Source organism: Methyloceanibacter sp., assembly GCF_051306395.1.
Classification (GTDB): Bacteria; Pseudomonadota; Alphaproteobacteria; order Rhizobiales; family Methyloligellaceae; genus Methyloceanibacter.
The window spans coordinates 1-41263 of the sequence record NZ_JBPPND010000058.1 but is presented as its reverse complement, the minus strand read 5'-3'; the positions used below and the strand labels follow the sequence as shown (position 1 = coordinate 41263).

Annotated in this window: 38 protein-coding genes and 1 pseudogene; 23 read left to right on the top strand and 16 right to left on the bottom strand. The window is 63.3% G+C overall.

All coding sequences use genetic code 11. The features are described from left to right. Together ACSLE4_RS03865 and pgl are read right to left on the bottom strand one after the other, a co-directional pair. A partial coding sequence (locus tag ACSLE4_RS03865; RefSeq protein WP_435902948.1) for a GlgB N-terminal domain-containing protein occupies window positions 1-500 on the bottom strand: 500 nt, incomplete at its 3' end. Between the two features lie 133 nt (window positions 501-633). Further along, window positions 634-1374, bottom strand: coding sequence for a 6-phosphogluconolactonase (pgl, locus tag ACSLE4_RS03860; RefSeq protein ID WP_435903162.1), 741 nt, complete (start codon window positions 1372-1374; stop codon window positions 634-636). A 91-nt stretch (window positions 1375-1465) separates the two neighbouring features. On the opposite strand from pgl, the gene rpe reads away from it, so the two are divergent. Further along, complete coding sequence (gene rpe, locus ACSLE4_RS03855) at window positions 1466-2140, top strand: ribulose-phosphate 3-epimerase (RefSeq protein WP_435903161.1); 675 nt, start codon at window positions 1466-1468, stop codon at window positions 2138-2140. Between the two features lie 5 nt (window positions 2141-2145). Here rpe and pgi read toward each other — a convergent pair whose 3' ends face one another. The 7 genes from pgi to ACSLE4_RS03820 form a co-directional block, all read right to left on the bottom strand. Beyond that, window positions 2146-3771, bottom strand: a complete 1626-nt coding sequence (pgi, locus tag ACSLE4_RS03850; protein ID WP_435903160.1) for a glucose-6-phosphate isomerase — start codon at window positions 3769-3771, stop codon at window positions 2146-2148. A 9-nt stretch (window positions 3772-3780) separates the two neighbouring features. Further along, the gene (gene tal / locus ACSLE4_RS03845) at window positions 3781-4857 is read right to left on the bottom strand and encodes a transaldolase (RefSeq protein ID WP_435903159.1); all 1077 of its coding nucleotides are present in this window, start codon (window positions 4855-4857) and stop codon (window positions 3781-3783) included. Between the two features lie 15 nt (window positions 4858-4872). Beyond that, on the bottom strand, window positions 4873-5547 hold the full coding sequence (locus tag ACSLE4_RS03840; RefSeq protein ID WP_435903158.1) for an HAD family hydrolase: 675 nt from the start codon (window positions 5545-5547) through the stop codon (window positions 4873-4875). Window positions 5548-5555: 8 nt separating this feature from the next. Further along, window positions 5556-6944 (bottom strand): glucose-6-phosphate dehydrogenase, encoded by a 1389-nt coding sequence (gene zwf, locus ACSLE4_RS03835; protein WP_435903157.1) that lies wholly within the window; start codon window positions 6942-6944, stop codon window positions 5556-5558. After that, the gene (gnd, locus tag ACSLE4_RS03830; RefSeq protein WP_435903156.1) at window positions 6941-7957 is read right to left on the bottom strand and encodes a phosphogluconate dehydrogenase (NAD(+)-dependent, decarboxylating); all 1017 of its coding nucleotides are present in this window, start codon (window positions 7955-7957) and stop codon (window positions 6941-6943) included. The genes zwf and gnd overlap by 4 nt, the downstream gene beginning before the upstream one ends. A gap of 61 nt (window positions 7958-8018) precedes the next feature. After that, window positions 8019-10091, bottom strand: a complete 2073-nt coding sequence (tkt, locus tag ACSLE4_RS03825) for a transketolase (protein ID WP_435903155.1) — start codon at window positions 10089-10091, stop codon at window positions 8019-8021. A gap of 13 nt (window positions 10092-10104) precedes the next feature. Then, on the bottom strand, window positions 10105-10869 hold the full coding sequence (locus tag ACSLE4_RS03820; RefSeq protein ID WP_435903154.1) for an ROK family protein: 765 nt from the start codon (window positions 10867-10869) through the stop codon (window positions 10105-10107). Between the two features lie 212 nt (window positions 10870-11081). On the opposite strand from ACSLE4_RS03820, the gene ACSLE4_RS03815 reads away from it, so the two are divergent. After that, entirely contained in the window at window positions 11082-11351 is a 270-nt protein-coding gene (locus tag ACSLE4_RS03815; RefSeq protein WP_435903153.1) for a hypothetical protein, read from the top strand. Here ACSLE4_RS03815 and ACSLE4_RS03810 read toward each other — a convergent pair. Then, window positions 11315-11485, bottom strand: coding sequence for a hypothetical protein (locus ACSLE4_RS03810; protein WP_435903152.1), 171 nt, complete (start codon window positions 11483-11485; stop codon window positions 11315-11317). The genes ACSLE4_RS03815 and ACSLE4_RS03810 overlap by 37 nt on opposite strands. Further along, window positions 11482-11778, bottom strand: coding sequence for a hypothetical protein (locus ACSLE4_RS03805; RefSeq protein ID WP_435903151.1), 297 nt, complete (start codon window positions 11776-11778; stop codon window positions 11482-11484). Before ACSLE4_RS03805 ends, ACSLE4_RS03810 begins: the two co-directional genes overlap by 4 nt. Window positions 11779-11867: 89 nt before the next feature. On the opposite strand from ACSLE4_RS03805, the gene ACSLE4_RS03800 reads away from it, so the two are divergent. From ACSLE4_RS03800 to ACSLE4_RS03790, 3 genes are read left to right on the top strand one after another with little or no spacing between them, the layout of a single operon-like run. Further along, a complete protein-coding gene (locus tag ACSLE4_RS03800; RefSeq protein WP_435903150.1) occupies window positions 11868-13178 on the top strand; it encodes an efflux RND transporter periplasmic adaptor subunit in 1311 nt (436 codons plus the stop codon). 6 nt (window positions 13179-13184) lie between these two features. Then, window positions 13185-13907, top strand: coding sequence for an ABC transporter ATP-binding protein (locus tag ACSLE4_RS03795; RefSeq protein WP_435903149.1), 723 nt, complete (start codon window positions 13185-13187; stop codon window positions 13905-13907). Beyond that, the gene (locus ACSLE4_RS03790) at window positions 13907-15112 is read left to right on the top strand and encodes an ABC transporter permease (RefSeq protein ID WP_435903148.1); all 1206 of its coding nucleotides are present in this window, start codon (window positions 13907-13909) and stop codon (window positions 15110-15112) included. The genes ACSLE4_RS03795 and ACSLE4_RS03790 overlap by 1 nt, the downstream gene beginning before the upstream one ends. Before the next feature lie 10 nt (window positions 15113-15122). Here ACSLE4_RS03790 and ACSLE4_RS03785 read toward each other — a convergent pair whose 3' ends face one another. Next, on the bottom strand, window positions 15123-15491 hold the full coding sequence (locus ACSLE4_RS03785) for an STAS/SEC14 domain-containing protein (protein WP_435903147.1): 369 nt from the start codon (window positions 15489-15491) through the stop codon (window positions 15123-15125). Window positions 15492-15506: 15 nt separating this feature from the next. Continuing rightward, the gene (locus ACSLE4_RS03780; RefSeq protein ID WP_435903146.1) at window positions 15507-15794 is read right to left on the bottom strand and encodes a hypothetical protein; all 288 of its coding nucleotides are present in this window, start codon (window positions 15792-15794) and stop codon (window positions 15507-15509) included. Window positions 15795-16083: 289 nt separating this feature from the next. On the opposite strand from ACSLE4_RS03780, the gene modC reads away from it, so the two are divergent. The 5 genes from modC to ACSLE4_RS03755 all read left to right on the top strand — a co-directional run bounded on the left by modC (window position 16084) and on the right by ACSLE4_RS03755 (window position 21186). Next, on the top strand, window positions 16084-17178 hold the full coding sequence (modC, locus tag ACSLE4_RS03775; protein ID WP_435903145.1) for a molybdenum ABC transporter ATP-binding protein: 1095 nt from the start codon (window positions 16084-16086) through the stop codon (window positions 17176-17178). 14 nt (window positions 17179-17192) lie between these two features. After that, window positions 17193-17726 (top strand): inorganic diphosphatase, encoded by a 534-nt coding sequence (gene ppa / locus ACSLE4_RS03770; protein WP_435903144.1) that lies wholly within the window; start codon window positions 17193-17195, stop codon window positions 17724-17726. A gap of 108 nt (window positions 17727-17834) precedes the next feature. Next, window positions 17835-18095: a DUF6455 family protein gene (locus ACSLE4_RS03765; protein ID WP_435903143.1), complete on the top strand. Its 261-nt coding sequence runs from the start codon at window positions 17835-17837 to the stop codon at window positions 18093-18095. A 132-nt stretch (window positions 18096-18227) separates the two neighbouring features. Beyond that, window positions 18228-19481, top strand: a complete 1254-nt coding sequence (locus ACSLE4_RS03760; protein WP_435903142.1) for a GGDEF domain-containing protein — start codon at window positions 18228-18230, stop codon at window positions 19479-19481. Window positions 19482-19659: 178 nt separating this feature from the next. After that, window positions 19660-21186, top strand: a complete 1527-nt coding sequence (locus ACSLE4_RS03755; RefSeq protein ID WP_435903141.1) for a CHAD domain-containing protein — start codon at window positions 19660-19662, stop codon at window positions 21184-21186. A 9-nt stretch (window positions 21187-21195) separates the two neighbouring features. Here ACSLE4_RS03755 and ACSLE4_RS03750 read toward each other — a convergent pair whose 3' ends face one another. Then, window positions 21196-21576: an HPF/RaiA family ribosome-associated protein gene (locus ACSLE4_RS03750; protein WP_435903140.1), complete on the bottom strand. Its 381-nt coding sequence runs from the start codon at window positions 21574-21576 to the stop codon at window positions 21196-21198. A 173-nt stretch (window positions 21577-21749) separates the two neighbouring features. Here ACSLE4_RS03750 and ACSLE4_RS03745 point away from each other — a divergent pair, with 173 nt between their 5' ends. Beyond that, window positions 21750-22571 (top strand): hypothetical protein, encoded by an 822-nt coding sequence (locus ACSLE4_RS03745; protein ID WP_435903139.1) that lies wholly within the window; start codon window positions 21750-21752, stop codon window positions 22569-22571. Between the two features lie 26 nt (window positions 22572-22597). Here the strand turns inward: ACSLE4_RS03745 and ACSLE4_RS03740 are convergent, their stop codons facing one another. Continuing rightward, complete coding sequence (locus tag ACSLE4_RS03740; RefSeq protein WP_435903138.1) at window positions 22598-22867, bottom strand: hypothetical protein; 270 nt, start codon at window positions 22865-22867, stop codon at window positions 22598-22600. A 142-nt stretch (window positions 22868-23009) separates the two neighbouring features. Between ACSLE4_RS03740 and ACSLE4_RS03735 the strand changes: the two genes are divergently transcribed. From ACSLE4_RS03735 to ACSLE4_RS03710, 6 genes are all read left to right on the top strand, one after another. After that, on the top strand, window positions 23010-24524 hold the full coding sequence (locus ACSLE4_RS03735; RefSeq protein ID WP_435903137.1) for a PAS domain S-box protein: 1515 nt from the start codon (window positions 23010-23012) through the stop codon (window positions 24522-24524). Next, complete coding sequence (fixJ, locus tag ACSLE4_RS03730) at window positions 24524-25150, top strand: response regulator FixJ (RefSeq protein WP_435903136.1); 627 nt, start codon at window positions 24524-24526, stop codon at window positions 25148-25150. The genes ACSLE4_RS03735 and fixJ overlap by 1 nt, the downstream gene beginning before the upstream one ends. A 102-nt stretch (window positions 25151-25252) precedes the next feature. Then, complete coding sequence (locus tag ACSLE4_RS03725; protein WP_435903135.1) at window positions 25253-25672, top strand: hypothetical protein; 420 nt, start codon at window positions 25253-25255, stop codon at window positions 25670-25672. A gap of 115 nt (window positions 25673-25787) precedes the next feature. Next, a complete protein-coding gene (locus ACSLE4_RS03720; protein ID WP_435903134.1) occupies window positions 25788-26462 on the top strand; it encodes a helix-turn-helix domain-containing protein in 675 nt (224 codons plus the stop codon). Beyond that, complete coding sequence (locus ACSLE4_RS03715; RefSeq protein WP_435903133.1) at window positions 26462-26809, top strand: c-type cytochrome; 348 nt, start codon at window positions 26462-26464, stop codon at window positions 26807-26809. Before ACSLE4_RS03720 ends, ACSLE4_RS03715 begins: the two co-directional genes overlap by 1 nt. Beyond that, window positions 26809-27261 carry a host attachment protein gene (locus ACSLE4_RS03710; protein ID WP_435903132.1) on the top strand — a complete coding sequence of 151 codons (453 nt, stop codon included), beginning with the start codon at window positions 26809-26811 and terminating at the stop codon, window positions 27259-27261. Before ACSLE4_RS03715 ends, ACSLE4_RS03710 begins: the two co-directional genes overlap by 1 nt. Here ACSLE4_RS03710 and ACSLE4_RS03705 read toward each other — a convergent pair. Beyond that, window positions 27242-29947 carry a bifunctional acetate--CoA ligase family protein/GNAT family N-acetyltransferase gene (locus ACSLE4_RS03705; protein ID WP_435903131.1) on the bottom strand — a complete coding sequence of 902 codons (2706 nt, stop codon included), beginning with the start codon at window positions 29945-29947 and terminating at the stop codon, window positions 27242-27244. The two genes, ACSLE4_RS03710 and ACSLE4_RS03705, sit on opposite strands and share 20 nt — an antisense overlap. Before the next feature lie 854 nt (window positions 29948-30801). Here ACSLE4_RS03705 and ACSLE4_RS03700 point away from each other — a divergent pair. The 6 genes and pseudogenes from ACSLE4_RS03700 to ACSLE4_RS03675 all read left to right on the top strand — a co-directional run. Continuing rightward, entirely contained in the window at window positions 30802-32049 is a 1248-nt protein-coding gene (locus tag ACSLE4_RS03700) for an efflux RND transporter periplasmic adaptor subunit (protein ID WP_435903130.1), read from the top strand. Next, window positions 32046-35180 carry an efflux RND transporter permease subunit gene (locus tag ACSLE4_RS03695; protein ID WP_435903129.1) on the top strand — a complete coding sequence of 1045 codons (3135 nt, stop codon included), beginning with the start codon at window positions 32046-32048 and terminating at the stop codon, window positions 35178-35180. The genes ACSLE4_RS03700 and ACSLE4_RS03695 overlap by 4 nt, the downstream gene beginning before the upstream one ends. Before the next feature lie 470 nt (window positions 35181-35650). Beyond that, the gene (locus ACSLE4_RS03690) at window positions 35651-37084 is read left to right on the top strand and encodes an ATP-binding protein (RefSeq protein WP_435903128.1); all 1434 of its coding nucleotides are present in this window, start codon (window positions 35651-35653) and stop codon (window positions 37082-37084) included. Then, window positions 37081-37731 (top strand): response regulator transcription factor, encoded by a 651-nt coding sequence (locus ACSLE4_RS03685; RefSeq protein WP_435903127.1) that lies wholly within the window; start codon window positions 37081-37083, stop codon window positions 37729-37731. The genes ACSLE4_RS03690 and ACSLE4_RS03685 overlap by 4 nt, the downstream gene beginning before the upstream one ends. Window positions 37732-38140: 409 nt before the next feature. After that, window positions 38141-40030 carry a PQQ-dependent dehydrogenase, methanol/ethanol family gene (locus ACSLE4_RS03680; protein WP_435903126.1) on the top strand — a complete coding sequence of 630 codons (1890 nt, stop codon included), beginning with the start codon at window positions 38141-38143 and terminating at the stop codon, window positions 40028-40030. 724 nt (window positions 40031-40754) lie between these two features. Then, window positions 40755-41263 (top strand): annotated as a pseudogene (locus tag ACSLE4_RS03675) (PQQ-dependent dehydrogenase, methanol/ethanol family); the annotation flags it as partial.

Below are 41263 nucleotides of genomic sequence, written 5' to 3'. Positions count from 1 at the left end.
TCCCAGTCGTTGAACGGCCCGACCACGCTGACGCGCGTGGCGTTCGGCGCCCAGACCGCGAAGCTGATGCCGTCCACGCCTTCATGCGTGATGGCATGGGCGCCCATCTTCTCGTAAAGGCGCAAATGATTGCCCTCGGCGAAGAGATGGAGATCGAGCTCGCCGAGAATGGGGCCGAAGCGATACGGGTCGTCGATCTCCGCCGTCTCTCCGTCGCGGGCGACGCGCAAGCGGTAGCTTTGTGAAAATCCGTCCGGCACTTCCGCGCCGAACACACCCGTCTTGTTCAGCCGCTCGAGCGCGACCTCCTCTCCCGTCTCGGGGTCGAGGGCCGTGACGGACGCCGCACCCGGCAGAAAGACGCAGAGAGACGCACCGGCGCGGCCGCGATGCAGCCCGAGGATCGAGAACGGGTCGCCATGCTCGCCGCGCACGAGCGCGTCAAGGCTCGCGCGGCTCGGTATCCAATGATTTGCGCGTTTCTCGGCGGGGAGAGTCAAAATTCAACCATTCTATGGAGTTGGGTGCCTGCTCTTGGCCTAGCGTGCAGGGCTTAAGGGCAAACCGTTGAGCAAGTCTAACGTTCCGTTGCGGAAAGTGAAAGTCGGCCGCATGGGACGGACCGGTATGTCATCAAGGATGTCTAGCCCAGCGCCCCGCGGCGGCCCGGTCGGCGAACCAGATAAGTTCGCCCACCGGCCGGATATGAGAGGCGGGAAAGCTGTCATCGCCCGACAGGATCTTGTCGAGGATCTCGCGCTTTCCCTCACCGGATACCAAGAACGCGACCACGTGGCTTGAATCGAGCGCGGGGTAGGTGAGGGTCACGCGCTCTTCCGTGCGGCCCTTCGGCACCGGCGCGACCCAGCGGTCGCGTACTTTGAGAACCGGCTCCCCCGGCAAAAGAGAGGCCGTGTGGCCATCCTCGCCGAGGCCGAGCAGCGTGAGCGTGAGCAGCGGGCGGCCGGGCTCGAGCGTGTCGGCGCCATAGAGACCCTGCAGCATCTTCTCGTAGCGCCGCGCCGCCTCATCGAGCGTCACGCCGTCGGTCTCCACTGGATGCACGTTCTGAGGCGGCACCGGCACATGCGAGAGAAACGCCGCGCGCGCCATGCCGTAATTGCTGGCCGGGTCGGAGGGCGGGACGAAGCGCTCGTCTCCCAAGATCCAATGCACCCGGTCCCAGGGCAGACGCGACTTAATCGGCTCTTGGGCCAAATGCTCATAAAGCGGCTTCGGTGTGCTGCCGCCGGACAGCGCGACGATCGTGCGGTCCTCGCGGCGCGCGGCGAGATCGCAGAGATAGGCGACGCCCGTGCGGGCCAGGTCCGCTGCGTCCTCACAGATCCGAAGCGTTCCAAAAGCTGGCGTCATGGCAGTGGCCCTCTTTCGTGAAATCGGCCGCACGATAGGGGCAGAAAGTTAAGGGCGCTGCAAGGTAGAGGGCCGTAAAGTACCCGTGTCAATGACCCACGAGATCATCATCGCGCCGTCGATCCTCTCCGCCGACTTCGCCAAGTTGGGAGATGAAGTGCGCGCCGTGGACAAAGCCGGCGCCGACTGGATTCATATCGACGTCATGGACGGGCACTTCGTGCCGAATATCACGATCGGCCCTGACGTGGTGAAGGCGCTCAGGCCCCATACCAAGAAGCCGTTCGACGTGCATCTGATGATTGCGCCCTGCGACGCCTATATCGAAGCGTTCGCGAAAGCAGGCGCCGACCAGATCACCGTGCATGCCGAAGCGGGGCCGCATCTTGACCGCTCCCTTCAGCTCATTAGGAGCTTTGGCAAGCACGCAGGGGTGAGCCTCACGCCGTCCACGCCGGAGAGCGCGATCGAATATGTCATCGACAAGGTCGACCATGTCCTGGTGATGACGGTGAACCCGGGCTTCGGCGGCCAGACCTTCATCCCGCTTCAGCTCGATAAGATCCGCGCCATCAAGAAAATGATCGGTGACCGGCCGATCCATATCGAAGTGGACGGCGGCATTCATGTCGAGACCGCGCCGCTCGTGGTCGAGGCAGGGGCAAATGCGCTCGTCTCGGGCTCCGGCGTGTTCAGCGATGCCCATTACGCCGAAAACATCAAGGCGATCCGGGACGCGGCCATGCGCGGCCGTGTTGCCGCCTAACCGCGCTACGAGAACTTGTGCTTGCGGTAGCGTTCGATCAGCGCGTTGGTCGATGAGTCGTGGGTGAGCTTAGGCGCGGTCTTGGCCTCGAGCTCGGGGATGATGCGGTTGGCGAGCACCTTGCCGAGCTCCACGCCCCACTGATCGAACGAGTCGATGTCCCAGACGGCCCCTTGAGTGAATACGCTGTGCTCGTAAAGCGCCACCAGCCGCCCCAACGTTTTGGGATCGAGCTTCTCAGCGAGGATCATGTTGGTCGGACGATTGCCTTCGGTCACGCGGAACGGCGTCTGTGCCGGTGATGAGCCTTCGGCGGTCAGCTCGGCCGCCGTCTTGCCGAAGGCGAGCGCCTCGGCCTGCGCGAACAGATTGGCCATCAACAGATCGTGGTGATCGGCAAGCGGGCTCAACGGCGTGAGAAAGCCGATGAGATCGCACGGGATCAGCTTCGTGCCCTGATGGATCAGCTGATAGAAGGAGTGCTGTCCGTCGGTGCCGGGCTCCCCCCAGATGATTGGGCCCGTCTGATAATTCACATGCGCCGCGGCAAGATCCACATGCTTGCCGTTGCTCTCCATCTGCAGCTGCTGGAGGTAGGCGGGAAAGCGCTTCATGTGCTCCGAGTAGGGGAGCACCGCAAGCGTCTGCGCGCCGAAGAAGTTGTTGTACCAGACCGTGAGCAGCCCCATGAGCATGGGCAGGTTCTTCTCGGGCGGCGCCGTCCTGAAATGCTCGTCCATTTCGTGGAAGCCAGCGAGCAGGTCGCGGAAGTTGTCGGGCCCGATGGCGATCATGGTCGAAAGGCCGATCGCCGAATCCATGGAATAGCGGCCGCCGACCCAGTCCCAGAACTCGAACATGTTGGCGGTGTCGATACCGAATTTTTCGACGCCTTCTGTGTGGGTGGAGACGGCGACGAAATGCTTGGCCACCGCGTCTTCGGACCCGAGCTTGTCGACGGCCCAGGCGCGCGCGGTCGCGGCGTTGGTCATGGTCTCCAGCGTGGTGAAGGTCTTGGAGGAGATAATGAACAGCGTCTCTTCCGCGTTGAGGTCGCGCGTCGCCTCGTCGAAACAAGCGCCGTCCACGTTTGAGACGAAGCGGAAGGTCATGTCGCGGTCGGAATAAGGGCGGAGCGCCACATAGGCCATCTCCGGTCCGAGATAAGACCCGCCAATGCCGATATTGACGACGTTCTTGATGCGCTTGCCCGTATGGCCTTTCCAGGCGCCGCTGCGCACCTTGTCGGCGAAGGCCGCCATGCGGTCGAGCACCGTGTGCACGTCCGGCACCACGTCGTGGCCGTCCGTCTCGATCACCTCGCCACGCGGCGCGCGCAAGGCGACATGCAGCACGGCGCGGTCCTCCGAGACGTTGATCTCATCGCCGCGGAACATGGCGTCGCGCCGCTCGGCGACTCTGCGCTCTTTGGCGAGGTCGATCAGGAGCGCAAGCGTCTCCTCGGTGATGCGGTTCTTCGAGTAGTCCAGCACGAGACCTGCGCCCTCCGCTGTGAACTTCGCGGCGCGGTTCTTGTCGTCGGCGAAGAGCGCGCGCAGATGCGCGTCCTTGATCTTGTCGTGATGCGCTTCGAGGGCCTGCCAGGCCGGGGTCTCGATCAGTGTGGGCATTCGGCCTCCCTAGCTTAGCGCCATGGTCTTGGTCTCGATGGATTGCAGCAGGTCCTGCCACGACTTGACGAAAGAGGCAGCGCCTTCCTTTTGAAGCTGCGCCGCGAGGTCGGACACCGAAATGCCCGCTTTCTCGTAAGCCGCGAGCACGTCCTCGCAATCGCCGCCGTCGGGTGACAACACGCCTTGCAGCTTGCCGTGATCGGCGAAGGCGAGCAGCGTCTTATCCGGCATGGTGTTGACGGTGTTCGGCGCGGCGAGCGCCCCAATATAAAGTGTGTCCGGTGCCTTCGGGTCTTTGGTGCTGGTGCTCGCGAACAGGAGCCGCTGCGGACGCGCGCCCATGGAGGCGAGCCGCTGCCAGCGGTCGGAATAGAGCATGGCCCGGTAGTCGCGATAGGCCTGATGCGCCACGGCGATGCCGAGCTTGTCGCGTAAGGCGTCCGGCACCTTGTCCATCACCGCCTTGTCCCAGCGGCTGATAAAGATGGAGGCGACCGAGCGCACGTCCGGGTCGAGGCCGGCGGCGACCCGGCGCTCCAGGCCCTTCATGTAGGCGTCGGCCGCGGCCACGCAGTGTTGCGAGGAGAACAGCAGCGTCACGTTGACGGTGATGCCCGAGAAGATCGCTTCCTCGATGGCCGGAAGGCCTTCCTTGGTCCCGGGAATTTTGATGAAGAGGTTGGGCTTGTGCGCCCGCCCGTAGAGCCGCTTGGCCTCGGCAACGGTGGCTTCCGTGTCGTACGCGAGCAGGGGAGAGACCTCGAGCGAGACGAACCCGTCCACCGTCGCCGTGCGCTCGTGGATCGGCAGGAACAGATCCGCCGCGCGCGACAGATCCTGCAATGCCAGCTCGAAGAACAGCGCCTCGCCGGTATAGCCTGCCGTCGACAGGCGCTTGATCTCCGGGTCGTAGCTGTCGCTCTTGGAGACGGCGTTGTCGAAGATCGTCGGGTTCGACGTGAGCCCCGTCACCGAGAGCTCGTCGATATATTTCTTGAGCGTGCCGCTATCGAGCATGTCGCGGGTGATATCGTCGATCCACAGGCTTTGCCCCAGATCGTGCAGGGCTTCGGTTGCTTTCACGGGTCTATCTCCTCCTCAGGCCGGCTGAAGCATCGAGAAATCGTGCTCCATCAGGTCGGCGATGCGCGCGATCTCCATATCGGCCGGCGGAAAGCTGGTCAGGGTGCTTGCGTCCTTGGCGTAGTGACCTTGGCGCGGAAAAATAGTGGTTACGCGGTCGCCCCAGGCCTTCTTCACCGCATCCAACAGGCTGAGCTTGTCGTCGATCAGCACATAGTGCTTAGCCGGATAGGCGCGCTGTACCGCGTCGAGCTCTTTCTCTTTATGGACGTAATTGAGCACGTGGCCTCCAAAAGCGTCCAGTAAACCTGCCCGCTCCAATTTGTGCGGCTGGAACACGCCGTCGCCGTCGGTGAGGATCACCGGCAGGCCCCATTTGCGCACGTGGCGAACGGCGCCCAGCGCATCCGGATAAAGCCGTTCGATGAAGGGGTAGTCCATCACCCAGTTGGCGAGCCGCAAGACGCGCGGGTCGTCGACATGCGCGAGACGAAACTTCTCCAGCGTGCCGAGAAAATCGGCATAGCCGTGCTTGACCCGCTCCTCTTCGTAGAGCGCCCAAAGATCGTCCCGCGCCTCTTCGCCGAACATCTCACTCACATGGTCGCCCAGGTCGGCTTTCATGCGGTCGTTGTCCAGCAGCGTGTTGTCCACGTCGAAGAGAAAGACCACCTGGTGTGTCTCGGGCATCTTTACGTCTAGGCGGGTTTGGGATTGAGCCAGCGCCCATCCGCGCCGACGAGCTGCTCGGCCTCGTCCGGTCCCCAGGATCCCGGCTTGTAGCGATAAACCGGCGTCACGTTGCCGAGCACACCATCCACGATGCGCCATTCCGCATCGACGATGTCCTCTCGCGTGAAGAGATCGCTGATGCCTTGCATGGCGTCGCCGAGAAGCCGTTGATAAGGCGGTTTGTCGCCCGCGGGCTGCCGGGTCAGGATCAATTCCACGTCGTCGCCGATCATGCGGTCGCCGGGAACCTTGACGCGGGTGCCGAGCGCGATGGTCACGTCGGGTTGAATGCGAAAGCGCATATGGCCGCAGCCGACCGAACTGATCTCGCCGAAGGTTTCCCGCGGCGGCCGTTTGAACTGCACCACGGCCTCGGCAATGCTGACCGGCAGGCATTTTCCGGTGCGGATATAGATAGGTACGCCCTCCCAGCGCCAGCTGTCGATGGCAAGCCGGGCGGCGGCATATGTCTCCACCGTCGAGCCCGGGTGCACTCCGGGAACCTGCTCGTAGCCTTCATACTGGCCGCGCACGAGGTCGTTGGGGCTGAGTGGACGAACGGACTTCAGCAGACTCGCCTTGCGGTCGCGGATGGCCTCGTGCTCCTGTCCCGTCGGAGGATCCATGGTCAGCGAGGCGAGGATCTGCAGCATGTGGTTCTGCAGCACGTCGCGGATCGCGCCAGCCTCGTCGTAGAACGCGCCGCGGTCCTGCACGCCAAAATTCTCCGCCATGGTGATCTGGATGCTGCGCACGTGATTGCGGTTCCACAGCGGTTCGAAGATCGAGTTGGCGAAGCGCGTGTAGAGGATGTTCTGCACCGGCTCCTTGCCGAGATAATGATCGATGCGAAAAATGTCAGTCTCGGAGAAGTACTCGTCGAGGATGCGGGAGAGCTGGTCGGCCGACTTCCGGTCGCGTCCGAACGGCTTCTCGACCACGAGCCGTGCGTTCTCCGCGCATCCCGACTTGGCGAGCTGCGAAGCGACTTCCGAGAAGAGAGTCGGCGGAATGGCGAGATAGTGCAGGGGACGCTTGGCGTCACCCAAGTCCTTGCGCAGTGATGCGAAGGTCTCCGAATCGGCGTAGTCGCCGTCCACGTATTGGAGGTGGTCCAAGAGCTTCTTAAACGCAGCGGATTTGATATCGCCGCCGTGGTCCTTGACGCTGTCGGCGGCCCGCTTCTTGAGCCAGTCCAGTCCCCGGCCGCCTCTGGCAACACCGATGATGGGCGTGGACAAGCCTTCGTCGCGCACGAGGCCGAACAGTGCCGGAAAGATCTGCTTATAGGCGAGGTCGCCGGTCGCGCCAAAAAAGACCAGCGCGTCGGACTCGCCTCCGTTCGACTGGTTCATGGCGCCTTCTTCTCGAGGTGACCGCCGAATTCGTACCGCATGGCCGACATTAGCTTGTCGGCGAAGTCTGCGTTACCTCTTGAGGCGAAGCGTGTGAACAACGCCGATGAGATCACCGGCGCGGGGACTCCTTCGTCGATCGCCGCTTGCAGCGTCCAGCGGCCTTCGCCGGAGTCGGACACGCGGCCTTCGAAATTGGCGAGGTCGGGGCTGTGGCGCAGCGCGCTCGCCGTGAGGTCGAGCAGCCACGAACCAATCACGCTGCCGCGCCGCCACACCTCCGCGACCTCGGCCAGGTTGATGTCATATTGATAGTACTCGGGATTGCGTAAGGGCGTGGTCTCGGCATCCGTCTCTTGCTTGCGTTTTCCCACATTGCCGTTCTTGAGGATGTTCAACCCTTCCGCATAGGCGGCCATGATTCCGTACTCGATGCCGTTATGCACCATCTTGACGAAGTGTCCGGCGCCATTCGGCCCGCAATGGAGATAGCCGTTCTCGGCGGCCGAAGGCTCGCCGGAAGCGCCCGGTGTGCGCGCCGCCTCGCCGACGCCAGGCGCCAGCGCCTTAAAGATCGGATCGAGCCGCGCGACCACGTCGTCCTCGCCGCCGATCATCATGCAATAGCCGCGGTCGAGGCCCCACACGCCGCCGCTCACGCCCACGTCCACATAGTGGATGTCCTTTTCTTTCAGAGCCTTAGCCCGGCGCAGATCGTCGTGATAATAGGAGTTGCCGCCGTCGATAATAATATCGCCAGACTCCAGCAGCGGCTCGAGCTCGGCGACCACCGCATCCACCGCACCCGCCGGCACCATCATCCAAATGGCGCGCGGCTTATCGAGGCCTTTGACGAAGTCGCTCAACTCCGTGCTGCCCTTGGCGCCCTTATCGGTCAGCGCCTTCACCGCGTCGGCGTGGGTGTCATAGACGTGCATGTCGTTGCCGGCCTTCATTGCCCGCACGGTCATGTTGGCGCCCATTCGACCGAGGCCGATCATGCCGAGTTGCATCGCTCATCTCCTCGTTTTGCAGCCGTGAGACGCTCCGGCACGCCGGAACGCGGAAAGACTCTCAAAGACCCAGCGCCATCTTGGCCGCGGCCGCGACCCGTTCCGGCGTGAACCCGAAATGCTCCGAGACGACCTTCAGCGGCGCCGACAGGCCGAACGTATTCATGCCGAGCACGATCCCTTTGGGTCCCGCATAGCGGTCCCAGCCGATCGGCGAGGCTTCTTCGACCGTGACCCGCGCCGTGATGGACGAGGGCAGAACGGACTCACGATAGGCATCATCCTGCGCATCGAACAACTCGCGGCAAGGCATTGAGACGACTCGCGCCTTGATCTTGTCCTTGGCGAGCATGTCGCGCGCCGCAACGCAAAGCGACACCTCGCTGCCCGTGCCGATGAGAATCACGTCCGGCTTCCCATCCGGCGCATCGGCAAGCACGTAGGCACCCTTCGCCAGTCCGCTCGCCGGCGCGAACGTCGAGCGGTCAAAGGTGGGAACGGCCTGGCGCGTCAGGATTAGCGCCACGGGGCGGCTCTTATGCGGTATCGCCAGCCGAAAGGCCTCCACCGTTTCATTCGCGTCCGCCGGGCGGATCACCATGAGACCCGGGACCGCGCGCAAGGAAACCAGCTGCTCGACCGGCTGGTGCGTCGGGCCGTCTTGGCCGAGGCTGATGGAATCGTGCGTCCAGATATGCAGCACGGGAAGATCCATCAGCGAGGCGAGCCGGATCGCGCCGCGCGCATAGTCTGTGAAGATCAGGTAGCAGGAATCGTAGGCGCGCAAGCCCGTCAGCACCATGCCGTTGACAAGGGCGCACATGGCGTGTTCGCGAATGCCGTAGCGCAGATTGTGACCGCCATAGTCGCCGAGCTCGCCATAAGGCTGGAACTCGCCGGCGTCCGGATAGTCCAGGATCACCTTCGTGCTGCCGGCTACGTCCGCCGCGCCGCCCAGCACCCAAGGCACCTTCGCCGCGATGGCGTTCAGCACCTTGCCCGAGGCTTCGCGGGTCGCAATGCCTTTGGCGTCGGGCGGGAACTCGGGAATGTCACTGTCCCAGCCTTGCGGCAGCTCGCGATCCCGGATCAGTTCGATCTGCTTCGCCTGGTCGGGATGCTTCTTGGCGTAGTCGGCGAACAGCGCCTCCCACTTGGCGCGCGCATCCGCGCCGCGCTGGCCCATATGGGTGGTGAAGTGCTGCCGCACGCCGTCCGGCACGACGAAGAACCTGTCCGGATCGAAGCCGAGGAATTCCTTGGTACGGCGCACTTCGTCTGGGCCGAGCGGCTCGCCGTGGGCGGACGGCGTGTCGTGCTTGCCGGGCGAGCCGTAGCCGATATGGCTGTGCACGACGATGAGCGTCGGCTTGTCCTCCGTGGCGAGGAAGTCGCTATACGCCTTGGCCAGCTCCGCCAGGTCGTTGGCGTTCGTCACATGCAGAATATTCCAGCCATAGGCCTCGAATCGCTTTGCCACGTCCTCGGTGAAGGTGATGTCGGTGTGGCCGTCGATGGTCACGTTGTTGTTGTCGAAGATCCAGCACAAGTTCGACAGCTTCAAGTGTCCGGCGAGCGAGGCGGCTTCGCTGCCGACGCCCTCCATCAGGCAGCCTTCGCCGCACAGCGCATAGACATTGAAGTCGAACAGTTCGAAGTCCGGCTTGTTGTAGGTCGCCGCCAGCCACTTCCCCGCCATGGCGATGCCGACGCTCGTCGCCACGCCTTGGCCGAGCGGTCCGGTGGTGGATTCGACGCCCGTGGTCCAGCCATATTCCGGATGGCCGGGGCATCGGCTGTTCTCCTCGCGGAAGGACTCGATGTCGGCAAGGCTTACCGCCTCGCCGCCTTTCTCCTGGTATGAGGTCTCGGCCGCCTCGATCCCCGCCAGATGGGTCAGGCTGTAGAGCAGCATGGACGCGTGCCCCGCCGACAACACGAAGCGGTCGCGATTCATCCAATGCGACGCCTTCGGGTCGTAGCGCAGGAATTGCTGCCACAGGGTGTAAGCGGCGGGCGCCGCGTCCATGACCGTGCCGGGATGGCCGGAATTGGCTTTCTGAATAGCGTCGATCGAGAGCGTGCGGATCGTGTTGATCGCCAGTTCGTCGAGCTCGTCTGGGGCCTGCGCCACCGCCGTTACTCCTTCAAGCCACCGTCACAAAGGCCGAAGACACACCGGTGAAGCTCGCGTCCATCGCCTTATCCCAGACCTTCACGCCGCCGGTGATACCATCTTCGTTTGAAACCGTCCGCACAGTGTCCGGCAACGGCTTTTCGATCAAGCGCGCGTTGCCGCCGCCGATATAGAGCATGTCGTAATTGGTGACCGTGGCGAGGATGCCGATGATCTCGCGTACGCGCTTGTTCCATTCCTTGGGGCCGATGGCTTCGAGTGCCTTCTCGCCCAGATACTGATCGTATGTCGTGTTGGTCTTGATCGGGTGTTGGCTCATCTCGAGATGCGGGGCGAGACGCCCGTTGTCGAACAGCGCAAATCCAAACCCGGTCCCCATGGTGATCGCGCACTCCAAGCCGTCGCCCGAGATGGCGCCCAACCCTTGGACGCTTGCGTCGTTGATCATGCGCACCGGCTTCTTCAGCCGCTCATGCAGCACCGCCGCGAGCTTGAAGCCCTGCCACAGCTCGGTGCCGAGATTGGGCGCCGTGACCACATAGTCGGCACGCACCACGCCCGGAAAGCCGATGGTGATGCGGTCATGCGGCCCGAGCCCTTCGGCGAGGCCCGTCAGCGCCTCGACCACCTCCTGCGGAACGGCGGGGTGGGGCGTGGCCACTTGGTTCGGGCCATCGAGCATCTTCCCCTTCGGCGAGAGCATGCCCGCCTTCAAATGGCTGCCCCCGACATCGAAGGCGAGCGTGAGAGGACCTTGGTGTTCGTCGCGCGTCACCCGGGGCTCCACAGGTTTGCGTTGCCGCCGCCGGCGGCCTTCGTTGCTGCCGACTTACGGTGCCGGTCTCAATATAAGATGAAGCAATCGGATCAAGTCTTAGAACTGACGTACGCTTCTAATAGAGGATTTGGGTCTTTGCTGACCTCGTGAGGAGGTAGGCGGTGAGCTTAAGGCATGCTGATCGCGCTCGCCGCGCTGAAGAATACTGCATGCAGGCGCCACGAAACTGCGAATTGGCAGCGACCGCCAACATCTTGTCCATCATATCCACAGCCGCGGCGCCGATTTCCGGCGGAACGACGCGCGATCCTCTCCATCGCTTACGACAATGTGCGCCCCGCGCCGAAGTCTGGGGCTACGCGCTGGTATGGTTCCTGATCAACGACGGCGTGAAGCTACTCGGCTACCGCATCCTCGACCCCAAGGGCGCGCCGGTTCTCTCTCAGCGTTCGGCGACCATGGCGCCGGCCGGCGCCTGACAGTCCCTGTCGGCACTGTCGTCGAGGGCGCCGAGGCGGACCCACAGGAACAGGTCTGGGTAGATCATCGAAACGACCAGCAAAGCGGCGGTGCTCCAGCACGTCAGTACCATGGTCCATAGAAACATAGTCATCGTGCGGCCCTCCTCGTGTCGGCCTTCGTGTCCAGGTGGCGCGCCCAGCGCCGCGGCTCAAAGAGGTTCGGCCAAACGACGCTGATCACCAGCACGGCGGCTAAGATGCGCAGCGCGGCAACCCATAGATCGACATTCATTGGCGAATCCTCCTGATCTGCAGCAGAGGCTAGCGCCGGATCGTTGCCGGGATTGGGCTGCAGCGTTTCGAAATGTTTCGCGCGCAAGAGATTTGTGTCGAAACGTTTCCGGGGCACCGAAACGCGCGGTTTCGTTACAAAAATCTCCAGCAAGGCGCGTCTTGCGACCCTAATTTGAGGTCACGTCGGGGCCGCGACGGGCCGCCCATACGACGTGCCCGAGAAGGAAGAGAAGGGTCGGGATGAATGAATTTGTGCAAACCGGCACGGTCAAGGCTGATAAAGTGAAGGCCGAGAGGGTGGAGGCCGATATCGAGGCCGTGCTCGGACTCGACAAGCCGAAAACGACGCTTGGGCGCTACCGTTCCAAGCTCGTCCTCGCGGCGCTCGCAGGCGTGGCGGTACTCCTTTACGCCATTTTCGGAACCGGCGGCTCCAATAGCGGCGCCCGCTATGTCACCGAGCCGGTCAACAAGGGCGACCTCACGGTTGCGGTTACGGCCACGGGGACCGTCCAGCCGACCAACGAGGTGGAGATCTCGAGCGAACTCTCCGGCATCGTGCGCAACGTGCTTGTGGACTACAACAGCGCCGTCACCACGGGACAGACGCTCGCCGAGCTCGATACCGACAAACTCTCATCGACGGCGGACAGTTCAAGGGCCAAGCTCCAGGCCGCCGAAGCCAAGGTCAGCGAGGCCGAAGCGACCGTTCTGGAGACAAGGCTCGAACAGGACCGGCAGCAGCAGCTCGTCACCAGGAGAGTGGGGGCCGCGCAGCAGCTGGAGACGGCCGAGGCTGCGCATCAACGTGCACTCGCCGCGCTGAAAAGCGCTAAGGCCGATGTGGCCGCTGCCACCGCCGATCTAGCGCTCAACGAGACAAATTTGGAGAAGGCCGTCATCCGTTCGCCTATTACGGGTGTGGTCTTGAGCCGCGTCGTAGAGCCGGGCCAGACAGTGGCTTCGTCGCTTCAAGCCCCGGTACTGTTCACCATCGCCGAGGACCTTACGAAGATGGAGGTCCAGGTTGACGTGGATGAAGCCGACGTCGGCAGCGTGCGCGAAGGGCAGAAGGCGAGCTTCACGGTCGACGCGTATCCCGACAGGACGTTCACCGCCGAGATTCGGGAACTGCGTTACGGCTCCGAAGTTGTCCAAGGCGTCGTCACCTATAAGGCGGTACTCACGACGGATAATTCCGAACTGCTCTTGCGGCCCGGCATGACGGCCACGGCGGAAATCGTGGTCGCACACGTGCAGGATGCGCTGACCGTGCCGAACGCGGCGCTGCGCTTCTCGCCGCCGAGCGGCGAAGCGGTGGACAAGCGCAACTTCCTGCAAAAGCTGATGCCTGGTCCGCCACGCCTGCGCAGGGCAAGCAGCCCCCGGGAGCCGACGGGCGCGGAACGCAAGGTCTGGGTCCTAAGTGACGGACGGCCGCAAGAGCTGGCCGTCACCGTGGGCGCGACAGACGGGAAGCGCACCGAGATCAGGCAAGGTGACCTTGCACCCGGCCAGGCGGTCATCGTCGACACGGAAACCGCCAGGTGATCGCCGATGACCAAGCCGTTTAGGACAAAAGCGTCGCCGCTGATCGCGCTGCGCGACGTCACGAAGATCTACGGACAAGGCGATGCGCGAGTGCGTGCGCTGGACGGCGTGAATCTCGCCGTCGAGGAGGGTGAGTTCGCCGCGGTCATGGGGTCGTCTGGCTCCGGCAAATCCACCGCGATGAATATCATCGGCTGCCTCGATCAACCCACGAGCGGTGTCTATCAGTTCAAGGGCGTAGACGTGGGCGGACTCGACCGGAAGCAACGGGCGCTCCTGCGGCGGAACTATCTCGGCTTCGTGTTCCAGGGCTTCAATCTGCTGGCCCGCACCTCCGCGGTTGAGAATGTCGAACTGCCGCTCATCTATCGCGGCATGCGCCACGCCGAACGCCGGCCCCTGGCCATGGAAGCGCTGGAGCGGGTGGGCCTTCAAGGCAGGGCGCGGCACACGCCCGGCGAATTGTCCGGTGGCCAGCAGCAGCGCGTCGCCATTGCGCGGGCCATTGTCACCAGCCCCGCGGTGTTGTTGGCCGACGAGCCGACCGGCAATCTCGACACCAAGACCAGCCACGAGATCATGCAGCTTCTCGTCGGGCTCAATTGCGAGCAGGGGATCACCATCCTAATGGTCACGCATGAGCCGGAGATGGTCGAATATGCCGGCCGCGTCGTGCATTTCCTCGACGGGCGCATCGCCAGCGACAGCCGTACGCAGGAGGCGGCCTGATGTTCTACGAGACCCTGAAGCTCGCGGTGCAGGCGGTCCGGCGCAACGCCTTGCGCTCTTTTCTGACTCTGCTCGGCATCGTCATCGGCGTCTCGGCCGTGATCGCCATGGTCACCATCGGCAACGGCACGACGGAGAAGGTCAAGATCGAGATGGCTAAGCTTGGCAGCAATGTGCTGTTCATCCGCCCCGGGCAATGGGGACCGGGGCGAGCGAGCGCCACCGCGAAGCCTTTCGACGCCCGCGACATCGCCGAGTTGCGCGAGCAATTGCGCGGCGTGAAGGCCGTAGCGCCCATGGCGCAGCAATCAACGACCGTGGTGTACGGCAACGAAAGCCGCAGCGTCGGCACGATCGGCACGGACGCGAGCTACGTCGTCACGCAGGATTGGGAACTCACGGAAGGCCGCAATTTCCTCGACAGCGAGACGCGAAGCGGTCGCGCCGTGTGCATCGTCGGCCAGACGGTCCATGAGAAACTGTTCGGCTCCACCGACGCAACCGGCAAGCGCCTCCGGGTCAGCAATGTGTCCTGCGAAGTGATCGGAGTGCTCGAGGAGAAGGGCGAGTCTGGCTTCGGTACCGATCGCGACGACGTCGTGCTCATGCCGCTGCGCACCTATCACCGGCGTATCGCGGGCAACACCGATATCAACACCATCAATGTCTCGGCCCTGGACGGCGTCGACACGTCGAAAGTGCAGGCGGACATTGAGCGGCTCTTGCGCGAGCGGCGCGGCATTACCGGAGCCGAGGAGGACGACTTCCGCGTCGCCGACATGAAACAGATCGCAGATACCCAGACCGCGACCACCGGGGTCCTCACTGCGCTCCTCGGTGCCGTGGCCGGGGTCAGCCTGCTGGTGGGCGGCATCGGCATCATGAATATCATGCTGGTGTCGGTGACCGAGCGTACGCGCGAGATCGGCATTCGCCTCGCCATCGGCGCGCAAGAGAGCCAAGTGCTGATGCAGTTCCTCGTGGAGGCGGTGGTGCTGTCCCTGCTCGGCGGCGCGGTCGGCGTTTTCTTGGGGCTGGCCCTTGCGGGCGCTGCCTCCGCCGGTATGAACATCCCCTTCGTGCTCGACCCGAGCATCGTGGTGATCGCCTTCGCCTTCTCGGCTTTGATCGGAATCGTATTCGGCTATTTCCCCGCGCGCCGGGCCGCGCAGCTCAATCCCATCGACGCGCTGCGCCACGAGTAGGCTCTGCGGCTTATGCGGCCTGCGTGATCCATAGCCGCGCTTTGGCGGCCTCGGCATGAGGGTAGACGCGGATGGTGCCCGGCAGGAAGACGCTGAACAGGCGCGTGGCGAGGCCGATCCATTCGACGTCCGTGATAACCGCGATCCGCTCCCAACGGGAGAAGTGCTCCATGCCGACCTTGAAGTCCTCCCAGGCCGCGCCCGCGTCGTAGCCGTCGAATTCCGGACCGAGCTCGTAGAGGATTCTAACCTTGTCGTGCGTTTTCAAGGTCTTCTCCACGGCGGGGATCAAGACCTCGTCATAGTCCTTCTTGGTCACCTCGCCGTGGGCTCTGATCGCCACGACATTGTTGGGAAAGCCTCTGAGCAGCTCGATCATGGGCGCGGGGGTCTCTTACTCGGCCTTGGCCGCGCACTTGCTCTCGGCGGCATTCCAGGCGCAACCGAACGAGCTTGTGTTGCAGACGGACTCGCCGCCATGCACCGCGCAGCGATCCTCGTCAGGCCGCGGGCCCGGGAGACATCCCTTGTTGTTGGCCGCATCGTACCAGCAGCTCGGCTCCGCGACGCACTGGGCCGAGTCGCGGATGGCTTGGCAGCGCACTTTCTCGGCGTGGACGGCCGCGGCACCGAAGGTTAGGGCGACGATTGCGAGAGAGAATGCGGCAAATACGGAACGCATGAGGCTTCCTCTTGGGTTCGTTATGGGGATGGCTGGGCTCCGTTCTAGCCGAACCGGCCCTGGTGTGAATAGTCCGCAAGGCCCGATTTAGGCCGCGTCGCTCCGCGCCCTGAGCACGCCGGGGACACTGTCGACGATAAACAGAATTTCTGCGCTCCAAAGGAAATCGCTGCCCAAGGGCCTGCTTATGCGGACTGCCAGCCCCGGAAGGCCGGACCTACGACTTTCGGCTCCTGGACGGCCAGCGGGCTTCGGGTTAAGCGAGGTCCATGACCGGCACGGCCCTTTCATGATCGGCGTCGATGTGGCGCTCAAGCTCGGCGCCTTCGATCTCGATGTCGCATTCGAGAACGAGGCGGGCATTACCTGCCTGTTCGGCCGCTCGGGCGCTGGCAAGACCGTGACCATTAACCTGATTTCCGGACTCGCCCGCCCGGATCGCGGGCGGATCGTGCTCGATGGCCGGACCTTGGTAGACACCGAGACCGGCGTTTTCGTACCGCCCCATCGCCGGCGGATCGGCATCGTGTTTCAGGATGCCCGGTTGTTTCCGCACCTCACGGTGAAGCAGAACCTCGTCTACGGCCGCTGGTTCGCTGGAGAGGCCGCGGGCCGCGTGGCCTTCGATCCGGTCGTCGAGACACTCGGCATCGGCCACCTGCTCGGGCGGAAGCCGGCGCTCCTCTCCGGCGGCGAGAAGCAGCGGGTGGCCATCGGTCGCGCGCTCCTGACGTCGCCCGCGCTTCTGCTCATGGACGAGCCGCTCGCCTCGCTCGACACCGAGCGCAAGCTGGAAATTCTGCCGCTGATCGAATCCTTGCGCGATGCCTTTGGCATCCCGATCGTCTACGTGTCCCACGCGGTGGAGGAGGTCACGCGTCTCGCCGCGCGGGTCGTGGTGCTGGAAAACGGCCGCGTCGCCGCAATCGGTCCGGTCGAGGAAGCGCTGGGCCCCGCATTGAAGTCAGCGGGCCTCAGCCGCTTCGCGCGTGCCTCTGTAGTGACCGGCACGCTGTCGTCCATCGACGAGAATTACGGGCTCACAGAGATTTCCCATCCGGCCGGCAAGATCTGGCTCGTCGGCCGCGCCGGAACGCCGGGGCAGGAGGTGCGCATCGTGGTCAAATCGACCGACATTGCCCTGGCGCGCGGGGCCGGCCGCGATACCAGCATCCGCAATACACTCTCTGGTACCGTGGGCGGGCTCGAGACCGACGACGGGCCGCTCACGGGTGTTGCCATCGACCTCGACGGCCACGGCCATCTTTTCGCCCTCGCCACGCGCAAAGCCATCGACGAGCTTGGACTTGCTTGCGGCGAGCGGGTATTCGCCTTGATCAAGACCGCTGCGCTCGACGAACGCGCCGTGGCCGCGGAGCTTTAGGAGATCGGATTTTCATGAGCCTGCTTAACATTCCCGTCGGCGCCAATCCGCCGCATGAAGTCAACGTCATCATCGAGATCCCGCAAGGTGGATCGCCGGTGAAATACGAAATCGACAAGAAGTCCGGCGCGCTGTTCGTCGACCGGTTCTTGCACACGTCCATGTTCTATCCGGCGAATTACGGCTTCATCCCGCATACGCTTTCGGAGGACGGCGATCCGGTGGACTGCATGGTAATCGCCCCGACGCCGGTCGCCTCGGGCGTGGTCATCCGCGCGCGTCCCATCGGCGCGCTCCTCATGGAGGACGAGAAAGGCATTGACGAGAAAGTCATCGCCGTGCCGATCGACGAACTGCACCCCTTCTACAAGCGCGTCACGAGCTACCGCGACCTCCCCGAGATTCTAGTGGAGCAGATCGGCCACTTCTTCCAGCACTACAAGGACCTGGAGCAGGGGAAGTGGGTGAAGGTGGTGCGCTGGGCCGAGCACGCCGAGGCGGGCGATCTCATCCGCGCCGGTATCGAGCGGGCCAAAAAGGGCGCCTAGGGCAAAGCCCGCACCGTCTTGATTTGCCTCAAGGCCGCGAAAGTTCCCCCGCGCTTACCTGCGAGCCAGGTGCGCGTCGGCGTGCCCAAGAGGGGCAGGGGGATAGTCATGAAGGATCCCAAACCGGAGCTTGCTGACTTTCATCAGACCGTTCTCATGGACGACATGATGCAAGTCACCGGCGTCGATCATCTGGCTGCCATCGATTTGGATGGCGGGCAGTCCTATGTCAGGGCGCGAGCCAAGTGCCACGGCTGTGCTAGCAAGCGTCTGTGCCGCGAGTGGCTTGCCGGCCATAGCGAGGCGGAGCCCCAGCCGTTTTGCCCTAATGCCGCGTTCTTTCGGGCGGTGAAGAGCGGCGACGGCTAGCAGGTGCAGTCCGCGCGCGTCCCGCAGGTCCATTGCTAAAATTTTCTAGAAAATGTCGCGGTAGCATAAAGCCTACCGAGAGCACCTAACGGCTACGGTCCCCGCGAGTTCAATCCCGCCAAGCGAGAGACCATGCACCTCGACATGTCGACGATTTCGATCGTGGCGATCGCGATCAACGCGGTCCTTGGCCTTGTGCTCGTCTTCAATTGGGCGCGCCAAGGCGGATCGTCCTTCGTCGGCATGTGGGGCCTGGCCATGCTACTCATCAGTGTCGGGATCGTAATTGCCAACGTCTCTCGAAGCGGCTTCCCGGACGCCTTGGTGCTGGGCCAAGCCGTGATGATCCTAGGGGCCGGCGTGAAGTGGCGGGCCTGCCGCGAATTCTCGCAGCGCGACTCGAGCCTTCTCTATATCTTTGTGGGACCGGTTGTCTTGCTACTGGCGGCCAGCACGGGCCTTGTCGAGACGTTCAACGACAGGCTGATGCTGGTCTGCGTGCTGACCGCAGCCTACAGCTTCGCGGCCGCCACCGAGCTTGCCTACGACAACGGTGAGCAATTGCCTTCGCGCTGGCTTGCGATCCTGCTTCTCGCTCTGACCAGTGCGAGCTTCCTGTCTTGGCTCCCGTTGATCGTGATGAATCCGATCCCGGAAGTCGGCGCGGTGTTCTTCAGCAGCTGGTTCCCGATCGTCATGCTCATCACCTTACTGCTCCGGACCGCCTTGGCCTTTGTCGTGCTGGCCATGGCAAAAGAGCGGCAAGAGCAGGAGCAGCGTGTCGACGCGCTGACCGACAGCCTCACGGGCTTGCCGAACCGGCGGGCGTTGTTCGAGGTGGCCGATGCCGTCGCCCAACGCCGCATCCTGGGCGGCACGCCGGTCTCGGTGCTGATCCTCGACCTTGATCACTTCAAAGACACCAACGATTCCTATGGCCATAGTCTCGGCGACGAGGTGCTCAAGGTCTTCGCCATGACCGCGGAGAAGAACCTCAAGGTCAACAGCATCGTCGGGCGTTTGGGGGGCGAGGAGTTCGCCGCCATCCTCCCCGGTGTCGAGGCGGCGGCCGCTGTGGAGGCCGCGGAGCGCGTGCGCCGGGCATTTTCCCGCTCGGCCGCGTTCGTCAACGGTCTGGCTGTTGGAGCGACGGTCAGCGTGGGCGTCGCCACCGACACGGAGGTGGATGCGGATCTGTCGAGCCTGTTTCGGCGGGCCGACGCGGCGCTTTATGTCGCCAAGCGCGCAGGCCGCAATCAGGTCGCTTTCCTCGAATCGGACGAGGACATGTTCCTCGCCGCGCAATGCACCGCGATCCGTACCTCGCCGTCCCGCTTGCGGCCAGCCCCAGCCGTGGTGCGGCCCGATCGGGCGCGCTCCGCCTGACCGCATCGGCTGTCACACTTTCACCTTAGAAGCTGCGTTTGCGCGCCGCACCCCGCGTAGGCCTGCGGGGTTGATTGTGACAGTCAGATGTAGGTCTTTCCCCTCCCAGCGCCAGGGTATCTCCGGCGGCACACGAGCGGGCGGACGAAGCCGGCTCGCATTCATCGGGAGTTAGAGTGTGGCAGCGGGAAAGCCGGAGCGCGAGGCAAAAGAGATCGAGCTCAAGCTCACGTTCGATCCGTCCGATCATGGTCTGATCGAGGCGCATCCCATCCTGGAAGCGGCGGGGGCACCGAATGTCCGCGAGCTGATCTCCATTTATTACGACACCGCAGACGATGTGCTTCGCAAAGCGGGCGTTTTCTTGCGGGTGCGTGCGACCGGCGACGGTTATGTGCAGACCATCAAGACCGCGCGCGGGGCGGGCGAGTTCCTGGAGCGGGACGAATGGGAATGCTCGCTGCCGACGCATACGCCGGATCTTGACGCCGCCGCGGACACCGCCCTCGAGCCGCTTCTCACCGCCGAGCTGCGTGCCGCACTGTCCCCGCGCTTTCACACACGGTTTCGGCGTAAGGCGTACCAGCTGGACCACGAGGGCGCGGAAATCGAACTGGCGGTAGACGAAGGCGAGATCACCGCTGGCATCAAGGCGGCGCCGATCTGCGAGCTGGAGCTCGAGCTCAAGTCGGGCGACAGGCGCGCGCTGTTCTCGCTGGCCAAGACCCTCGCCGAGACCGTGCCGCTCACGCTCGGCGTCAAGACCAAGGCGGAGCGCGGGTTCGAGCTTCTCGACGACGGCGACAATGCGTTCGAGAAGGCCCAGGCTGTCACGGTCACGCCCGAGATGGACTGCGCGCAAGCCTTCCGTACCGTGGCGCGCAACTGTCTGCGCCAGGTTATCGTCAACGCGCCCGCCATGCGTGACGGCCGGCCCGAGGCGCTGCACCAGATGCGTGTCGGCCTGCGGCGTCTGCGGGCGGCGATCACGCTGTTTGGCGAGGTGGTGGCCGACCGGAACCTCGAGGTCGTCGAGGATTCCTTGAAGTGGATCGGCGGCGAACTCGGACCGGCGCGCGATCTCGACGTTTTCGCCGCTGACATCTTGGAGCCGCAGCGCGCGGCGCATCCGGACGACCCGGAGCTGGAAGCGGTCTACCGCGACGTCATGGAGCGCCGTGCCGCGGCCTATGCCCGCGCCTTCGAGGCAGGGAGCTCCGGCCGCTTCCGCGGCGCCTTGCTCGATCTTGGCGCTTGGATCGAGATCGGTGACTGGGAGAACACCGCGCGAGCCGAAGACTCGGTCACCGGCTATGCCGCGGGAAAACTCTCGAAGTTGCGGCGCACGATCAAGAAAAAGGGAAAGGACTTGCGCGACCTCAACGCGGCTGAGCGGCACAAGCTGCGCATCCGCGCCAAGCGCTTGCGCTATGCCACGGAGTTCTTCGCCGCGACCTTCACGGGCAAGAAGAGCGCCAAGCGGCAGAATAAGTCGCTCGTCGCGCTGCAATGTCTTCAGGATGCACTTGGGACGCTCAACGACATCGCCACCCGGCGCGCGCTTCTGGCCGCGGACGGCGAGGATCGAATGGATGCGCGCCTCGCCGCGCCCGCTACCGGCCCGGATGAAGAAGAGAAATGGATCAAAGAGGCCGAGCGCGCCTATGAGCGCTTCACCGACGTCAAAGCCTTCTGGAAGGCTTGAGGCGGACGCTTACTCCGCGGGGGAGGCGGGGCCGTCCGGGGCGGAAGCCGTATGGGTCTTCACATCGCCGCGCATCCTGCTCGTATAGTCCTCAAGACGCCGCACCGCGGCGTTGAACGCATCGCGCACCGCCAGATAGACATCCTCGTGGGAATGATCGAGCGGCTTGGCCCGGTCCACGACCAAGTCCTTGCCGGGGACGCTGATATCGATATGCACGCTGTAAAGCTTGCCCTTGTGGTGATGCCGATGCGGGGCTTCCACCACGACCGTGCAACCGATGATGCGGTCATGGAAGCGCTCGAGCTTCGCCGCCTTCTCGCGGATGCGCGCCTCGACGGCGGGCGAGGGGTCCATATTGCGGAAGTTGACTTCCAAGGGGATCTGCATAAAGCGCCTCTTTCTTATCTTTACTGTCTTCAAAAACGCCTGGGACATATTGTGCGCCAGAATGCGGAGAAAAGGCGACAGCGTTCTTTGAGGTTCGTCAACGCGGTTTCACCCGCAAGGGGCGAAAAGGGGCGAACTTGCCGGAGACGCCCGGACCCGTGGGAGGAAGCGCCGTGAAACCTGTGAGAATCCTGCTTCCGATCGACTCAGCCGGCACCAGCGTGGCATGCAGCACTGCGGCCTTCGGGCTCGCCAAGCGCTTCGGCTGCGCGCTCGAAGTGCTGCATCCCTGTCCGCCTCCCTCCCAGCGGCTGCCCTATGCGACGGAGCTGAGCCCCGTCTATTTCGGCCAGCTGGAGGATGTCGCGAGGAAGCAGGTCGATGAGGAAGAGCGCCGGGCCACGGACTGGTTCGAGGAAGCGCTCGGCGCCCATCCCGATGTCAAGGCGGAGCTTCTCACCGTCGAAGGCCTGGTCGGCCCCGCCGTCGCTCAGCGCGCCAAAGTCTCCGATCTCACCGTACTGCCCAGCATCGCCGCCAGAGAAGGCGGGATGTTCGAGCCGGCGCGCGATGCGGCCTTGTTTCACTCGGGCCGTCCGATACTCATCATGCCGGACGAGGCCGGTACGCCGATCGGCGAGACCGTGGTGATTGCATGGAAGGACGCTCCTGAAGCCGTTCGGGCTATCGCCGCCGCGGCGCCGTTTCTCGAAGCCGCCAAGCGCGTCAGGCTGATCAGCATCGCCGAGGACGGCGAGGACGATACCGCTTCCGCCGTGACAGGCTATCTCGCGATGGCCGGCCTTCCCGTCGAGATGGAAACGGTCCCGCTGGGTGAGCGTGGGGTCGGCGATGCCGTGCTCACGGCCGCCGGCAGCGGCGTTCTCCTTGTCATGGGCGGGTATGGGCATTGGCGGTGGCGCGAATGGATCTTCGGCGGCGCGACGCTCCATGTCCTGCGCAATACGGACGTCGCCGTGCTGATGAACCATTGAGCCGGCGCGTGCGGCGCCCAAAGGCTCTAGCGGCGGAGAACGATCCCAAGCACGAAACCGGCCCCAAGCGCGATGGCGAGCGACTTAAGAGGCTCGCGCTGCACGGCGCCCTCGAAGTTCGCCAGTGCCTCGCTCGCTTTGTCCTGGAGGGCTTCGGCCTGATGACTGGCGGTCGCGCCCGCCGCGCCCATCAAGCCGTCGATGTCCGACCGTAAATTCGCGAGACGCGCGGCGATCTCTTGCAGGTCTTCGCGCAAAGCCTTGTGGTCTGGCATTTCGGCGTCGGTCGTGGCCATGGTCTCCTCCGGTAGGACAAGGACTCTGCGCCAGTGTCGCAGGATCGGTAGAGCTAACAATACAGAGCTAACAGAATTGCGATAGCCGGGCCCCCTGGAAATTGAGTGGGCGTGCCCCGGCACCGGAGGCTAGACTTTCGCCATGCACGCCCCACTGACCAAACCTCCGGAAAGTAGGATCGAGCGCTTCCGCCGCGCGCTGGCCGATCCGCACACGAGCGGCGTCCATTATGGGGTGGCGATCGCCGCGGTGGTCGCCTCGGCGCTCCTCGCCTGGGGCCTGTACCCCTGGCTTCAAGGCCGCGCCTCATTCCTCATCTTCATCCCCGGTGTGGTTGTCGCCGCGGGCTTTGGCGGTGTCGGCCCAGGGCTGCTTGCAACCACAATTTTCGCCGTCTTGGGGCTCATTCTTACCGGCAAGGGCGATCTTCCCCCGACCGTGGCCCTCGAGACGATGGTCTTCTCCATGGTTGGCCTCGGAATTTCGTGGCTGGGCGAACTGCTCCGCCGCACACGCATCCGCAGCAGGCGTCACGCAGAGGATGTGCGCGCCCGGGAGGCGCATCTGCGATCGGTGCTCGACACGGTGCCCGATGCGACCGTGGTCATCACCGAAAAAGGCGGGATCCAGTCATTCAATGCAGCAGCTGAGCGGCTCTTCGGCCATCGAGAGGCTGCGGTCGTCGGCAAGAATGTCTCTTTGCTGATGCCTTCGCCCTACCGCGAAGAGCATGACGCCTATATTTCGCGTTATCTGGCCACCGGCGAGAAGCGCATCATCGGTATCGACCGGGTCGTCACCGGTCTGCGTAAAGACGGTTCGACCTTTCCCATGAAGCTCGAGGTTGCCGAAGTGCAGTCCGGCGAAAGCCGGTTCTTCACCGGCTTCATCAATGATCTCACCGAACGGCAGGAGACCGAACACCAATTGCAGGAACTCCAGACGGAGCTAGCGCGATTGTCGCGCTTAACGGCCATGGGCGAGATGGCCTCGACGCTCGCGCACGAAATTAACCAGCCCCTCTCGGCTATCTCCAACTACCTTCAGGGGTGCAGCAGATTGCTGGAAAAAGTCGAGGGCGAGAACGTTGCCAAGGTTCGTGACGCGCTCGGTGAGACCACCAAGCAAACGCTGCGTGCCGGTCAGATCATCCGCCAGCTCCGCGAGTTCGTTGCCCGCGGTGAGGTCGAGAAGCGGCCCGAGAATCTCAGCAAGCTCATCGAAGAGGCGAGCGCGCTGGCGCTGGTGGGCGCTCAGGAGGAGGGAGTCAGGACGCTGTTCCGTTTCGAAAGCAACACGGATACGGTTCTAGTGGAGAAGATCCAGATTCAGCAGGTACTGCTCAACCTCATGCGCAATGCGATCGAGGCCATGCATGAGTGTGATCGCAAGGAGCTGCTGGTGACGACCGCCGCCGTGGGCGGCGGCATGATCCAAGTAAACGTGGCCGATACCGGCCAAGGTCTGAGCGAGACGATTGGCGATCGCCTGTTTCAACCATTCGTAACCACAAAGCCGTCAGGCATGGGCGTAGGTCTGTCGATCTCCAGACGCATCATAGAGGCGCACGGCGGGAAGATGTGGGCCGAGCCAAATCCGGGCGGCGGAACCGTGTTTCGCTTCACTTTGGAGCCGGCCGGGCGCAACGAGGACTGATGGTCGAAAATCCTGTCGTGCATATCGTCGATGACGACGAAGCCGTGCGTCAGTCGCTGGCCTTTATGCTGAGCTCGGCGGGGTTGGCGGTGCGTCTCTACGACTCCGCGAAGGCGTTCCTCGATGGGCTTGAGGCGGTGCAGTGCGGTTGTCTGATCACCGACGTGCGCATGCCCGAGATCACCGGCATCGAGCTTCTGCACTGCCTTAAGGAGCGCGCGCCTTGCTTGCCGGCGATCGTCATTACCGGCCACGGCGACGTACCGCTCGCGGTCGAAGCGATGAAGGCGGGCGCCGTCGACTTCATCGAGAAACCGTTCGATGAGCAGGCCATTCTCGATGCGGTCAAAGCGGCGCTCGAAAGGACCGAGGGGGTCCCCGACGGCGACTTCGCGGCGGTCACGGCGCGGCTTCACAGTCTTTCGGAGCGCGAGCGCCAGGTTCTCGAAGGCCTGGTGGCGGGCCAGCCCAACAAGGTCATCGCCGCCGCGCTTGGCATCAGCCCGCGCACCGTCGAGGTCTACCGCGCCAATCTCATGGCCAAGATGGAAGCGAAGAGCCTATCCGAGCTGATCCGCATGGCCATTCTCGCACATGTGCCCATCGCCGGCGACGCCCCCAAATAACCAGGCGGCCGAAGCCCCGCGTCGATTTGACTTAGCTCAAAGCTTCCCCCTGCAACCCGCATAGTTTGTCATCGCAAGGATGAGTTGAGGCGGGGCTGCGATATGCGTTTGGGGGAGGTCGAAGTGGCGCAGGCCGAAACCATACTCATTGCAGTCAGCGATGGCGTCTTGGCCGACAGCCTGCGCTTCTCTCTGGAGCTGGAAGGCTACGAGACCCGGTTTTGCGATGAGCACTCGCTGCTTCCGGCCATGAACGCGCCATGCGTGCGCGGCGCCTGCTTGGTGCTCGATCAGGACGTTTTCTCACGGGTGGAGGAAGAGGCCGCCGAACTCTTCGTCGCGCGCGGCATGCCCATCATCCTGATGGTCTCCCAGTCCACAAAACGTGTCCTAGCCAAAGCCGAAGCAGCCGGCGTGACCGAGGTGGTCGAGACGCCGCTCCTGGGCGGGATCTTGTTCGACACGATCCACCAAGTCCTTGAGAAAAGAGGCTGTTCGCGCGGGACCATGCGCCCGTCCTAAAGTGGACGTTCGTTTGCCTACGTAGTTTCCCTTAGGGAGCCGTCACGATTTTTCGCGCGCGCCGCAGCGCGTAACTATGGCGTCGGGCAACTGATCTCCGGGAGGATCACTCATCATGCTGACGCCGACCCCCATCATCGAACGAACACGACTGGACCAGGCACCGCCGCCCACTGCGTTTCGCAGCGAGCCGGAATCTTTCTTGCCGTCCAGCGTGCCCATGAACTTCGGGCGCAACACTGAGATCTTCGCCGAAGGCGAGAAGGCGGGCTACGTCTATAAGCTCGTGTCCGGCGTGATCCGCGTCTCCAAGCTTCTTCCCGACGGCCGCCGTCAGATCAGCGCCTTCCATCTCCCCGGCGACATGTTCGGCTTCGAGGTCGACGACGTGCATCATGCCTCCGCCGAGGCGATCGTGCCGGTCAAGGTTGTCGCTTTCAAATGGCACAGCCTGTTGAGTGCGACCGCCTCGAGCGGCTTCGTCCATGAACTGCTCAACCGGACGATGATCGGTTTGCGCCAAACGCAAGATCATCTGCTCCTTCTGGGCCGCAAGAACGCTCTCGAACGTCTCGCCGCCTTCCTTGTGGAAATGGCCCGCCGCTCGCACTCCGACGGCATCCTCGAACTCGCCATGCCGCGCCATGACATCGCCGATTACCTCGGTCTGACGTTGGAGACGGTCTCGCGCATGTTCGCCGAGCTCAAGGAGACGGGTGTCATCAAGCTTGAGTCCGCGCGCCGCGTGAATGTGTGCGACATGGCCAAGCTCGAGGCGTTGGCGGCTTGATGCGCGCGGTCTCCATGAGGGTCGTCCTCGCACTTGCGCTCGCATTAGCTGGCCCAAGTGTGAGCCTCGCCGGGCCGTTCACCAGCGCGCCCGATCCCGAATACGGCAAGGTGCTGGCGGAGCGCCTCTGTTCCAACTGCCATCTCGTCTCCGCTACCCAGGAGCAGGTCAACGTCGACGTGCCGAGCTTTCATGAGATCGGCAATTTGCAAAGTCAGACGGAAGGCTCGATCATGGCCAAGATCGTGATGCCCAAGCATCCCATGCCCGTGATCCCCATCACCAAGTCCGAGCTGGAGGATCTGGCGGCCTATATCATGAGCTTGAAAGACCAAGAGACGGAGTGATGAAGAAGCCGAAGCTCTGGTACGCGATTGCCGACGGGGGACGTGCGCGGTTCGTTGAGCGTGACGAGAACGGCGCTTTTCGTACTGTAGCCAGCTTCGTCTCCAAGGACCTCCACAGCCGCGCCCGTGATCTCGGCACCGACAGGCCAGGACGCGTGATGGAGAGTGCCACCACAGGACGTTCGGCTATGGAGCCCCGTCAGGACCCGAAAGAGGCGGCCAAGGAGGACTTCGTCAGCCTGGTCGCCGAAGAGTTGGCGAGCGAGCATGAGCGCGGCGCTTTCGGCGAACTGATGTTGGTGGCGCCGGCCGGCGTGCTCACCGAGCTGAAACGCAAGCTTGCCGGGCCCGTGGCGCGGATCGTTGTCAGCGACCTTCAGAAAGACCTCACCAACGTGCCCGACCACGAACTGGCTACGCACTTGGCAAGGGCTAAGCAGCGTCCTGGATAGGGACGGGGAGCTTCAGCCGCACCTTGCGGAGGGACAGATCCTCCGGGTCGGCGGAAATTTCGAAGCCCAGCGCCCGGCACATCTCGAGCATGCGCGTATTCTGCTCCAAGACGTCTCCGGTCAGTTCCTGTAGCCCCTCCCGCTCCGCGTAGCGGATCAGGTTGCGCATCAGCAGCCAGCCGAGGCCGGTCCCAATTCGGTCGCTGCGCACGATGATGGCGTACTCGCCCTTCGTGTAGTCGGGATCGGCAACGAGGCGCGCGATGCCATATAGTTCGGTCTCGTCCTTGTTGAGAGCCACGAAGGCCATGGCGCGCGCGTAGTCGATCTGGGTGAAGCGTGCGATGAACTTGTGCGAGAATTCTTTGCGCGGCGCCAGGAACCGGAAGCGAATATCTTCCGGCGAAAGCTTGGCGACGAAATCGGCGTAGAGATGCTCGTCGGCGGGCTTGATCGGACGGATCATGATGCGCTCGCCGTCGATGGTCTCGGTCCAGCGCTCCCATTGGTTCGGATAGGGCCGGATCGCGAGCCGCGGATTAGGCCCGTCCTTTTCCACCAGGTCCGGGTCGATGCGGATGCGGGCATCGAGTGCGATCACGCCCGTCTCGTCGGCAATCAGCGGATTGATGTCGAGTTCCTTCACCGCCGGGCAGTCGACCACGAGTTGCGAGAGCTGCACCAGCGCCGAAGCGATACCGGCAAGATCGGCGGCGGGCCGGTCGCGGTAGCCTTCGAGCAGCCGGCAAACGCGCGTCTGCTCCATGAGGTCGAGGGCCAGCCTGGAATCGAGTGGCGGCAGCGCCACGGCCGTGTCGTTGATGATCTCGGTCGCGGTCCCGCCGGAGCCGAACAGGATCATGGGGCCGAACAGCGGATCCTCGTAGACGCCCAATAGCAGCTCATGCGCCTGTTTGCGCACGATCATCGGCTGCACGGTGAAGCCTTGGATGCGCGCCTGCGGACAGGCTTCCGCCGCCCGCGCCAGCATGCGCTCCGCGGCATGGCGCGCCTCTTGCGGTGAGCGCAAGCCAAGGCGCACACCGCCGATGTCGGATTTGTGCGAAATGTCGTCGGAGAGGATTTTCACCACCACCGACTCCGCCTGCTTGAGAAGGGCATGGGCGATGTTCGCGACGTCCTCCGGCGAGGCGGCGACGCGCGTGGCCACGGTGGGAATGCCGAACGCGGATAGCACGGCCTTCGACTCGGGCTCGGTCAGTAGCGTGCGCCCGGCGCGGACCGCCGTACGCATGATCGAGCGGGCCGCCTCGTCGGCAATCGTGGTGTGACCCGTGCTCTTCGGCGGCGTGCGCATCAAAGACTCTTGGGCCTTGGTGTATTGCCACAAATAGAAGAAGCCCTGGATGGCGTCGTTCGGCGATTCGTAGGTGGGGATGCCCGCAGCGCGGAACTTCTGCCGCCCCTCCTGGACCGCGTCCTCGCCGAGCCAATTGGTGAGGATCGGAGGGACCTTTCTCGGGTGCGGGGCTTGCGCGATGGCATCGAGCACCGCCTGCGCGGCGTCCGTCGAGGAGGCGAGCGCCGTGGGGCAGTTCATCACCAAGATGCCGTCTGCATTCGGCTCGGCGAGCACGGCGTCGAGCGTGGCTTTGTAACGTTCGGGGCTCGCGTCACCGATAATGTCGATCGGGTTGGCGCGCGACCAGTTGGCCGGCAGCACCTTGTCGAGCGCGTTCACCAGATCTTTGCCCACAGGGGCAAGCTTGCCGTCGAGCCGCATTAGATTGTCGACGGCGAGCACGCCTGCGCCTCCGCCATTGGTGACGATCAGAAGTTCGTTGCCCGCGATAGGCTGCAAAGTCGCTAGCGTCTCCGCGGCGTTGAACAGCTCCTCCAGCTCTTCCACGCGCACGAGCCCGGCGCGTCGGAAGGCGGCGCTGACCGCGGCGTCGGTGCCGGCCAGCGCGCCCGTATGGGTTGCCGCCGCTTTCGCCGCCGCGGCGTTGCGGCCCGACTTGATCGCGATCACCGGCTTGGCGCGTGCGGCCGAGCGCGCCGCGGACATGAACTTGCGCGCCGCCGGAATCGTCTCGAGATACAACAGGATGGCGCTGGTCGAGACGTCGGCGGCGAGGAAGTCGAGCAGATCGCCCACGTCCACGTCCGCCATGTCGCCCATGGACACCACATAGGAGAAGCCGATATCGCGTGCGGAGGCCCAGTCGAGGATACCCGTCATCAATGCGCCCGACTGAGACAGGAAGGCGAGCGAACCGGACTTGGGTGCGTTCAACCCGAAATTTGCATTCAAGCCCAGCGCCGGTACCGAGATGCCCAAACAGTTGGGCCCGATGACGCGGAGACAATAGGGCCGCGCCGCATCCAGTACGGCCTGCTTGAGCGCGGCGCTGAAGCCCGCGGTGATAACGACCGTCGCGCGCGTTCCCTTCTTGCCGAGCGCCTCGATGATGGGCGGCACGCTGTCCGGCGGTGTGGCGATGACGGCAAGTTCTGGCGCCTCGGGCAACGCCTCGACGGATTTGAAGCAGTCGCGGCCCGCGATCGTGCCGTGATGCGGATTGACCAGAAAGACTCGGCCCTCGAAACCGCCGGAAAGCACGTTTTGGGTGAGCGTATGGCCCACGGAACCGGGCTCGTCGCTCGCGCCGATCACCGCGACGCTGCGTGGGCGCAGGGCATCTTCAAGATTGCGAACCGTCATGCGGCGAGCGCGACCCTCTCAATGGCTGAAGACTTTTAGGAGTTCCTCTTTGAATTAGGACGCCTCCTTAGTGATTTCATGACAAACCGACGACAGAAGCGATTTGCCGCAGCCGTTAATGGCCGCAATTGCCCACGATCAGGGCAACTGGCTTCGCTAAGGGCAATAGCGTTGAGCTGTTAAGCATCACACCCTTTGAGACCACGAATTTGCTCAAAATTTCCCGCTCACGGCTCTGTCACTTGACGTTAAGAGGCAGGACCACATACTTCCGGTCAGCATGAGCAGGTTACGCACGATTTTCGTCGCTATTCTGACCCTCGCGGTGGCCGCCCTTCCCGCGGCGAGCGTGAGCGCCGCTATGGCCGCCCCCGGCGGTTCCCAAGCTGCCGCGCAGTCCGACTGTGCGAAGCACGCTGCTTCCTCCCAAGCCCCGCACGATCCGGCGGAAAACCATCACGCCAAGATTGGCGAGAAGGCCGGTGCGGCGGAGGCCGATCACGCCCAGGGCCATAACGGGATGGGCCATGACGGGATGGGCCATGACGGGATGGGGCCTTGCGCCGACCATCCCGGGTGTGGAGGCAAATGTCTCTGTCTTGGTCTGGTTCTGAGCGCGGTTATGCCTGCGGAAATCGCCTCGGCCACGGTGCCTTTGCTCGTCGACACCACTGCGCGCGCCCCCGATAGCGCGCGCTCGCCGGCCTACATCCCGCCGTCGCCCCCTCCACGCGTCTGACTCCTCAAAGTTGATGCAACGCCGTTTCGCGTGAGCGCCCGCTCGCGAGCAACGGCGCGATCTCCTTTGCCCAATACGGCAGGGGCCACGCAACGAGGATTCGGAGACGCAAATCATGACGCGTCTAAGCAGCTTGGCCATCTTGGCAGCCGGCATCTTGGCCGGAGCCGCGGGCAGCTATTGGTATGCCCATCGGCCCGAGCCGATGAGCATGACGGCGACGGAACACGGCGAGCCCGCCAATGGCGAACGCAAGATACTCTACTACCGGAATCCGATGGGGCTTCCCGACACCTCGAAAGTGCCGAAGAAGGACTCCATGGGCATGGACTACATCCCGGTCTATGCGGATGAGGCCGATGACAGCGGCACCGTGAAGGTGAGCCTGGCCAAGGTTCAGCGCAGCGGTGTCAGGACCGAGACGGTCAGCCGGAAAGCCCTCACCCAGGAGGTTCGCGCCACAGGCACCGTCGAGCACGATGAGTCGACGCTATGGATCGTGACCGTCCGCTCGGACGGCTACATCGAAGATCTATTCGTCGACAAGACCGGTGAGCACATCAAGGCGGGCGAGCCGATGTTCCGGTTCTACAGTTCGCAAATTCAACTGGCGCAGGTCGACCTCCTGGTTTCTTTGCGCACGCAAGGCCGGACCGGCACCAACCGGGACGTCGAAGGCGCTATCCAGAAACTGCGAAACCTCGATGTGCCCCAGGAGCGCATCGACGAGGTGCTCAAGACCAAGGAGAACCTCAGGACACTCGATTGGCCCTCACCGGCATCTGGCCACGTGATCGAGAAGAACGTCATCAAGGGCCAATTCGTCGAGGCGGGAGACGAGCTGTTCCGCATCGCCGATAACTCGCATGTCTGGGTGATCGCCGAAGTCGCCGAGGCCGACATCGCCGACATCAGAGTCGGCATGCCCGTCGAGGTGACGCTCCGGGCGTTCCCCAATGCGCCGCACGAAGGCAAGGTGACCTTCATCTATCCACATATGCGGAAGATGGAGACGCGGACGGTCTCGGTCCGCATCGAGCTGCCGAATCCCGACGGGCGGATGCGGCCCGGCATGTATGCCGACGTGGTCTTTCAACCCGGCGCCGACGCGCCCGCCGTCATGGCGGTGCCTTCGGATGCCGTCATCGACAGCGGGGCGCGCAAGATTGTGCTCGTCGCCAAGGGTGAGGGACGCTTCGAGCCGCGCGAAGTCAGAACCGGCCGGCGCGGTAAAGTCTATGTCGAAATCCTGGACGGCGTCTCCGAGGGCGAGGAGGTCGTCACCTCCGCCACCTTCCTCATCGACTCCGAAAGCAACCTGAAAGCGGCGTTGGAAGCCTTCAACCAGGGGACGCCGCAATGATCGCCCAGATCATCCGCTGGTCGGCCCGCAATGTCTTCCTGGTCGGTCTTGCCGTGGTCTTCATCGCCTTGGCCGGTATCTACGCGGTCAAAAATGTGCCGCTCGATGCGATTCCCGATCTTTCCGACGTGCAGGTCATCGTCTTCACGGAATATCCGGGCCAGGCGCCTCAAGTCGTCGAGGATCAGGTCACCTATCCGCTGACGACCGCCATGCTCACCGTGCCCAAGGCACGCGTCGTGCGCGGCTTCTCCTATTTCGGCGTGTCCTTCGTCTACGTGATCTTCGAAGAGGGCACCGACATCTATTGGGCCCGCTCGCGGGTGCTGGAATATCTCAGCGCCGCGGCGCGGGATCTGCCGTCGGGCGTCACGCCCGAGCTCGGCCCCGACGCTACCGGCGTCGGCTGGGTTTATCAATACGTCGTGCGTGGCACGCAGCAGAGCCTCGCCGAGCTGCGCACGCTTCAGGACTGGTATGTCCGGTTCGGGCTGGCAAAAGCGCAAGGCGTCGCCGAGGTCGCGAGCGTCGGCGGCTTCGTCAAGCAGTACAGCGTCGTCGTCGACCCGCGGCGGCTCCAGGCGCTGAATATCCCTCTCGAAAAAATCAGAGACGTCATCCGCGAGAGCAACATGGATGTCGGCGGCCGCACCGTCGAGCTTTCCGAGCGCGAATACATGGTGCGCGGCCGAGGCTACATTAAAAGCCTATCGGATCTCGAGCAGATCGTCGTGAAGAACGACGCGGGCGTTCCGGTGCTGCTTAAGGATGTCGCGCGCATCGAGCTCGTTCCGGAGGAGCGGCGCGGCATCACCGAATTGAACGGCGAGGGGGAGGTCGTCTCCGGCATCGCGCTCCAACGTTTTGGCGAGAACGCCCTCTCGGTCATCCAGAATGTGAAGGACCGGCTTGCCGAGATCGCGCCGAGCCTACCTGAAGGCGTGAGCGTGGAGGCGGTCTACGATCGTTCGGATCTCATCTACCGCGCGATCGACACGTTGCGCTGGACGCTCATCGAGGAAAGCATCATCGTCGCGCTGGTCTGCTTCGTCTTCTTGTTGCACGCGCGCAGCGCCCTGGTCGCCATCATCACGCTGCCTCTCGGCGTGCTGATGGCCTATATCTGCATGTGGGCGCTCGGGCTCTCGTCCAACATCATGAGCCTCGGCGGGATCGCTATCGCCATCGGCGCCATGGTCGATGCCGCTATCGTCATGATCGAGAACGCGCACAAGCATCTTGAGCGCGCCCCCGAAGGCAAGCCGCGCACCGAGATCCTGATCGAGGCGGCGGTCGAGGTCGGGCCGGCGCTGTTCTTCAGCTTGCTCGTCATCACCGTATCCTTCCTGCCGATCTTCGCCCTTGAAGCGCAGGAGGGCCGGCTGTTCAAGCCTCTGGCCTACACCAAGACCTTCGCCATGGCGGCGGCGGCGCTGCTTTCCGTGCTTGTCGTGCCGGCGCTGATGGTCGTCTTCGTGCGCGGCCGCATCCTGCCCGAGCGCAAGAACCCGGTGAACCGCTTCCTTATCTGGATCTACCGGCCGGTGATCGACCTCGTCTTGCGGTTCAAGGCGGCCACGCTTGTCATCGCGCTCGCAGTGCTCGCCGCGAGCCTGTGGCCCGCCTCGAAGCTCGGCAGCGAGTTCATGCCCAATCTCAATGAAGGCACCCTGCTCTATATGCCGACGACTCTCCCGGGCATCTCAGTGACCGAAGCGGGGCAGTTGCTGCAGACACAGAACAAGATCATCAAGACCATTCCGGAGGTGGAGTCCGTGTGGGGCAAAGCGGGGCGCGCTTCGACCGCGACCGATCCCGCGCCGATGGAGATGATCGAAACGGTCATCAACCTGAAGCCGGAAAGCGAGTGGCGCGATGGGCTCACCATCGACGGGTTGATCGCGGAGATGGACGAGTCGTTGCAGTTTCCCGGCGTCTCCAATGCGTGGACGATGCCCATCAAAGCCCGTATCGACATGCTGTCCACCGGGATCCGCACGCCGGTCGGCGTCAAGGTCTTCGGCACGGATCTCGCCGAGATGGAACGTCTCGCGCGGGAGATCGAGGCGGCCGTGCGCACTGTACCCGGCACCACGAGCGCCTACGCCGAACGCGCGATCGGCGGCTACTACCTGAACATCGACCCGGATCGCATGCAGCTTGCTCGTTACGGCCTCATGGTCGGCGACGTGCTGAACGTTATCTCTACCGCGCTTGGCGCTCAGCCGATCACCACCACGGTCGAAGGGCGCGAGCGCTACAACGTGGCCGTCCGCTATCCGCGCAACTACCGCAACGATCCGAAAGCCATCGCCAACGAGGTGCTGATCCCCATGCCGAGCGGTGGCACGGTCCCCTTGGGCGAGGTGGCGGAGGTAAGCCTATCGCAAGGCCCCTCGATGATCCGCACCGAGGACGCGCAGCTCGCGCTCTATATCTTCGTCGATTTCCGCGACCGGGACATCGGCAGCTTCGTCGCCGACGCGCAGAGAGCTGTCGCCGCGCACGTGGATTTTCCCCCCGGCTATTACGTGACCTGGAGCGGGCAGTTCGAGTATCTGGAGCGCGCCAAGAAGCGTCTGCAGATGGTCGTGCCGGTCACCCTTCTGATCATCTTCCTCCTGCTCTATCTCAATTTCAGGCGCATCACCGAGACGCTCATCGTGATGCTGTCCGTGCCGTTCGCGTTGGTCGGTGGCTTCTGGCTGATGTGGTGGCTCGACTTCAATCTCTCGGTCGCCGCCGTGGTGGGCTTCATCGCGCTGGCCGGCGTCGCGGCCGAGACCGGCGTCGTCATGCTGATCTATCTCGACAGCGCGCTGAAGGACTTGAAGGCGCGCCGCGAACGCGAAGGCAAGCCGTTCACCCTGGCCGATCTGTACGAGGCGATCATGGAGGGTGCGGTTGGCCGTGTGCGGCCGAAGATCATGACCGTGGCCGCCATCATGGCCGGGCTCTTGCCGATCATGTGGAGCCACGGGACAGGCTCGGAGGTGATGCAGCGCATCGCCGTACCGATGATTGGCGGCATGGTGTCGTCGACGCTCCTCACGCTTATCGTGATCCCCGTGATTTACGCGGTCGTGAAGGGCGTTTCCCTTACAAGGCGCCAAGTTCCCGCGGCGGCCTGATCGGCCGCGCCGGAGAGCGGGCGAGGGGGGTGCGGGGGAAACCCGCCGCACCCCCGCCCGACGGCTTGGCGTCCCGGACCCCGCAGCTCATGGGAAGGAGACACTGCAGGGCGGCCGGCAGCAAGCGGTCGAGATCGAGGCTCTCGGTCCGTGATGAAACGGGCAAACTCGCGCAAACGGCCTACGAGCCAGCTTCGATCAGGCTAGTCGCCTAGTCCAAAACCGTCTCTGGGTAGTTTCGCAATAGTGGGCGGGAACTTCTTGCAATGCTATTTCCACGCCTGCCATTGCTATTTCGCCACTTCCGGCCTCGACTGCTTTTTTTGGCGGCTCCCGATGCCAAACTTGCAATAAGAAGTTCTGGTGCTTGGGAGGCGGTTGTGGGCGCGTTAAAGCAAAATAGGAACGGCCCTTGCATGGTGCCCACGTCGATGGTGTGAGGCGCCTCTCGTTGTGGAGACTTTCGAGGCGTGCTGCAAAAGCTTTGGTATGACCGCCCGGTCCGAACGCAGCTCCTTGTCGCGGTAGCCGCGATCAATCTTCTTGCTGCCCTGGTTGCCGGCGCGGTCTCGATCTTCAACACCCGTACGGCCACGCAGGTTGAGATGGAGGCCTCGCTCGAGGTGGCGCAGCGCTTTGTCGCCGCGACCCTCAAGGACCTCTCCGCGCAGGGCAAGCTCGACCAGCTCAACCAGGAGCTGCCTCTGCAACTTAAGCACTTGCGGCATGTGCGCATCATGTTCATGGACGACTCCGGCCAGCTCAACATCGTGTCGCCGCACGCAGCGGATTCGAGCGCCGAGCCCTATGCGCCTGCCTGGTTTGCGGCCCTCGTGCGGCCCGAGATCGCCAATCGCAAGGTTCGCGTCGTCGCCGGCAAAGCAAACCCCATTGTCGTTCTCGGCGAGCCTGCCGACGAGATCGCCGAAGCGTGGCAGGACTTCGCCTCGCTTGCCGTCGTCTGGCTCGGGATCAACGCGCTCGTTCTCATTATTCTCTATGTCGTGCTCGGCCGCGTGCTCGACCCGCTCGCCAACCTCTCCAAGGGCATGCTGCTGCTGGAGGATGGGCACTATACGACGCGGCTGAAGCCGTCGAAGGTGAAAGAGCTCGCCGCCATTACCAACCGTTTCAACACCCTGGCGGGCGCGTTGGACATGGCGCGTGAAGAAAACAGCCGGCTCTACCGCCAGCTCATCACCGTGCAGGAAGAAGAGCGCCGCGAGATCGCCAACGAGCTTCACGACGAGGCGGGCCCCTGCCTGTTCGGCATCGCCGCCAATGCCTCCTCGATCCAGACCATCGCCGATCGGTTGCCTAAGGAGCGCACGGTCGAGATCTCGCGCCGCGTCGGCGAGATTCTCTCCATCGCCGAGCGGCTTAAGGCCATGAACCGGGCGCTGATCAAGAAGTTGCGCCCCGGACCGCTCGGCCGCGTGACGCTCGCCGAGCTCATCGCGGAACTCACCGCCGGGCTTCAGGGCCGCCATCTGGACACCCAGATCCACACCGAGCTCGGCAAGCTTGCTAAGTCCTATGGCGAGCCCGTCGATCTGACCGTCTATCGCTGCATCCAGGAGGCGATCACCAATGCCATCCGGCATGGTCATGCGGCGAATATCACGGTGGAACTCACCGAGAAGGATGTGGCAGGCACGAACGGCCGTAAGCGCGCCGCTGAAACCGTTCAGTTGACCGTGACCGACGACGGCAAGGGGATGGCGCCGTCAACGCCCACGGGCTTTGGGCTCACGACTATGACCGAGCGCGTGCGCTCGCTCGGCGGTGCTTGCGTCGTCGAAAGCGCGCCGTCCAAGGGGACGAGTATTAGGGTAGAGATACCCGTTCAGAGGGAAGGCAAAGAGCGCACACGAGCGCCGGAATTGGTTGGGGAGCTATCATGACTCGTGTTCTCGTCATCGACGATCATCCGATTGTGCTGCAAGGCTGCCGTCAGCTTCTTGAAGACGTCGGCGTGGAGCATATTCAGCAGGCGCAAAGCCTCGCCGATGGCTTTCGGCTCTATCGTACGCAGAAGCCCGACGTGATCATCGTCGATCTCGCCATGCGGACCGGTTCGCTCGGCGGCCTTTCCTTTATCCGGCGGCTGCGCTTGCACGATCAACAGACGCCGATCCTGGTGTTCACCATGCACTCCGACCCGGTCATCGTCTCACGCGCGCTCGAAGTGGGCGCCACCGGTTACGTGTTGAAGGACACTCCGCCTGAAGAGGTGCAGAAGGCGTTCCAGAGGGTTCGCGAAAACCGGCCCTATCTCAGTCACGACCTCGCCTCCGAGGTCGCTTTCATGGAGGCGCGCGGGACCACCAATCCGCTGCGCCGCATGACGGTGCGCGAGCTCCAGACGCTTGCCCTGGTTGCCGAGGGGAAGCCTTACGGCGTGATCGCCGAGCATTTGCATGTCAGCTACAAGACCGTGGCAAACACCTGCACCCAGTTGAAGGCCAAGCTCGGCGTGCGCACGCTGCCCGAGCTCATGCGGATCGCCATCCAGCATCTCCCGTCCACGAACGGCAGGGCGCAGCGCTAGCCTCTATCTGCTTGAATTCGTTGGATTTGGCCTGCGGCCGCGGCGGCGCGCGCTGCCGGACTATCCAATCGCGGCCAGCACATTTCGCGCGTTCGTGGAATTGAGTTTGCAAAGATAAGGGCGCGAGTTGGCAATGATAGGGCTGCCACTTTCCATCCAGAATGGGGAAATGCGTGGTGCCCTCCTGCGCTAGGTTCTGATCCTCGGATGTCGCGATGCCATTCGGAGGACTCGCGGGCACGAGGCGTCGCCTCGTCCAAATCAACGCCCTCCAAATTTCAAAAACGGCAACCGAGAAATTTGCCCGGCGACGCCTGTCTCTTCGCCTTCGCGCGAAGAGAGAAGGCGAAACGCCCGGGTAGAGAAAGCTCAGCTTCGGTGACTGAGCGGCTAGGGAGAGGAGAACGATATGAAAACGAAGTTCGGTGTTCTGGCTGGAACGCTCGTCGCGGTGACGATGGGTCTGTCCGGCCAGGCCATGTCAATGAATACCGATGAGGAGCAGCTGAAACGCATGGCTGATCCCGACCAGTGGCCCGCCCATGGTCGTGATTTCGCGCTCACGCGTCACAGCACGCTCTCCGACATCAACACGAAGAATATCAACAAGCTGCAGGTGGCTTGGCTGCAGGGCACCAACGCCCTTCGTGGTCACGAGGGTCAGCCGCTTGTGATCAAGGACGTCGGCGGCAAGACCATGCTGTTCATGATTTCCGGCTGCCCGTCCATGTCCAACTGTAACGTGGTTCAGGCGCTGGATCTCAGCGAGCCCGACCAGCCGAAGCAGGTTTGGTCTTATGTGAAGAAGACCGATCGTGACGAGTCGGCTGTGCCGCGCGCTTGCTGCGACACCGTCAACCGCGGCGGCTCCTATGCCGACGGCAAGTTCGTCTTCGGCACGCTCGATGGCTTTGTGATCGCCCTCGACGGCCAGACCGGCAAGGAAGTCTGGGTCGTCAAGTTCGCCTATCCTGAGAAGGGTGAGACCATCACGCCGGCTCCGTTGATCGCCGACAACAAGGTGTTCATGGGCTTCGGTGGTAGCGAGTTCGCCGCCCGCGGCCGCGTCGCCGCCTTCAATCTGTCGGACGGCTCCGAGGCTTGGGTGTGCCACACCACGGGTTCCGACGAGGACGTGTGCTTGACCAAGGAGACCAACAAAGCCAACCCGCATTACGGGACTTACGGCGAGGAACTTGGCATCAAGACCTTCCCCGGCGAGGACTGGAAGATCGGCGGCGGAACGGCTTGGGGCTGGTACTCCTACGATCCGGACACCAAGCTGGTCTACTATTCCACCGCAAACCCGGGTCTATGGAGCCCTGCGTTCCGGTGCCCGAACAAGACCCACGAAGAGTGCAACACTGGTGAGTTCGACAACAAGTGGACGCTCAGCATGTTCGCTCGGAAGATCGATACCGGCGAGGCGGTCTGGATCTATCAGCTGACTCCGTTCGATCAGTGGGACTATGACGGCATCAACGAGAACATCATCACGGAGATGGAGATTGACGGAAAGAAGCGGAAGGTTCTCTCCCACTTCGACCGCAACGGCTTCGCCTATGTGATGGATGCCGCCGACGGCTCGCTGCTTCGCGCCACGAAGTACGTGACGACGGACTGGGCCGAGAAGATCGACATGAAGACCGGCCGTCCGGTCAAGGTGCGTGACCACTCGCCGTTGGAAGTCGGCCGCAACGTCTCTACCTGCCCGTCTGCCATGGGTGGCAAGGACCAGCAGCCCGCTTCGGTCGATCCCAAGGAGCCGAACCTGTTCTATGTGCCCACCAACAACTGGTGCATGGAGCTTGAGCCCCAGGAGCGCACGCACACGAACCAGGGCACGGTCTACGTGTTCGCCAACGTGTACATGTATCCCGAGAAGCCCGGCACCACCGGCAAGATCAAGAAGTACGACGTCTTGACCGGTAAGACGGTGTGGGAGATCCCGGATCCGTATCCGAACTGGAGCGGCACCATGGTCACCGACGGCGGCCTGATGTTCTACGGTTCGCTTGGCGGCGACTTCCGCGCGGTCGACCGGAACTCCGGCAAGGTCCTGTGGAGCCGCAAGCTCGCCTCCGGCATCATCGGCAACCCGATTACCTTTAAGACGGGTGGCACGCAGTATGTCGGCGTTTACTCCGGCATCGGCGGCTGGATCGGTCTTCCGGTCACCGCTGGTCTGGATCTGAGCGACAAGTTTGGCGCCATCGGTGCCACCGCCATGACCAAGGCCGCTGGCCTGCAGCATATCCCGCAGGGCGGCGCGCTGAACGTCTTCCGCATCTACGAGTAGTAGACGCGACCCTGACGAGACGACCGGCGTCCGATGCCTTCCGGCATCGGGCGCCTTTATTATTAATTATAGCGGCGCCGTACTTGGGGCAGGGGTCTTCGGAGCGGGCTCGAGGTGCCAAGCGCAAAGCGCGCCCGAGCCCATGGAAGCGCGTGAGCGGGCGACTTGATTCTGCGGCGAACGGCTTTCCGTGTTGTCGATGCGGCGAATTCAGACATTGGATCAACGCATCGGTGCGCTGCACACAAACTCCGAAAGATTTCATTTAATGCTAGGGCTTGTCGGTCTGCGCTTTTGATGCAGCGCAACAAGCGGGGAATGAGATTTGGCAGATTCCATTGCCATGAGCACTTTTCACTTGCATTGGCATTACATTTGGCAATTATGAGCGGGCAGCTTGGCAATGTGTGGGATGCGTGTTTCCACAAACAAGGCGGAATCACCGTGTCCCACTCTGAGTTAAGCTGAAATTCCTCGTGAGGTGTCACCGCGTGATGTGTTCATCGGAGAACCCGCCGCCAGGAGCGGGCGCGAGGCGCACTGATTTGCTTCTGCGCTTTCGGGCCGCCTCCAATATCCACAACCACAGTGACAGCTTGAAAACTTGCAAGGGCTTAGTGACCTCTTGGCAATCGCGCCTAGGGGGGTGACGAAGACCCAAGCAAAAACAGAATAGCTCAGCTTTCGTTTCGGTGAACTGAGTAGCTAGGGAGAGGAGAACGATATGAAATTGAAGTATGGTGTTCTGGCCGGGGCCCTCGTCGCAATGACGATGGGTGTATCGGGTCAGGCGTTAGCAAACACCGATGAGGAGCAGCTAAAGCGTATGGCTGATCCCGACCAGTGGCCTGCCCCTGGTCGTGATTTCGCGCTCACGCGTCACAGCGAGCTTTCCGACATCACCACCAAGAACGTGAACAAGCTGCAGATGGCTTGGCTGCAGGGCACCAACGCCCTTCGCGGTCACGAAGGTCAGCCGCTTGTGATCAAGGACGTCGGCGGCAAGACCATGCTGTTCATGATCTCGGGCTGCCCGGCCATGTCCAACTGTAACGTTGTCCAGGCTCTCGATCTTACCGATCCTGACAACCCGAAGCAGGTTTGGTCGTATGTGAAGAAGACTGACCGTGACGAGTCGGCTGTGCCGCGCGCTTGCTGCGACACCGTCAACCGTGGCGGCTCCTATGCCGATGGCAAGTTCGTGTATGGCACTCTCGACGGTTTCGTGATTGC

Bases quoted from the DNA above. Each gene is read 5' to 3' on its own strand.
- ACSLE4_RS03765 (WP_435903143.1), top strand. From the start codon at position 17,835: ATGAAGGATCCCAAACCGGAGCTTGCTGACTTTCATCAGACCGTTCTC.
- ACSLE4_RS03735 (WP_435903137.1), top strand. From the start codon at position 23,010: ATGCACGCCCCACTGACCAAACCTCCGGAAAGTAGGATCGAGCGCTTC.
- ACSLE4_RS03815 (WP_435903153.1), top strand. From the start codon at position 11,082: ATGCAGGCGCCACGAAACTGCGAATTGGCAGCGACCGCCAACATCTTG.
- ACSLE4_RS03760 (WP_435903142.1), top strand. From the start codon at position 18,228: ATGCACCTCGACATGTCGACGATTTCGATCGTGGCGATCGCGATCAAC.
- ACSLE4_RS03790 (WP_435903148.1), top strand. From the start codon at position 13,907: ATGTTCTACGAGACCCTGAAGCTCGCGGTGCAGGCGGTCCGGCGCAAC.
- ACSLE4_RS03840 (WP_435903158.1), bottom strand. From the start codon at position 5,547: ATGCCCGAGACACACCAGGTGGTCTTTCTCTTCGACGTGGACAACACG.
- gnd (WP_435903156.1), bottom strand. From the start codon at position 7,957: ATGCAACTCGGCATGATCGGCCTCGGTCGAATGGGCGCCAACATGACC.
- ACSLE4_RS03780 (WP_435903146.1), bottom strand. From the start codon at position 15,794: ATGCGTTCCGTATTTGCCGCATTCTCTCTCGCAATCGTCGCCCTAACC.
- ppa (WP_435903144.1), top strand. From the start codon at position 17,193: ATGAGCCTGCTTAACATTCCCGTCGGCGCCAATCCGCCGCATGAAGTC.
- ACSLE4_RS03695 (WP_435903129.1), top strand. From the start codon at position 32,046: ATGATCGCCCAGATCATCCGCTGGTCGGCCCGCAATGTCTTCCTGGTC.
- ACSLE4_RS03785 (WP_435903147.1), bottom strand. From the start codon at position 15,491: ATGATCGAGCTGCTCAGAGGCTTTCCCAACAATGTCGTGGCGATCAGA.
- ACSLE4_RS03740 (WP_435903138.1), bottom strand. From the start codon at position 22,867: ATGGCCACGACCGACGCCGAAATGCCAGACCACAAGGCTTTGCGCGAA.
- ACSLE4_RS03725 (WP_435903135.1), top strand. From the start codon at position 25,253: ATGCGTTTGGGGGAGGTCGAAGTGGCGCAGGCCGAAACCATACTCATT.
- rpe (WP_435903161.1), top strand. From the start codon at position 1,466: ATGACCCACGAGATCATCATCGCGCCGTCGATCCTCTCCGCCGACTTC.
- ACSLE4_RS03700 (WP_435903130.1), top strand. From the start codon at position 30,802: ATGACGCGTCTAAGCAGCTTGGCCATCTTGGCAGCCGGCATCTTGGCC.
- ACSLE4_RS03705 (WP_435903131.1), bottom strand. From the start codon at position 29,947: ATGACGGTTCGCAATCTTGAAGATGCCCTGCGCCCACGCAGCGTCGCG.
- ACSLE4_RS03685 (WP_435903127.1), top strand. From the start codon at position 37,081: ATGACTCGTGTTCTCGTCATCGACGATCATCCGATTGTGCTGCAAGGC.
- ACSLE4_RS03710 (WP_435903132.1), top strand. From the start codon at position 26,809: ATGAAGAAGCCGAAGCTCTGGTACGCGATTGCCGACGGGGGACGTGCG.
- ACSLE4_RS03715 (WP_435903133.1), top strand. From the start codon at position 26,462: ATGCGCGCGGTCTCCATGAGGGTCGTCCTCGCACTTGCGCTCGCATTA.
- ACSLE4_RS03800 (WP_435903150.1), top strand. From the start codon at position 11,868: ATGAATGAATTTGTGCAAACCGGCACGGTCAAGGCTGATAAAGTGAAG.
- pgl (WP_435903162.1), bottom strand. From the start codon at position 1,374: ATGACGCCAGCTTTTGGAACGCTTCGGATCTGTGAGGACGCAGCGGAC.
- ACSLE4_RS03810 (WP_435903152.1), bottom strand. From the start codon at position 11,485: ATGACTATGTTTCTATGGACCATGGTACTGACGTGCTGGAGCACCGCC.
- modC (WP_435903145.1), top strand. From the start codon at position 16,084: ATGATCGGCGTCGATGTGGCGCTCAAGCTCGGCGCCTTCGATCTCGAT.
- pgi (WP_435903160.1), bottom strand. From the start codon at position 3,771: ATGCCCACACTGATCGAGACCCCGGCCTGGCAGGCCCTCGAAGCGCAT.
- fixJ (WP_435903136.1), top strand. From the start codon at position 24,524: ATGGTCGAAAATCCTGTCGTGCATATCGTCGATGACGACGAAGCCGTG.
- ACSLE4_RS03795 (WP_435903149.1), top strand. From the start codon at position 13,185: ATGACCAAGCCGTTTAGGACAAAAGCGTCGCCGCTGATCGCGCTGCGC.
- ACSLE4_RS03720 (WP_435903134.1), top strand. From the start codon at position 25,788: ATGCTGACGCCGACCCCCATCATCGAACGAACACGACTGGACCAGGCA.
- ACSLE4_RS03750 (WP_435903140.1), bottom strand. From the start codon at position 21,576: ATGCAGATCCCCTTGGAAGTCAACTTCCGCAATATGGACCCCTCGCCC.
- zwf (WP_435903157.1), bottom strand. From the start codon at position 6,944: ATGAACCAGTCGAACGGAGGCGAGTCCGACGCGCTGGTCTTTTTTGGC.
- ACSLE4_RS03680 (WP_435903126.1), top strand. From the start codon at position 38,141: ATGAAAACGAAGTTCGGTGTTCTGGCTGGAACGCTCGTCGCGGTGACG.